Origin of the sequence: Clostridium gelidum (assembly GCF_019977655.1) — a bacterium.
Taxonomy (GTDB): domain Bacteria; phylum Bacillota; class Clostridia; order Clostridiales; family Clostridiaceae; genus Clostridium; species Clostridium gelidum.
The window spans coordinates 12,501-70,171 of record NZ_AP024849.1 but is presented as its reverse complement, the minus strand read 5'-3'; the positions used below and the strand labels follow the sequence as shown (position 1 = coordinate 70,171).

Here is a 57,671-nt window from a genome sequence, read left to right as displayed (position 1 = left end):
AATAAAGATGTAATTTTATTTGCTCTTTTAAACATAATTTTTTTCATTCCTCCTAAAATTTTATAATTAATTATTAATCTCAAATTTACATGTAATTATTTTACATATTATACCATTTTCTTTCTATATTGTACCACTTATAGAAATGTTTTTAAACCCAACATTAATAAAATTAATGCTCAATTGATTCTTTTAATTTATCATATTAATCTTATTTATTCAGATATATTGTGAAAAACAGATAAATTTATGAAAATTTTTTAATAAATTATTGATACATATTCTACTGAGAATCCATAAACCTTCTAATCCTTTATGGCGTGTTTTACAAGATATTTACTACAAAATATAAGTATTGTGATATACTTATATTAATTAAAAAGTAGTTTTATTTTATAAAACTACTGGATAGGGGAGATAATATAATATGTTTCAAGCTTATGAAATAATGTTTGCTATAGGCGCTATTGGTATAATAATTTCATGTATTTTTCTACTAATAGCAGTAATAAAAAGTGCTAGAAAACTAAAAATAATATCAATTATATCAACAGCCATTTTTGTTATTATTTTTTCTATGGGGATATCTTTGGGATATTACTATTATGAGAATTCAAAGGATGTTATGAGCAAGGATAATGATAATCAATTAGAACCAAAAATAATAAGTGGACCTAGTGAAGATCCAATTGTTATAACAGAAAAAACTTTTTTTGATGATAACAATTATTATTATAGTGAATTTCAAATTAAGAATAATACAAATATTGAAATATCAAAAATTTCATTTCATATATTATTTACAGATAAATACATACAGCCAGGTAGTGTTTATGATCAGCATATATTCCTTCTTGATTCAGTAATTCCTCCAAATAAAACTGTTACAAAAGATTGTATTTGGAAAAAGAATTATATTAAACAAGAATTATTAAATAGCAATGCAAAATTAACTGAAATACAAAATATAGTTTGTTATGTAAATGTTAATAATGAACAAAAACGGCTGGAACTTAGTGACTTGAAATAAATAATAAATAAAAATAATTAAAAGAGGCTGTCGCAAAAGCAGCCTTTAATTATTCAACCGTGAATTAAGATGTAATTACTTCATAAATTCTTCAATCTCACTAATTTCTTTAATCATATTCTTTGTTAGAACTATGCAGCCATCTTTAGTAACTAAAACATCATCTTCAATTCTTATTCCAATGCTTTCTTCACTTATATATATTCCAGGCTCTACTGTAAATACCATTCCTTCTTTAAATTCAAATTCTCTTCCTTGCATTCCTAAATCATGCGTATCTAATCCTAAACTATGTCCTATACTGTGCCAATAGTATTTACTAACTTCTTCCTTTTCTTTTATAATACCTAATTTAATACATTCTTCAGCTATTAAATCTCTAGACCATGTATTAAGTTCCTTACAATCAACTCCTGGTTTTATTTTTTTAATAACCGCTTTATTTACTCTAAGAACTGCTTCATAAACTTCTTTTTGTCTATGTGTAAACTTACCATTAACAGGAAATACCCTTGTTATATCTGCATTATATAAGTTCCATTGGGCTCCTAAATCAAAAAGAATTAAGTCTCCATCTTTTAATTCACTATTATTTTCTACATAATGAAGTATAGTTGCATTCTTACCTGCCGCTGCTATTGTTGCAAAAGCGAAGTCCTTAACTCCTTTAATCTTACATTCAAAATCAAAATATGCTTCAAGTTCATATTCCTTCATTCCAACTTTTGCATTATTCATTAAAGATTTTACTCCATCAATTGTTATTTCTATAGCTTTTTGCATTTCTACTATTTCTTGTTCAGATTTAACCATTCTAAGTGGCGCAATCTTACTTGAAAGATTCTTAATTATAACTTGTGGATATTTATTTTTAATTTCATTTGCAAAAGTATTAGCTATAGAATCTGCTTCATCAATAGCTTCTCTATTTAAATCTAAATATAAATTTATTTCTTCTGAGCCATTAATCAATTTATTTATATAAAAATTGAAATCCTTCATGTATACTACATCTTCAATTCCAGATATCTCTTTTCCTTCACTGTCTCTTAAAGTCTTTCCATTCCACATTTCCTTATCTAAATCGAAATCCTTTAAAAATAACTTTTCATGTGCAATATCTTTAAATTTTGATAATACTACTATATGTTCTTCTTCTTGAACCCCTGTTAAATAATAAAAATTTCTATTTGGAGTAAATTGATATAGTTCATCCCCTGTTTTCTTACATGGCTTCCCTGCAAATAATATTACTATTGAATTGTCTTCTATTACATCCATAAATCTACTTCTATTTTTTATATACTCATCATTATTCATAACTCCAACCTCTTTCTTCCTACAATGTTTTCTTTAAATATAATACTCCAAAAATCTATACTAATAAAGGTACTTAATCATATAAGACAAATTCATACACTAAAGATACTCTTATACTTCGTCTTTTAATGTGCCTTAAATAAGAAAAATATTTACCATCAAAATAGCCATAATTATTGCTGTCATATCTGCAAAAATAGCTGCCCATAAAGTATGTCTTATTTTTTTGACCTTTATTGCACCAAAATAAACTGTGATTGTATAAAATATAGTTTCTGTACTTCCCATTACAACAGATGCTATAAGGCCAGTTCTAGTATCTGGTCCAAAACTTTTTATTATATCTGTAAACATTCCTATTGCTCCACTTCCTGATAAAGGCTTTATGATTAATAATGGTATAAGATCCTTAGGCAATCCTATAAAATTTCCAAGTGGTGCTATGAAATTATTTAGTAAATTCATTAAATTTGCTTCTTTGAATATTTGCACTGCAATTATCATAGCTAAAAGATACGGAAATATTCTCAAAGTTACTTTTAATCCCTCTTTAGCACCTTCTATAAACCATTCATACACTTTTCTTCCTTTAAACATGCCATAAGTTATAATAAGTAAAAATATTATTGGTATTATGCTCTTACTTAAATAATTTAACATAGTAATATTATTCCCCCTGTAAAGTTAAGTATTAAATGATGCTGTTCCAAAAATAGTTGTGTCAATGTTATTATTCTAACTCTAAAAATATCTTTGCAATATTTTACAACATATTACTCCAACTACTGCTGCTGCAGCTGTAGATATTAATGTTGGCAATATTATTATTCCTGGATTTGCTGAATTGCAAGCAGCTCTTATAGAAATTATTGTAGATGGCACTAATTGAATGCATGTTGCATTTAAAACCAAAAAGAGTGCCATATCATTAGATGCCGTTTCTGAATCCTTATTAAGCCTATCCATCTCTTCCATAGCTTTAATGCCAAAAGGTGTTGCTGCATTGGATAAGCCCATCATATTAGCAGTAAGATTCATAACTATAGCACCTAAAGCTTTTTCATCTTTAGCCGCCTCTTTAAATATACGCTTAAGGATAGGCTTTAATAATTTAGATATTTTTTCTGTAAGTCCACTATTTTCTGCTACCTTCATAACCCCACACCAAAAACACATTATCCCTGTAAGTTCAATTGCAAAAGTAACAGTATTACCACAAGAGTTAATTATTGCTTTAGAGATAGCGTCCCCATTTCCACTTAATAATCCAACTAAAATCCCACAAAATATTAAAAAAAACCAAATATAATTTATCATATTCTCCCCCATAGTATAATTGTTCTTTACATTTATATTCCTTGCACTTATTTTTTAGTAGTGATAGGATATAATTGCTAATCATAATTAAATTTTAAAAGGAGAACTTTTTATGGACGATTTAAATTTAAAAATAGCTCAACAAGATGTAGAAGAAGCTTTAAAAGCTGTGGAAGATATGGAGCGATTCATCAATGATAATGAACCTTCAAGAGAACAGTTAAAAGAAAAGTTTATCTGCTTATCTAGTAGAGTTCAAAATTTAGAAAATATTTTAAAAAGCGAAGGAATTATTTAAGCTACATAAACCATAAAAGAGCACAGTAAATGCAAATCACATTTACTGTGCTCTTTATATTAAGGAAACCCGACTCGCATTCGCTCGCTGGGTAAGCGATTCACACCAAATCATAGATTTGGGTTCTCTGCTTAAATTGTACTTTCTCTTTCAATCAATTGATGTTCTAAAACATAATGTGGTTCTTCTAATTCCTTTTTATTTAAAAGTTTAATAAGCATTCTCATAGCAACTGAACCCATGTCATAAGTTGGTTGAGATACTGTTGTAATCTTAGGATAGAATATTGATGCTGCAAAATTATCATTAAATCCTATAACGCTTACATCTTCTGGGATTTTAAGTCCATTGTCTCTTAAAGCATTTATCGCTCCCATTGCAATATCATCAGATGCGCATACAACGCCCTTAAATTTTTTATTTTGTTTTATGAATTTTTGTACGCCTTCGTATCCACTCTTTACTTTTATTGAGTCAAAATATACTAATTCGGTATCTATTGGAATTCCTGCTTCTCTCATAGCATTTTCATATCCAACATATCTGTCTCCCCAAGCATTCTTGTTATCTTTTTCAGTTCCTATAAATGCAATTTCTTTTATTCCCTTTTCTATTAATAATTTTGTACTGTCGTAACAAGCTTTAACATTATCAATAGTTACACTTGGTAGTAATCCGTCTTTATCTTTTGTTTCAACTAATATAGTTTTTAAATTTAATTCATTGATTAGTTCTAAAATCTCTTGATTTAGAGAACTACTCATGTAAATTACACCATCAACCATTTTTTCACTAAGTACTCTTAAATATTCTTTTTCCTTCTCTATATCAAGGTCTGAATTACACAATATTATATTGTAATCGTATATATTCGAAACATCTTCAGCACCTCTCACAATTTCTGGATAAAATTGATTTGATATATCTGGAAGTAAAATTCCTATTGTCTTTGTTCTTTGAGTTTTTAAACTTCTTGCCACTATGTTTGGTCTGTACGAAAGTTTCTTTATTGCTTCTAAAACTTTTTTCTTAGTATCTTCATTTACTACATCGATATCATTTAAAACTCTAGAAACAGTTGCAATTGATACTCCAGCTTCTTTTGCAACATCCTTAATAGAAGTAGCCATTATTATTCCTCCTTTGAATTATTCTAGATAATTTCATTATACTAATATATTACATTATAAATCAACAATACTGTAAATAATTTATTATTTTATTATCAGTTTTGTCAAAACTCATAGTTTTTACACTTTAATTTATACTTTTATTCAATTATATAAAATATTATCTATAAATATATAAGCTTTTAATTATTAACATAGCATTTAGTATATGAATTTGAATGACTAGGAATTTTAAGATAATCTTTTAATTCCTAGTCATTATTTATTTCTACTTTACATTGTGACCCTTGAGGTCATAACTTCAACAGTCATATTTAATGCTTCACTATTTATAACTATTTCTGTATAATCAGCTTCAGCCTTATAAATAACTTCACAAGTTAAAGTTTCTTTCTTAATTGTTTCTTCAAACTTCTTAATAACATCTAATAACATATCATTATTTGCTACATAAAGTTTTATCTTATCTGAAACTTCGAATCCTTTATCTTTTCTCATGTTTTGAATCTTTGAAATAATTTCTCTTACATGACCTTCTTCTTGAAGTTCTGGTGTTATTGTTGTATCTAAAACAACTCCAAGTTCTCCTTCACCTGCAAATGCATATCCTTCTAAGCCTTGCATTGTAACTAAAAGATTCTCGCCATTAAGAACTATCTCTGTTCCATTAGCATCAATAGTTTCACTTCCACCATTTTTGATCTTTTGAGCCAATTCCATTTGATCTTTTTCAGAAATTGCTTTCTTTATTTGTGGAATTAACTTACCATATAGCTTTCCTATAACAGGTAAATTAGGTTTTATTTCAAAGTTCACATGTTTTGAAAGGTCAGCTCCAAGTTCAACCTTCTTAATATTTAACTCTTCTTTTAAGATATCTCCATAATATTCTGGAAGAGATTTTGTTGAAATAAGTATTTCTGAAAGTGGTTGCCTATTCTTAATATTAGCAGCATTTCTAGCACTTCTACCAAGCTTAACAAGTGTATAAGCTAAATCCATTTCCTTCTCTAAGTCTTTATTTATAGCTTCCTTCTTAACTTCTGGCCAAGCACATAAATGAATACTTTCTTCTGCATTTTTATCAAGATTTACAACTAAATTTTGATAAATTTCTTCTGTCATAAATGGTACAAATGGTGATGCAACCTTCACTAAATTTGTTAATACATTGTATAAAGTTACATAAGCACCTATTTTATCATCACTTAATTCTTGTGACCAATATCTTGATCTATTTCTTCTTACATACCAATTTGATAATTCATCTGTAAAATCTTCAATAGCTAACGCTGCTTGAGTGATTTTATAAGTATTTAAATTATCATCAACAGTTTCAATTAATGTATTTAACTTAGATATAATCCATTTATCCATTATATTATCTGAAACAAAATCTCCATATTTTGTTGGATCAAAATTATCTATTTCAGCATATAAAACATAGAATGAATATACATTCCATAATGTTCCTAAGAACTTTCTTTGAGCTTCTCCAACATCATCAACCGAGAATCTTGTTGGAAGCCATGGTGCACTTGCAGTGTAGAAATGCCATCTTGTAGCATCTGCTCCTTGACTATTTAATACTTCAAATGGATCTACAACATTTCCTTTATGCTTAGACATCTTAATTCCTTTTTTATCTAAAACGTGACCTAATACAATACAGTTTTCAAATGAATTTGTATCAAATATACATGTTGAAATAGCAAGTAATGTATAGAACCATCCTCTTGTTTGGTCAACAGCTTCTGATATAAATTGGGCTGGGAAATTTGCTTCAAAAGTTTCTTTATTCTCAAATGGATAATGCCATTGTGCAAAAGGCATTGACCCTGAATCAAACCAACAGTCAATAACTTCATGAGTTCTAGTCATTTCTTTTCCACAGTGTGGACATGTTAATTTAATTGCATCTACATAAGGTTTGTGCAATTCTATTCCCTTACATTCTGTAGTTGCTTTTGCTTCTAATTCTTCTCTACTACCTATACATTCTCTATGACCACATTCACATTCCCATATTGGAAGTGGTGTTCCCCAGTATCTATCTCTTGAAATACACCAATCAATTACATTTTCAATGAACTTACCAAATCTTCCTGTTCTAGTATTATCAGGATACCAATTTATTTTATTATTATTTTCAATTAATTTATCTCTCATTTGTGTCATTGCAACAAACCAACTATCTTTGGGATAGTATAAAAGTGGTGTATCACATCTCCAACAATGTGGGTATGAGTGCGTATGTTTGTGTGCACTAAATAATTGATTATTGTCTTCTAAATATTTAACAATACTTTCATCACATTTTTTAACAAACTTTCCTGCCCATGGTGTAACTTCTTCTACAAAGTTACCATTTGTATCTACTAAGTTTACAAATGCAATTCCATTTTTCTTAGCAACAACGCTATCATCTTCACCATAAGCTGGTGCAATATGTACTATACCAGTACCATCTGAAAGTGTTACATAATCTCCATGAATTACTACAAATGCTTTACCTTCAACTTTAGCAAAAGGCATTAATTGTTCGTATTCCATACCCAATAAGTCTTCACCTTTAAATTCTTTAACTATTTCATGTTCTCTTTCGCCTAAAACTTTTTCTACTAAATCCTTAGCTAAGATATAAATTTCACCTTCTACTTTTACTTCACAGTATGTATATGATTTATTAATACACAATGCTAAGTTAGATGGTAAAGTCCAAGGAGTTGTTGTCCAAGCTAATATGTACTTGTTTTCTTCTCCCTTAACCTTAAATTTAGCTGTAGCAGTTAAATCTTTAACATCCTTATATCCTTGAGCTACTTCGTGAGATGAAAGGGCAGTTCCACACCTTGGGCAATAAGGCATTACTTTATGACCCTTATATAATAATTTCTTATCCCACATTTGTTTTAAAGCCCACCATTCAGACTCAATATAATTATCATGGTAAGTTACATATGGATCATCCATATCAACCCAATAACCTATTTGCTCAGACATTTTTTTCCATAAGCTTACATATGAAAACACACTATCTTTGCATTCCTTAACAAATTTCTCTATACCAAGCTCTTCAATTTGCTCTTTTCCTGATATTCCAAGCTTCTTTTCTATTTCTAATTCTACTGGAAGTCCATGTGTATCCCATCCAGCTTTTCTTATAACCTTATATCCCTTCATAACTTTATATCTTGGGATTATATCTTTCATAACTCTTGTTAATATGTGTCCAACATGAGGCTTTCCATTTGCTGTTGGAGGACCATCATAGAAAGTAAAATACTCTCCGTCTTGATTTGAATCAAAACTCTTCTTTATAATATCTTTTTCTGTCCAAAGTTTTGCAATGTCTTGTTCCATATTTACAGTGCCTTTTGACGAATCTACTTTATTGTACATTAAATTTTTCCCCTTTCATGCTGAGTAAACTATATATTTTTTTCTTTAAAATTGTTTTCTTTATTATATCCTTTTATGAACGTAAAAAAACTTCATCCTACAGGACGAAGTTAAACTCGCAAACCACCTATGGTTAAACATTTAAATTAAAAATCAAATGCTCTATTTCAAGTACATGCATACTCTACCCTTTAACGCAGGCTGTTACGTGATAACTTATTTAGCAAATTATTGCTTTTCAGTCCCCAACTCCTAGGTGATTTTCTCTAAGACTTAATATAGCTTTTCACCAAACAGCTACTCTCTAAAAATAACATCTAAGATACTTTTCCTAATCATAGTCTTTCATTCTAAATAATTATATATTAATGATTTTTAAATGTCAATTAATAGTGAACTATTGATGGGATATTGTTTCCTATTTTAACTTAGTATAAGCTACAATTTAATATAATTCAACTAGGCTCTGTATACTTATGCTTCAGTGATCTGTTTTAGAATTATTATTGTAAATATGTATTTATATTTTTTACTTTAAACCCATATTTTTCACATTTGAACATAACATGTATTAATGTTATAATTTTATTCTTAATTTAATTATTAACATAAAATAAAAAATAGGGGGAATATTTTAATGGAAACTTCAAATTATCCAGAAAATAACTATTCAAATGGAGTTATCCCTAATGAAATTAAAAAATGGAATTGGGGAGCATTCATGTATAACATCATATGGGGAATAGGAAATAAAAGTTATCTTCCTTTACTATGTCTTGTTCCAATACTTAATATTGTTTGGATATTTGTCTGTGGTGTCAAGGGAAATGAGTGGGCTTGGCAAAATGGAAATTATTCTAATCCAAGAGAATTTTTCTTAGTTCAAGATACTTGGAATAGAGCAGGATTTGTTGCATTTATAATCACACTTATATTTATTGTTATTTATGTTCTCTTTTTTGCTGTAATAATCTCAGCTATAGTAGGTGGCCATAAATATAGATATTAAGAAATCACTATTCATTAACATCTGATATTCTTAATTAGGACTATTTAAAAATAAACTTAATAACAAGCCAAGGAAAATACTTCTTATTTGTTCTTAGGTTTATTACTGTTTTTATTTTATTATTTTAGGAATCATTAATATAAATTCAGAACCAGTTCCATATTCTGAATTTACTTTTAGTTTAATCCTAAAATTCTTTGACATGGATTTTAATAAGCTAAGACCAATCCCAGTTCCACTAATATTTTGTCCTCTTACTGCGTCACTTCTATAAAATCTATCAAATATACGCTTTTGTTCCTCTTCTTTAATTCCTATTCCATTATCTTTGACTGTTATTTTAATATGTTTATTCATATCTTCAATAATTAAATCTACTTCTCCATTTTCATTAGTATATTTAAATGCATTTTCAATTAATATTACAATTGCCCTTTTTATCTTGTCATAATCCCATTGGACAAATATTTCTTCCTTTGGTTTTACAACATTAAAATTCCGTTCTTTAATTTCTGCTAAATCTGTATAAAATTCACCTATATCATTAATAAAATCATCTAACTTGAAGTTTGTTATATTAACGGCTAAATCTAAATCTTCTTTAGACAATAACAATAAATTACTAGTTAACCTTTCCAATCCCCTTACTTCACTCATCATTTTTGAAATATGTTCAAAATGATCATCTATGGTATCACCCCATGAATGAGCTAATAATTCTAACTTTCCTTTTATTACAGCTAATGGAGTTCTCATTTCATGAGATGCATCTTGAACAAAGTAAATTTGTTTTTCATAAGCTTCTCTAATTGGTTTTATTACTCTAGATGCAAGATACGTAGAAAGAATTATAGCAACTATAATCAATATAACTAAGCTCTTTATAATTGAAGCTCTTAATCTATTTAGTGAACTTACTTCAGAATCAATATTGGCAATGACTTGTATTTTGTAATCTCCATTATTAATTATAGTCTCTCTAAAGCTATATCCATTACTTGTTAATGTAACTATCTCACCTTCTGCACTTGTTGGAAGTACCGGCAAGTCATCTTCACTAAAATAATAATTTTTACTCATAACTTCAAATTTATTATTGTTATATATAATAACAATTAAGTTCGGTGGAATACGCTTAGTCTTTCCATTTTGTTTACCTCCAAAATTTTCATGTCGAGTTTCTTTTTGATTTTCGATTTTATTTTGTGACTGAATTTTTGATTCACCTTCTGGTTTATTTTCATGTGGAATAAAGTTAGCTTCATCAAAACTTAATTCAGAATTAAGAGTAAAAGGTTGTTCAATTAAAATCTTTTGTTGTTCTAAAAGCTGACGATCTACATTATCTAATACCTTAGAAGAGTATAGTGCATTCGTTATTATTGCAAATACAATGAGACATACAAATACTACACTCGTACTTATGGCTATGATATTCTTCTTTGTAGCCATAAATATATCTTTCTTCATATCCTAATCCTCTATACTTTCATCTAATAAATATCCCATTCCTCGCTTAGTTATAAGATATTTACCATATCCAAATGCACCTAGCTGCTTCCTTAATCTACTTATATACACTTCAATTATTTCAGTTGCCGCATCACTATTATATCCACATATATTATCAAATATCTGTTCTTTAAATAACAATACACCTTTATTTATAATCATGTATTCAAGAAGTTTATATAATTTCTCGTTTAATTCTAACTCATTCTCATTTATGTAAACGCGTCTTGTTTTCATGTCAATTTGCATACTTTTAAATTCAAGAATATTAGGCTTCTTAACTTTCCCCATACTTTTTAAAATAGAATTAATACGAGCCTTTAATTCTTCCATGAAAAATGGTTTAGTTAAGTAATCATTGGCACCCAAATTGAAAGCTTTAAGCTTATCTCCAAGTTCTTCTTTTGCTGTTAATATAATTACACCTGTATTTAAACAATTTTTAGACATATGCTTCAAAACATCCATTCCACTTACTTCTGGCAACATAAGATCTAATATTGCAACATCATAAGTATAAACATCTAAATATTGAATAGCATCTCCTCCATTATAAACTGCCTCAATTTCTACTTCACCTTTAAAATATTCAACTATATTTTGACTTATCTCGATATTATCTTCAACAAGTAACACTTTTATCATTATTTCCACTCCCAATGTAATAATTATAAAATCCTTAGTAAATTCCCATAAGCACTTTTATAATTATTGCTTAAATTTATTCTAATTATATAATAGTTTTCTTAATGATTGCTTAATTTTACTTATATTTCTTACTATACTGAAATCACTTTTAAATCAACTATTTTTGAATCAGTAGCTTAATGATAATTTTCTATAAAATAACAAAGTTACTTATTATAATATGCTTTTTAATTTAAACTATAAAATGTATAATTTAAGGTGAAGGGTTCATTCTTTCAAATTTGAAAATATATTTTAGGAGAATTGATATGGATAATAATTTAAATGAAGCTATTTTAGATAAATTAACAAAAACATGTACTTGTAAACTAATTACTAGAGCTAAAATTAAAGAAGCTATTAAAAATGGTGCCTCTACTATAGAAGAAGTTCAAAAGGCCACTGGTGCTGGTAGTGGTCCTTGCAAAGGGAAAAATTGTTCTCCACGGATAAACGATTTATTAAGGCAATCTCAAGAATAACTTTATTAGTCTAAAATCTAAAGATATTGTGCTATTAAAAGTTCTTGATTGTTCTTCGCACTTTGTTTATATGTGTAAAAGTTCTTAATTGTGCTATCGCACTTTTTTTATCTGTGCATATTCTTCACCATATATATGGTGAAGAATAAATATGGTGCACCATATTTATGGTGTACCATATTAGAATATATCCCTTTTAATTTATATATCTTCTTATCTTGTTATCTTCTTATCTTTATATTCTGGCACTATATCTGTAATGCTCTTTTTTATGCAATATTCAATATCCTCATCTAATTCTAGAGATTTCATAACTGAATAATGTGTAGCTTCTTTTACGTAGCTTATGATATCGGTATTTCCTTCATATATAATATTCGCTGTCTTTGCTATATCTGTAAGTTCTAAATCTTTATCAGCCTTCAACATTTCATTAATTATATATCCACTACAAATATAATCATCCATGGAAAAATTACCATTTGTTCCTGCATTAATAATAACTACATCTTCATTAATATTAATTAATTCTTTAGCTACTGCTTTTGCATTTATCATAGCTGCTATTAATACTCTTTTAGCAGAAGTTGATTTTGTAAGAGTTCTGGTCCCATTTGTAGTCGTCATTAATACCGTCTTATTTTTTATTACCGATTCTGTATACTCTAATGGTGAATTAGATAAATCAAAGCCGTCTATCTTAACAGCTCTTCTTTCTCCACCTAGTATGTAATCTTCTCTATTAAGTTCCTTAGCATGTTCTAATGTTTCTTCAATTGTTAAATAAGGAATAACTTCTTTGCACCCATTACTTAGTGCTGTGACTATTACAGAAGTTGCTCTAAACATATCAATTACAACTGCTATCTTATTTTCAATTTTACTTTCAGTTATATCATCAGCTGATATTATAATATCTACTTTCATTTCCACTCTCCCCTTCTATCTTCACTTAAAGTTTTTTCCCTGCCACAAATCATTGTCTTCTAACGCTTTATCTATGGAATTTAAGACTTCCCATTTTTTCAAACTCCACATAGGTCCAATTAAAAGTTCTCTTGGTGCATCTCCTGTTAATCTATGTACTACCATTTCCTTAGGAATCATTGCTATGCCTTTTGTTATTAACTCTATGTAATCTTCCTGTGATAAGAATTCAAGTTCACCTTTTTCATATACTTTTACCATTGGCGTTTGCTTCATTAAATGCAATAAATGAAACTTAATTCCTTTAGCACCGGATTGAGCAATATACTCTATGGTTTTTAGCATATCCTCCTTGGTTTCACCTGGTAATCCCAGAATATCATGTACTACTACGTCAATATTTCTTTCTTTCAATTTTTTCATCGCATCTTCGAAAACTTCTAATTTATATCCTCTATTTATTCTCTTAGCAGTTTCATCATTTGAAGTTTGAAGCCCAAGTTCTATCCAAAGATATACTTTATTATTTATCTCTTCTAGTAAATCCAATACCTCATCCCCTAAGCAATCTGGTCTTGTTGCTATTGCAATTGCTACAACATCCTCTTGGTTTAAAGCATCTTCATACTTTCTCCTTAATTCTTCAACTGGTGCATATGTATTAGTATAAGCTTGAAAATAGGCAATATACTTTCCGCTTTTCCACTTATGTGCCATCATTTCTTTTATATGATTAAATTGCTTTGTAATAGACAATTCTCTATCTCCAGCATAATCTCCTGAACCGCTTTCACTACAGAAAAGACAACCTCCACTACTTATTTTCCCATCCCTATTAGGACATGAAAATCCTCCATCTAAAGATATTTTAAATACCTTTTCTCCAAATTTATCTCTTAAAAAATAGTTTAAACTATGATATCTCTTTCCATTCCAAAAATTATTCATACTTCCTCCTGATTTTCACATGATCACTAAATTCAAAATTCTCTATAAAATTTATTAACAAATTTTAAAAATCCCAAATTAATTTTTCTTTCTTCATTGTACATTTAAAATTATTAAATGTACATTAATCGTATTAAAGAAATTTATATATCAAATAAACTAGCATAATCACTTATTGTTTTTTTAATGTGTTTTAGATTACTTATTTAAATATTGTAAATTTAAAGAATAAATCAAAGGTAAACCTTATATATTAATACAAGGAACATTCTTCGAGGAGGATAAATATTGAAAAAAGAATTACTCAAGGTATTTCAAGTTGCCACAGTGTTTATTGGTACAATTGTTGGTGCTGGACTTGCCTCAGGAAAAGAAATTACAGAATTTTTCACCATGTATGGATCAAGTAGTTTTTTAGGTATTATAGCTTGTGGTATTTTCTATATTGTAATGGGCTCTATAATCTCAAATATCAGTATTTATTATAATCTAAGTTCATATAGTGATGTTATAAATATAATAAGTCCTAACATACTCGGAAAATTTACTGGTTTTATAACTACCTTTTTTCTTATTTCCAGTGCTTCTATAATACTTGCTGGAAGTGGAGCCTTAATTCATCAATTTTTTGGGATACCCAAAATACTTGGCTCATTAATAATGATTTCAATTGCAGTCTTTTTTCTACTTCGTGATACTGAAGGTTTGATTGAAGTTAATTCTTTTATTGTTCCAGGATTGATTGTAACCCTTACATTAATTACAGCTTTATACTTTTCATTTTGCAAAGATACAATTTCACTTAGCAATATATCTAGTTTTCCACCTCAAAAATCAGGACTTGCTATTTCAACAATATTATATGCAGGATATAACACCCTTTCAGCCTCCGGAGTTTTGGTTCCACTTAGTACTCAAATGAAAAAAACTAAAACCATGATTATTGGAGTAATAACAGGTGCAATTGGACTCACTATACTTTGCTTAATGATAAATTTATTATTAACCGTTAATCAACCTTATATATATAACTATGAAATTCCACTGCTTTTTGTAGCAAATAGGTTTGGTAATATTATTCAAGCTTTGTTACTTGTAATTATCTGGTTAGAAATGTTTTCTACTGAGGTTTCAGATATATATTCAATAAGTAAAACCTTAGAACAATCCTTTAATATTAAATTTAAAAAAGCTATATTCGTAGTTTTAGGTATCGCTCTTTTAATTTCTCAATTTGGATTTGGAAATCTCATAACTAAGCTATACCCTATGTTTGGATTATTAAGTTTAATTTTCATATCTCAATGTATAATATTTTTCTTTAAACATAAAAAAGATTTTTCTAAAACATCTGAAAAGTAAATATGGTATACTTTTTGTAAAAATGTTTTAATAATTATCGTAAGGATTGATATATATGAATTATTTAGATATGTTAGATGAATGTACTCTTTGTCATAGAAATTGCAAAGTTAACAGAAATGATAATCAAATTGGATTTTGTAAAGCTTCAAATAAAGTCAAAATTGCTAGAGCTGCATTACATTTTGGCGAAGAACCTCCTATTTCTCAAAGTAATGGATCTGGTACTGTATTTTTTTCTCATTGTAATTTCAAATGTGTATTTTGTCAAAATCATGATATAAGCCAAGGAATTGAAAAAAATATTTCTTCTGCTCCGAGCAATATAAATATTCAGATTTCAACAACTGAAACATCTATTTCTGGGATGGAAGTATCTATTGAAAGACTTTCTGAAATATTTCTGGAGCTTCAAGAAAAAGGAGCTAATAATATTAATTTAGTTACTCCAACCCATTATGTTCCTCAAATAATAGAAGCACTAAAAATTGCAAAGAAAAATAAATTAACAATACCTATTCTTTATAACACAAATAGCTATGATTCTATTGAAACGATAAAATCACTAAATGGATATATTGATGTTTACTTGCCAGATTTTAAATACTTTAATGATAAATATGCAATTAAATACTCTAGTGCAAATGATTATGCTTCTAATACCATAAAAGTAATTGATGAGATGATAAGTCAAGTTGGAGAACCAAAATTTGATTCAAAAGGTAATATTCTTAAAGGTGTTATTGTAAGGCACTTAATGCTTCCAGGGCTTCTTTTCGATTCAAAAAAAGTAATTGACCTTATTTACAATAGGTATGGTGATAAAATTTATATAAGTTTAATGAATCAATATGTACCTATGTTTAAGGCTTGCGATTACCCTGAAATAAATAAACCCCTTAATCCAAAACACTATGATAGCTTAATTAATTATGCAGTAGAACTTGGAGTTACAAATGGATTTATTCAAGATGAGGGTACTAATAATTCTGATTTTATTCCTTCCTTTAATTTAGAAGGTGTAAGCAAATAAACTATGATTCTATGCTTGTACTTCTTAGATTAGAAATAAGAATCATTTATTTAATCACGAATGTTTGATTTCAAATTATTTATTTTCCGATTATTATAAATTTCAACTAATTATATTTCAATATTTTTGTGACTTTTTTAATTTCCTCATTTAACATTTAAGTGATTATACACAAAATAAAACCAGGGCTTATTCTTAAACCCTGGATTCATTTTGAAATAAGTGTACCTATGGGGATTTAAAAGTTATTTTTGGAGTAATCTCCAATAATCATCTTTAAAATCATTTCCCATTACAATCACCTCTTTCAAGTATTATTATGTGCAGTATTAAATTAAATATACCAGTTTCATTTGTGTATTTTAATAGTAAAATTTAGGAATTTCTCTTTTATTATCTAAACTTGATAGAACTGGTGGAATAAATTCATTTCCCCTCCAAAGTCTACTTGATTCAGTAGTGGTAAGCTCTCCTATTTTAGTTACCCCAACGTAAACATCTGATATTTTATACCATGTTGCATAATCAACTATGCCAGTCTGTGGCAATGTAAATATTCCTTGGAATACTTTTACTGCCTCTGCAGTCTTCGGTGTAAATTGTCCGTCTTCAGCAACTTTAGGAATTAAAGGATAATTTCTAGCTATTCTATTAAGTTGATTTTGAATTGTTTTTACAGACTCACCAGATGATCCAATAGTTAACTCATTCCCTGGATAAGACTGAGGACTTCCAGCAACCTTTTCAGCTGTAACTAATTCAATATCATTTCCATAATAATATTTCAATATCTCATATGGAACCTTACCTTGTGTACTCAAATATTGACTACCCCACTGACTTAACCATTGTGGACATGTAACGCTCTTTCCATCACAATATTGTGAGAAAAGTGGTTGTTTCTTTCCAATTCTCCTTATATAAGTAGAAAAAATCTCATCTACAATTACACTTATGCTATCATAAATATTTCTTCCATAATTAAATGCTTGATCATAAGCTGTTGAATTTGTAAGATCAAAATTTTTACCTTTACCTCTATACCACTCAGTATAAATTCTATTTAACGTAAAAGATACCATACAAAAAATATTTGCTCTTATAGCTGATTCAGTCCAAGTTGAATATATTTCACATGAAGCGACGTTTTTGATGTAATCTTTAAATGGTACTTTATAATTTGGTGCTGCTGGATCATTTGGACTTCCTTGATGAACAATAATGTATTCCGGAACTATAGGTTGTGGTAATACAACCCCTGAGGTTGGTGGTGGCAATGGTTTATCAACCTCTTCTGGTATCTTTGGTGGAAAATTCCCATTTAAAGTATTAGGCTGTATATCTATTACTTCCTGTCTCATATGTCCTCGTCCTAAATTGCTTTCTAAATTACATATTTGAAAAGCAACTTGTGTAGAGAATACTTGACACCCCTTTATTATTATTGGATTAAATCCGCTTCTCTCTACAGTTATATCATATAAGCTATAAGGGAGCTTAGTATTATTTTCATTTAAGGAATATTCTACTGGAGGAGCTTGTAATTCTATTTCTTGTGTTAATCCAACATTATTTGTAACTAAATCAATAGTTTTTAAGTTTTCAGTTCCTGTTGATCCTTTTACAGTTATCTTAGCATTATCAATTGGAATATAATCATTACCTCTAAAGCATTGAACTTTCAATCTACCTATATCAGACCCATTACTCATATTATCCATAATCTTCCCTTTGATATTTTTCCTCAAAATATTATATTTATAAAATGCTTTATTTGTTACTGATGTATCTTTCGAATTTATATTTTTTCTAGTTAAAATAGCACTTAAATCGTCTTTGATTAGATTCAAACTATCCAGAGCACAAACTTCTCCATATCCCCATAATGGATTTGGATATATTACATCTATACGCCTTCTTTTTGCCCCCCTTATTAAGTAGTATTTTAATCTTTGTCCAAACAAATATGGATCATTTCCTTTAACTATTCCCCATTGCATGATTAGCGCACATATTCCAGATACTTGAGGTGTAGCCATAGATGTTCCGGTCTTACTATCATAACTTCCATTTGGAACTGGACCCATTATATTTTCTCCTGGTGCCACTAAATCAGGTCTTACTAAACTTCCTTGATTTTGTGCACCTCTTCCACTAAATGATGAAAGATTATTAGTTCTATAGTTATAGCTTCCCACTGCAATTATATTATCTACTGTTGCAGGAATTCCTAAAGTATTAAATTGAATTGGCTCTAAAAATTTGGTTTTAGGATTAAGACCTTCTAATACCGGAAGCCATATAGAGTATTCTCCCAAGTACTCGTTTGATACATTTATCTCTAAAGTCCATACGCCCTCAAGAAGATACTCGGATCTAGCAGATAAAATTATTTTAATTTCACTATTTAATTCAAATGGCTTAGGTCCTGCTGCATATATATCATATCTATCACTACCTATAGCACCTTGAAGATATCCTTGTTGTATAGTAATATCTCCACTGCTTCGTCCTGTTGGGTTTATTATATTAATTGATATATTAGGTAAAATTGATTTATATAAATTCATGACAACTGATTTTTCATCACTTGCTATGTTAAAAATTTGTCTTTGTGTTTTATTTAATTGCCCTCCAACATGATGTCCCGCATCTCCCTCATTCCCGGCAGCAATAACAATAACTACTCTCTCTAAATTAGCTATTGTTCTAATATATTGTTCCAATAGGCTACTTCCATTATGTGCTCCATCATTTGTACTTAAGCTAATACTAATAACTAAAGGCATATTGAGTTCTTTGCTCTTATCTATTAAGAATTTAATTCCTTGCATTATTTGAGAGCTTAAAATTGCTACACCTCTTGCTGCTTTTACCATTGCTATAGAAGCATTTGGTGCAGCCCCTTTATACATTTGATTTATATTTCCTCCAGCACATGCAATTCCTGCAACATGAGTCCCATGCCCTGTATTATCAATGGATGGGACTATTGAAAATGAATTAGTAGACTTTATTGCTTCATTTATCATTTGTTTATTATAAATATCTCCCCCAGTACTTAAATCATAAATATATTCTATCCTTGTGCTTCCATCCGTATTCATAAATGCTGGGTGTGTATAATCTATTCCTGAATCTACAAATCCAATTAGCACACCTTCACCTGAAACATCAAAATTAGGAGTTAATTCAAGTATACAAGATACTCTGTTACTTTCTTGATCTTGCTCATATAAGTTTTTAGGCAGTTCTATATATTGAATTGTGTTACTTACTGACAGTTCTTCTAGTTTATTTATAGGTATTTCAACAATTCCAAAGTTAAATCCTAAGTCTTGAAACTTTCCGCCTAAACTTTCAACAAATGTCTTTGTTTGCTCTGGACTATCCCTATATAAAATAACAAGTTCTATATTATTACTTTGATTTTCTAAATTAAATTTATAACCTAATTTATCTAATAATGCTGCTGGTACATTAGTTAATAACCCTATTGATGCATCCACTTTTGATGATACTTGTCGTTCTAAACTTCTAATAATAACCACGCCCCAAATAAGTATATAGATATCCTATGCAACTAAGTATTTATATGTAACAAAAATAGAGATTAATTGGAATCCAATCAACCTCTATTTCTTTATTTATAACTCTATTTAATCTATTAAATCAACTTCTTATAGTTCTTTATCTGATGTCTAGCCGCTGTAACACTCCCACTTCTATAAGTGGGAGATAACAGCGGCACGACCCTAGAGATAAGTTCAACTAAGATTCAGATGGGGATCAACCCCCACCTGAATCAAGTTTCACTTGATACTATAGTGTAATTTCAATTCTTTCTAATTTCGCAATTACATCTATTTCTTTTAATTCCATAGTTTCAGTAATTAGATTTCCTTCATTACCAACTAAAAGTATTTTTGAATTTCCCAAAACTTTTATTTGTCTTATCTTTCTATTTCCTTTATAGTCAATTAGGAAAAATCCATTATTACTCACTTCTTTTATACTATGTGCAAAAGCGATATCACCTTTTAACATTCTGAAACCAGTCATTTCATTATCTTCTATTTCTAAATAAAATACCTTATCTTGTGGATAATTTTCTATTTTATTTGAATGAATCGGCATCTCTTTAGATCCCTTTTTATCAGATAACGAATAATTATATATTGGAACACTTCTGAGTACTGATGAGAACGCATCTGTCCAAACTTCTGAACTCTCCACATTTCTCTTTGGAAGTTCTTTTAAAGTCTTCCTTTCTTCCATTAGTGCCTCATCTGTAACAACCATACTTATATCATTCAAATCAGACTTCAGAACTTTAGATGCGTTATCTATGAAGGATTCAGGAGCAACTTTTCTTCCCATTTCAACTTCATTTAAGTATTTATCTGCTACACCTAACTTCTTAGCTAATGCTTTAACTGTCATGCCACTCTTTTCTCTAGCTTGTTTTATATTCTCTCCTACACGACTCACTTTACTTTCTCCCCTTTTGTTATGCTCAGTTATTTTTTTTCTGTGTCTCGAACCATTCTCTTTCTTCAACTAAATGTTCTAATAAGTATTTAAAGGTCCATTTATAATTTTGAGTTGTAGATACAGCCAATACTCCACCTTGAATAAAACCTCTAATATATCTAATAGTAACTTTTAATTGTTGTTCTTTAAATCCATTAAAAATAAGTGCCTTTTCATTTAATGGCAACTCATCATAAGAATTTTCATTGGTCTTTTCACATATTATATCTTCCAACTTCATTAATGCCGTATCATTATTTATTTCTATTACCTTAATGTTTTGGCTTTCAATTTTCTTAATTTCTTCTTGTTTTAATCCATATGCTAATATACACCTATCACTTATAGCCATTTGTGACACCTCTTTTCTCTTTACTTTATGTATAAATCTATAATTTAAATATACTTTTTGAAATGATTTTTAAGAAAACTATCTATCATAATTATATTTTTTAACTAAAATTTTATTCTTCAATTATTTCTGGCGCTTTAATTTCTTCACCTTGCATATCTACTGTAACACTCTTAATAACTTGATCTTCATAAGGTCTATCTGATCTATCAGTCTTTTGAGCAACAATTTTATCTGCTACTTCAATTCCTTCAATAACTTTACCAAATGATGCATATTGTCCATCTAAGTGTGGAGCATCTGCTACCATAAGAAAAAATTGACTTCCTGCTGAGTCTGGGTGCATAGATCTAGCCATTGATAATATTCCCTTTGAATGTTTTAATGTATTTTCAAATCCATTGTTTGTAAATTCTCCCTTTATGCCATATCCTGGACCACCCATACCATTACCATCCGGGCATCCCCCTTGAATCATAAATCCTGGAATAACTCTATGGAATATTAATCCATCATAAAAACCTCTATTAATTAAATCTACGAAATTACTCACTGTATTTGGTGCTATTTCAGGATATAATTCTGCCTTAATAACCCCACCATTTTCCATAGTCATTGTAATAATTGGATTCTTCATTTTTAAATTTCTCCTCTCGATATCAATCTTAAATAATATTATTATCTAAAATATAAATTTAAATTCATGCCTCATATAGATTTCTTCTAAGCTGTGAATTATATTTATATTTTTATATTAATTAGATTATAACAGAAATCTATAATTTTATTATCATTTATAGAATTATAAATTGTTATTTTCCCTTTTTCTTTTGAATCATTTAACAAGTCTTTTTCGATTAACTTTCTTTTCAATTCATGAGAGGTACCAAGCCCGCCATCAATAAGTGGTATGTCCTCTCCAATAACATTAGATAAAGCTTCCTTTATAAATGGATAATGTGTGCAACCCAAAACAATTGCTGCTATATTAGCATTTAGGTAAGGCTTGAACTTTTGCCTTAAATAATTTTCTAATTTTTCTCCATTTAATATGCCTTCTTCTATAAATTCTACAAGGCCTGCACAAGGTAATGATACTATACTTGATTCATTTTTATACTTATCCATTAGAAGCTTAAACTTTTTCTCTTTTAATGTCATAGGCGTTGCCATTATTATTATATTACCTTTTCTCTTTAACTTAACTGCTGGTTTTAAAGCGGGTTCTATACCGATTATAACAGTATTCTTATACTTATCTCTAATATCTTCAATTGCAGCACTAGTTGCTGTGTTGCAAGCTACTACAACTGCTTTAACATTCTTATTCAATAAGAAATCTACTGCATTCAAAGTAAGATTTTTAACATTATCTAGCTCCTTAGTTCCATAAGGAGCATTTTTTGAATCTCCAAAATATATAAAATTTTCATTTGGCATGATAGAAATAGCTTCTTTCATTACACTTAAGCCACCTACCCCTGAATCAAAAAATCCAATAGGACTATTTTTAATATTCAAAGTGTCTCACTCCATCTTTTTCTAAAATTAGGTATATGAAATAAAAAAAGTCATTCTAAATATACCTTATCTAATAAATATTTTATTACTTTATTTACAATAAATCTATATAGAAATTATTTTTAACTATACTATTAACATAAATTTTCGGTATAACTAATAATATACTACTTTATATACAATTTCTGTTAGTCATATCACATAAAATAGACTAAAATAGTTACTTATTATTTTTTTAAATATATTGATAGTATTAACTACTTATAAATGATAATTATACTAGTAAGAGTCTTTTTACAAAAATTAAAGATGCTTTCAATAATGAAGATTATGCTGATGCATCAAGACTATATCTTGAACTTGAAGATAAGATGATCCAACTTAGAACTTTATATTCCGTTTATAAAATGAACCTTTTAGATATTTAATATTATTATAAAAAATAGAGTATCTCAAGATAAACATTATTTTGAGATACTTTATTGCATATTATTTACTTTTAATGCTATTATCTTCACGTTTTTTATTATTATAGTATAATTTTACATATTAGTTATGATATAATTATTATTATTGTTTGAGGAGGTATATAATTATGAGATTAGTTCCTATTGAGTGTATTAGAGAAAATTCATTATTAGGTAAAAATATATATACTTCTGATGGACGATGCTTGCTTAGATCTGGCGTTGTTTTAACAGAGGCTATATTAGAAAAAATCAAGGATTTCAAAATATTTTCTCTTTATATAATTGATGAATATAGTTCTTATGAAATTGAAGATATTATAAAACCAGAATTAAGGCAAAAATCTATATCTATTATTAAAGAAACCTTTTGTGATATACAACGTATAGCCACTGTTCATAACTTCGAAAACCGTAGTATAAAGGATTATACAAAAAGAGAAAAAAGATACTTTAAGTCAATTAATAAAATAGCTGAAGAATTATTAGAAAATGTTTTATCCAATAAACATGTATTGTTGTCTTTAGTTGATATAAAAAGTATGGATACTTATACTTATTCTCATAGTGTGAATGTTGCTGTAATATCCATTGTACTTGGTATTAGTTTAAAACTTTCTAAGAGAAACTTATTTTATCTTTGTATTGGTGCACTAATCCACGATGTAGGAAAATCATTTATTCCAAATGAAATTCTTCAAAAACCCGACAGTTTAACTCAAGAAGAATTTGAAATAATTAAAGAACATCCCGTACATGGATATAAATTTTTAGGGGAGTTTTTAACTTTAAGTTCTCAAATTAAAGTAATTGTTCTACAACATCATGAGAGATTTGATGGATTAGGTTATCCTAATGGAATTTCAGGCAAACAAATTAGCTATCTAGCTCGGATTGTAAGTATAGCTGATGTTTATGATGCCCTTACTTCTGATCGCCCCTATAAAAGAGCTATGTGCCCCAATGATGTATTAGAATATTTAATGTCTAATGTTGGCACGCAATTTGATTATGATATTGTTAATGTATTTTGCAAGGTTGTTATTCCATTTCCCCAAGGAACACTTGTAAGTCTTAGCAATGGTGATGTTTGTGTAGTTGAACAAACACTTCCAAACTTCCCATTAAGGCCTATTGTAAAAATAGTTAAAAGTGAGCGTTTAAATGACATTGGCTCTAAAGTTAATTTAATAGATACTCTTTCAGTTGTAATTTCTAAAATACAATATGAAATATAAAATAAGTTACTAAATCTTGTTAGTGGCTTATTTTTTTGATATATGTATTGCAATGATCAATTCTTAATTAACTATGATAGTTTCAAAAAATTTATTTATGAATTGTAGATTATAAATTTTAATATGTATTTTTTAATTTATTACTTCTTTTTTATGTATAAATGGATTAAGATTTGCAAGTTCTTCTGCTTCTTCAAAACTTCTAGCTCTAAATACTAACGTCCAACCATTTTTATCATATTTCCCTGCACACATTATGTATTTTTCTTGTTTATCAATATATTTTTCCTGCCTATCTATTATCAAACTTCTAATATTATCAACATTCTTGCAGTTTAATTTTACATAAAAATTTCCTATTTCCTTCATATTACACATCTCCCTACCAAACGTATGTTCATTAATTACATTATACAGAACACATGTTTGCATGTCAACTAATATTAATTTACTCACTGCTAGTTTATATAAAATCAATTTATATGCATAAGGCAAATGGACTTTTTATTTATTTGATTGTGCCTAACCTTATATAAATACAAGGCTACTAAAAAATCTAGTAATTTTTCAGTAGCCTCGCAATCTCTATTCTATTTTGCTTTTATTAACTTTATAATGTTTTATTCTGCTGCCATATCAAATACTTCTAAATCCTTATTTTCATCAAGCTTTGCAAGTTCTACATCCGCAATCGCTCTTAATGTATCTAATGCAGTAATTACACCTACATTTCTCTCAACTGCAGCTCTTCTTATTAAGAATCCATCTCTCTTTGAATCATTTCCCTTAGTTGGGGTATTTATAACTAAATCTACTTCTCTATTTTTAACTATATCCAATATGTTTGGTTCTTCTTCATCAATTTTTCTAATTTCTTCTACTTCTATACCAGCATTTCTTAACAATTCAGCAGTTCCTGTAGTCGCTATAAACTTATATCCAACTGCTGCAAGATCTTTTGCTATAGGTAAGAATTCTTCCTTATCATGCTTGTTTATTGTTGCTAGTATCTTCCCTTTTTCTTTTGATGGATACATATTAGCTCCAACAAATCCCTTATAAAGAGCTTCTTTTAAGTTTCTTCCTATACCTAAAACTTCTCCTGTCGATCTCATTTCAGGTCCTAAGCATACTTCAACATTAGGCAATTTTTGAGTTGAAAATACTGGAACTTTAACTGAAACTAATTTAGGTTCTTTATATACATCTATTCCATATCCCAAGTCTTTTATTTTGGCTCCAAGCATTACTTGTGTAGCTAAATCTACTATTGGTACTCCACTTACCTTACTTATATAAGGTACTGTTCTTGATGCTCTTGGATTAACTTCAATTACATATAATTCTCCTTCGAATTCTATGAATTGAATATTTATCATTCCAGTGATTCCAATTGCTAAAGCTAACTTCTTAGTATAATCTAATACGTATGCTTTTATCTTGTCAGATAAATTTTGACTTGGATACATAGTAACACTATCTCCTGAATGAACTCCAGCTCTTTCTAAGTGTTCCATGATTCCTGGGATTAATACATTTTCCCCATCTGATATTGCATCAACTTCTATTTCTCTACCCATTAAGTATTTATCTATAAGAATTGGATTTTTACTATCTTTAGCAAATGCATTTTCAAGGTAGAATGTTAATTCTTCATCATCATGGGTTATTTCCATTCCTTGGCCACCAATTACGTATGAAGGTCTAACAAGCACTGGGAATTTTAATTTTTTAGCTTCTTCTAATCCATCTTTTAATGTCCATACGCCTTTACCCTTTGGTCTTGATATTCCTAATCTTTCTAATAATGCATCAAACTTTTCTCTATCTTCAGCCAAATCTATTTGATCTGCTGTAGTTCCAAGAGTTACAATATTTTTTTCTTTCAAGAAATTTGCAAGTTTAATAGCTGTTTGACCACCAAATTGAAGTATTACACCATCTGGGTTCTCCTTTTCAATTATATTAAACACATCTTCTTCAGTTAATGGTTCAAAGTATAATTTATCTGATACGTCAAAATCGGTACTTACTGTTTCTGGATTATTATTAACTATTATAGTTTCAATTCCAAGTTTCTTTAATGCTTTTACACAATGTACTGAAGCATAATCAAACTCAATTCCTTGACCTATTCTTATTGGACCAGAACCTATAACTATAACTTTCTTATTATTTGATACTTCAACTTCATCATATTGCTCATAAGTTGAGTAATAATAAGGTGATAATGCTTCAAATTCACCTCCACATGTATCAACCATTTTATATGAAGGTTTTATATTCCATATGTCCCTTAATCTATAGATATCATCAGGGGTAACCTTTAGCATATCTGCAATAGCTTTATCTGAAAATCCTTTTTTCTTTAAATTATGCAACCATTCTTTATCTAGATCTTCAATCTTACTAAGTTTTAATCTTTGTTCTTCTTCAACTATCCATTTGATCTTTTCTAAGAAGAACATATCAATTCCTGTAATCTTGTTTATTCTATCTATCATATAGTCTCTTCTTATCATTTCAGATAGTGCGAATATTCTTTCATCATCTGGTTTCATTACTATCTCTTTTAACTCTGAAATGCTATGTTCTTTAAATTTCTTATGATCTAAAGAATACTTTCCTATTTCTAAACTTCTAATACCTTTTAAAAATGCTTGCTCAAAGTTAGCTCCAATAGCCATAACTTCTCCAGTAGCCATCATCTTTGTTCCTAATTGTCTATCAGCGCCAAAGAATTTATCAAAAGGCCATTTTGGTATCTTGACAACAACATAATCAAGTGTTGGTTCAAAACATGCATAAGTCTTTTGAGTTACAGCATTTTTTATTTCATCTAATCCATATCCAAGAGCAATCTTTGCAGCAAGTTTGGCAATAGGATATCCTGTTGCTTTTGATGCTAAAGCTGAGCTTCTTGAAACTCTAGGATTGATTTCTATAACTGCATATTCAAAGCTAGTTGGATTTAATGAGAATTGTACATTACATCCACCTTCAATTCGAACTGCATTTATTATATTAATTGATGCTGTTCTTAGCATTTGATATTCTTTATCTGAAAGAGTTTGTGATGGCGCAACAACTATACTATCACCAGTATGTATACCAACTGGATCTATATTTTCCATGTTACATACAGTAATACAGTTTCCATAAGAATCTCTCATTACTTCGTATTCTACTTCTTTCCAACCTTTAACACTCTTTTCAAGTAAAACTTGACCTATTGTACTTAATTGAAGTCCTAATTTTAATATAGTTTCAAGTTCTTCCTTATTATCAGCAATACCACCACCAGATCCACCCAATGTATATGCTGGTCTGACTATAACTGGATATCCAATTTTATCTGCGAAATTCATACCTGTTTCTAAATCATTTACTATTTCACTTTTTATAACTGGTTCTCCAATTTTATTCATCATATTTCTAAATAGTTCTCTATCTTCACCATCTTTAATAGATGCAATAGATGTTCCAATTACTTTTACATTATACTTTTCTAAAATACCAGAGTCATTTAATTCTACAGCAAGGTTAAGCCCTGTTTGACCACCCATTCCTGCAAGTAAGCTATCTGGTCTTTCTTTAGCAATAACTTTTTCAACAAATTCTAATGTTAATGGTTCTATATAAACCTTATTTGCAACGTCTTTATCTGTCATAATAGTTGCAGGATTTGAATTTACAAGAACAACTTCTATACCTTCTGATTTTAATGCTTCACAAGCTTGAGTTCCTGAATAATCGAACTCTGCTGCTTGACCTATAACTATGGGACCTGATCCTATAACTAAAACTTTTTTTATATCTTTATTTAATGGCATTTCATTTACCCCTCCTATAGTGCATATTCTAAAAATTTATCAAATATGTATTCGCTGTCCTTTGGACCTGCTGATGCTTCTGGATGGAATTGAACTGAATATATTGGTAAAGTCTTATGCTTCATTCCTTCTACTGTTCCATCATTTATATTTACATGGGTAACTTCCATATCATCCGGTAACTTTTCTACTACATAACCATGATTTTGAGAAGTTATATGAACAATATTAGCTTCTAAATCTTTAACAGGATGATTACATCCTCTATGTCCAAACTTTAACTTAGAAGTTTTTCCTCCTAAAGCTAATCCTAATAATTGATGTCCTAAACAAATACCTGTTATTGGTTTAATGCCAACTAATTTCTTTATATTCTCTATAGCAAAATCTAAGTCTTCTGGATCTCCAGGTCCATTAGATAAGAATACTAAATCTGGATTTACACTTAAAACTTCTTCTGCTGTAGCTGTAGCTGGGAATACAGTTAATTTGCAATTTCTCTTCTTAAAGTTCCTTATGATATTATTCTTTATACCAAAATCCATTATTGCTATATGTTTACCTGTTCCTTCAATTATATAAGACTCCTTTGTAGTAACAGTCTTTACAGCTTCCTTTGTTGAAAATCCTGCAACTTTTTCTTTAACATATTTATCATCAACATCTTCTAATGTAATTATGCCTCTCATTGTACCGCTGTTTCTTAAAACTTTAGTTAATGCTCTTGTATCTATTCCTTCTAAACCAATAACTTTTCCTTGCTTTAAGAAATCTTCAAGTTCTAATTCACATCTAAAATTGCTTGGTAAATTACATTTTTCTCTTACAATAAAACCTCTTACCTTAATTGAGTCAGATTCCATATCTTCAAGATTAATTCCATAGTTACCTATTAAAGGATAAGTCATAGTTACTATTTGTCCGTAATAAGATGGGTCAGTAAGCACCTCTTGATAACCTGTCATACCAGTTGTAAATACTACTTCTCCAACGCTTTCTTTTAGGTATCCAAAAGCTTTACCTTCAAAAACCATACCATTTTCTAATATAAGCTTTGCCTTCATGCTCAAGCCTCCTACAAATATATTTTTGCTAAAACTACACCTTATGAATCTTTTTTATATAAAACAAAAGGATAACAAAGAGACTACAGTAAAACTGTTCTCTTCACTATCCTGTGATATACCCTACAAATATTGAATTCAAAAGATAAGCTATGAAATTCTTCATTATGCTTCCAAATATCATAGTTATGCTCCCTTTTTGGCCTCACAGGACCAAGTTAAAGTGTACCTTAACTTTTTAAATTTTCTCTTTTCAACTATTCTAGTTGATAGATGATATTATGTCAAGATAATTTAGGGATAGTTCTATATTTAATACAATGTTTTTATTTTAATCATATTCCATTAATTTTATTCTAAACATTCAGAATAAATATTCATTTTATATATCAATATTATCACATAACTATAATTATATAAAGTATAAAAATACATTTATTTTGAATTTTTATTCATATATTATACTTTATGACTAACTATTGTTCTTTAATATTATTTTTCTGCTTAATACTCTTGGTATTAATTTATTTCCTAAAATTAATAATTTATTTTTATAACCTGGAATAATTATTGTCTTTCCTTTTATAAACCCCAAATAAGCTTCTTTTGCAACTCTATTGGCATCCATCAAATATTTTTTTGCTTTTTCTGATTTCTTTATTCCAGCGCTTTCTTGAAATGATGTTTTGACCGGTCCTGGGCAAAGACAACTTACTCTTATTCCTAAACTTTTCACTTCATCATGAATTGCTTCTGTTAATGACAAAACATATGCTTTACTAGAATAATACATAGACATCTTAGGTCCAGAAGTAAAAGCTGCTGTAGATGCTACATTTAAAATTCCACCATTTCCTCTTTTAATCATGCCTTTTAAAAAATACTTTGTAAGAGTAGTTAATGCAATAATATTTATATTTATTAGTTTCGCCTCAAAGCCCTCTTCTGATTCAGCAAAGAATCCAAAGCTTCCAATACCCGCATTATTTATTAAATTATCCACAATAATTTTTTTTTCTTCCACAACATTTATTATTTTTTCACAGAATTTATCCACACATAAGTCAGTTGGTATTATTTCCACGGTTATTTTATATTCTTTTTCAAATTCAACTTTAATATCTTCTAGCTTATCTTCATTTCTAGCTACAATAATTAAATTATGTTTGTCCGCCGCAAAAAGTTTTGCGAGTTCTAGTCCAATTCCTTCTGTGCCACCAGTTATTAATGTATATCTATTTAAAATATTCATTTTTATCTTTCCTTCTCATATTGTTTTACATAATTATAACAAAAAAATCTTATCCATAGTACATCTTTAAGTCGTAATAAAAACCTACTACTATCTATTTAATTAATTTCTGCTACTAATAGAAACTTATGAAGTTTTTTCGAAATTAGGTTATGCTTTTTCACTGTCTAATTAAAAGAAAATATGATAAAATATTTAATAATAAACATGTTATTTAATTTTAAAAATAGCTTTATAACAATTTTTTTAATGTTTTTCATGACAAATATCAGTAATTTAATCTTTAAGGTTCTTTTTAACAAAATAAAAATAATATTTTTTTCAAATAGACTCTAATCAATTTAGTAATTAATTTAAGAGGTGAAAAATGAATAATATAGATAAACTTTCAATAAAATTAGATAAACAGGATAACTTAGATATTGATAGTCTAGTAATTGGAGAAAAATTTTATTTTATTAAGCAACAGAAGTTTTCTTCAGAAGGTCAAATTGTTAATAAGTATGAAAATTGTTTTGCAGTCAGCATATTTTGTAGTCAATCTAATTACAATCCAGTTGTTGTTAATGAACAAGTTCACTTTATAATTGCAACAAAAAGTCAAGCTTTTAATTGCTCATCTCGTGTTCTTGGCTGTAAGATAGAAGATGGCTTTCAGCTAGCAGTATTAACTATGCCTGAAATTACAACTAAAATTGAAAGAAGAAAAGATCCAAGAATTCCACTTGTTATGTCAGTTGATTATTATCACTTGCCAGCACCTGCTAATTATACTTATATTAAGCAAGTTCCATCACTATACTTCAAGAAAATGAAGAAGACCTTTACTATAGATATAAGTAACAGTGGTATAAAAATGATAACATATGCAGAAAAAAATCCTTCTAATGATGCTATAATTTCACTAGCTATAGGTGAGAAAATAGATATATTAGCATCTATGATAAGATCTGATTTTGATGAAATAAGTGCTAATTATAAAACAGCCTTTGAATTTAAATATATAGAGAAAGATAAATTGGCATTATTAAATAAATTTCTTGATGAAAAATTAAAGAGTATTTAACAAATTAACTCTAATTTAAACTAGAGTTAATTTGTAATTTAGTTTAATTTGTGGTATAATTAAATCAACTAAATATTCAGAATATTTAGGCAGTTACAGTTCATTCTGAGCTGACCTCAATGATCTGAACCTCTTTCAACACTACTTTTTCTTAAAAGGCGCTTATCATAACTTAGATAAGCGCCTTTTATTTTTATTATATTTTCTATTAGAGCATGTCCATTAATTAAAATTTGTCTATTATAAGCTCCGCTGTTTTTATATTAGTAACAACTGCTACATTATGTACATTGCACACTCTAAGTAATGCTGATACATCTGGTTCATGAGGTTGTGAAGTTAATGGATCTGTTAAAAAAACTACTAAATCAATCTGACCTTCAGCAATACGTCCACCTAATTGTTGATCTCCTCCATATGGTCCAGATAAATATCTCTTAACATCAAGCCCAGTTGCTTCTGATATCATCTTTCCGGTTGTTCCAGTAGCAACCAAATCATACTTAGCTAATATTTCTTTATACTTTTTTGCAAACTCAATTATTTCTTGTTTCTTTTTATCATGAGCTATTAATGCAATTTTCATAACTTCCATCCCCTTATCAACATTTTTTGTAATACATTTTCACACTGAAATTATACTATAACTTTATATAATTAAAAAGATTATTTGAACTTAATTATATATTTTTGTACATTTTCACATGAGGTATCCCAGCTTCATCATAAATATCTGATTCTACAATAAATCCTACACTTTCATATAGTTTCTTTGCATATAATTGTGAAGATAATATAATCCTATTATCGTGAAAATTTGCTTTAATATATTCAACAGTTTCATTTAGCATTTCCTGGGCAATACCTTTCCGCCTAAATTCCTTTAAAACTAATACCCTTCCAATTGATATACTTTCATAATTTATGCCTTTAGGGACTATACGGCAATAAGCTACGACTCTTTCCTCGTCCTGTAAAAATACATGTATGCATTTATCATCTAATCCATCGAGTTCTTCTTCACATATAATTTTTTGTTCTTCAATAAATACCTTATATCTGCTTCTAGCTATTTCATATAATTGGTTTAATGACAATTCATTAAACTTTTTTATTTCCCATTTATTCATTATGCTATTCCTCCCATCATGGCATTTTATCTTTAGTAACTCATCCCTAAATTAGTTGTTTAAGAATGAGTAGTTCTTAATACATTACTCCTAATTTAAATTTCTATCTTATTTGTCCATTTCCATAAATAATATATTTTATTGTTGTTAATTCTTTAAGTCCCATTGGTCCTCTAGCATGTAACTTTTGAGTACTTATTCCTATTTCAGCTCCAAACCCAAATTCAGACCCATCAGTAAATCTTGTTGATGCATTAACATAGACAGCAGCAGCATCTACTCTTTGCAAGAACTTTTGAGAATTTTTATAACTTTCTGTAATAATAGCTTCTGAATGTCCTGTCCCGTATTTATTTATATGAGCAATTGCTTCATCTACATCTTTAACTATTTTTACAGCCATAATATAATCTAAGTATTCTTTTCCCCAATCCTCTTCATTAGCTTTTTCAATATCATTTATTATAGCTTGTGAGGCCTCATCACCTTTAACTGCAACTCCATTTTCTCTTAAAGCCCTAATAGCTATTGGTAAAAAATCCTTAGCTATTTTTTCATTTACTAGCAACTTTTCAGCTGAATTGCAAACAGATGGTCTTGATACTTTTGCATTAACAGCAATATTTTTTGCCATTTCAAAATCACAGCTTTCATCTACATATATATGGCAATTACCCGTACCTGTTTCTATAACTGGAATAGTAGCATTTTTAAGAACTGCTTGAATTAAACCCGCTCCTCCTCTTGGAATAAGAACATCTATAAATTCATTTAATCTCATCATCTCAGTTGCAACATCTCTACTTGTATCTTCTACAAGTTGAACTGAAGCTTTAGGTAATCCAGCTCGTTCAATTCCGCTATTTAAAGCCTTAATTATAGCTTTATTAGAATTAATAGCTTCACTACCACCTCTTAATATAGTGGCATTTCCTGCCTTTAAACAAAGTCCAGCAGCATCACAAGTTACATTAGGTCTAGCTTCATAAATTATCCCTATAACCCCTAGTGGAACTCTTTTTTGACCAATTTGTAATCCATTTGGTCTTTGCCACATTGAAATTACTTCTCCAATTGGGTCTTGAAGTTTAACCAAATCTTTGAGTCCATCAGCTATTCCTTCAATTCTCTCATGACTTAGTTCCAATCTATCTAACATAACCTTGGATGTACCCTTTGACTTAGCAACCTCTAAATCTATTTTATTAGCTTTAATTATTTCTTCCTTTAAATTAATCAGCTCTTCAGCCATGAAAACTAATGCATCATCTTTTTCCTTCGTTGATGCAACACCTAATTCATAAGATGCCTCTTTTGCTTTTTGGCCCATATCTACTAAATAATCTTTTCTTAATAATTCACTCATTTTTTAGCCCCCCATTTCTATTTTTTTATTGACGATACAAATAAAGTTCCTATTTCTTCACCTGATAAAATATTTAATAATATACTTGGTTCACTTCCATTAGCTAAAACCATATCTACTCCTGCCTCTATTGCTGTTTTAGCTGCTGCTAATTTTGTAATCATTCCACCTGTTCCTAAACTTGAACCTGCTCCTCCAGCACACTCTTCTAGCTCTGGAGTGATATCTTTAATTTCATTTAATAATTTTGCACAAGTATTACTCCTTGGATCACAATCATAAAATCCATCAATATCAGATAATATTATTAGTAAATCCGCATTAATTAATGATGCTACTATTGCTGATAAATTATCGTTATCTCCAAATTTAACTATATTTTCAATTTCATCTATTGAAACTGTATCATTTTCATTTACTATTGGAATTATTTTCTTCTCTAATAAAGTCTCAAATGTATTACATACATTTTCTCTAATATGATCATCTTCTATTACATCTCTTGTAAGCAGAACTTGACCTACTATATGACTATATTCTCCAAAAAATTTACTATATATATGCATTAATTCACATTGCCCAACTGATGCTACTGCTTGCTTTTCTCTTATACTTTCGGGCTTTTCTTTTAACTTCAATTTATTAACACCAACACCTATTGCACCTGATGTTACAAGTGTAATTTGCTTACCTGAATTAACTATATCAGATAAAACTCTTGTTAATTTTTCAATTCTACTTAAATTAATATTTCCATTATCATAAGTTAATGTTGATGTCCCTACTTTTACAACTATTCTATTTGCATCTTTTAACCTTTGACGAAAGCCCATTTTTACATCCCCTTAAAAGTCATTTTATTTCTTATATTTTATCTTACTATACCTAATTTATCTTATCAAGCAGAAAATACCCCACCTAAATTTTCCCTATCCTTTAGTGGATATTTATAGTACACTTATTACTAATAAATGTATTTCTAAAGAAGGAGATTTACTAAAATGGAGATTTAATATTCTACACTAATAATGAATTGGATTAACTTTTTTATCATTTTAATTATATTATCATTTTTTATATTTATAATTGTTAAAATAATAAATAGCTTACGTCATTCTAAAAATACTAATAACTTAATTTTAAAAGAACTTAAAGATATTTCTTCTAAACTAGATAAAAAGGACTAAAGGATACAAATCGAATCCTTTAGCCCTATATTTATTTAATAATAAAAAACAACAAAATATAAAATTTTTATATTCATTTTTTTAGTTTCATATTATCTCTTACTTAAATTATATATACAAATATACAAATAAAATGGCAAAGTGTACCTAACATAATAAATACATGAAATATCTCATGTCTTCCAAATAGCCATATCCTTTTCTCCGTTTTCAATGCATATATGACTCCACCTATTGTATACATTAAACCGCCTAAAATCAACCATACTAATCCAGCTACTGCTAAAACTTGTGACATTGGATATATTGCAACTATTGCAAGCCAACCAATTCCTATATACATTGTGCTGCTTAACCATCTAGGACAAGTTACCCAACATAATTTAAATCCTATTCCTACAACTGCACAGATTGTAACAGCTAAAAATAAGTTCATTCCTATTTTCCCATTTAATGCTACCAAACAGAATGGAGCATATGATCCTGCAATTAAAATAAATATCATTGAATGATCTAATCTTTTTAGACCTTTTATTACTTTATCACTAGCCTTTACCCAATGATATGTTGTCGATGCACTGTATAATAAAATCATACTTACACCAAAAAATAGTACTGATCCAAATGTTACTGCAGAACTTCCTGTTACATATGCCTTAACTAACATAGCAATCAAAGCAAATAATGATAATACTGCAGCAATACAATGAGTTAATCCATTAATAGGTTCTCTTAAATATTTCTCCATTCTTATAACCTCCCATTTAATTCCACATAGTTTTAATAACTACATGCTGATATATTAGTAATTATTTCATATATTCATTTTTATTGCAAAATCTATTTTTGTTTATTTTCTATTATTAATTAGTATTTTACCCACAAATGCTTGAATTATCTCCCTCTTTCCATTAATATTGAAATTATAATAAAAAACATAGTTTTTATTACTATGTTGAGGAGTGAAATTTTATGACTGAATTTAATATTGATAATTATATAAATTCACAAAAATCATCTAACAATATTAATTTAAATGATTTTCCCGAAATTGATTTGTACATGGATCAAGTAATGCAGCTATTTGAAAGTAAATTAAGTTACACTAAAAGAAATGATGATGATAAAGTTCTTACTAAAACTATGATTAATAATTATGCAAAAGGTAATCTCTTGATGAAAATTAAAAATAAAAAGTATACTAAAAATCATCTTATTTTAATGGGTTTAATTTATAATTTAAAAGGGGCTTTATCTTTAACTGATATTAAAACAATTTTAACTCCTATAGTTGATTCATTTGAAAAAGAACAAGAATATCACTTAAATGATGTATATCAATCTTTTCTTGATATATATGATTTAAATTTAGAAGACCTTAAAAATTCTTCTGGTAAAATATATAAAAATATAAAACAACTGGTAAATAATAAAGATAATCTCTTAGGGGATTATGAAGAAAAAATTCTACTAATATGTGCATACACTAGCATGAGTAATCTCTATAGACGTATGAGTGAACAATTAATAGATGAATGTTTTGACACTCCTAAAAATCACAAATAGTTAGTTCTTTATTTAAACTATAATATATAATAGATATAAAAAATTTCTGTCATCTATAATTAAATAAAATAACCTACATGAAAATAACAATTAGTGGCATACTTTGAATAAAAAATTTATATTTGGACATAAATATCCTACTTAAGTGTATAAATTTCATATTTAACAATTTTTAAAATTTAAAATGTATTAATTGTATGATATAATAATCAACATGAAAAGAAACTACTTATAATGTACATTGTGCATTGTATAATAATTATAATACTAAGAAATGAGGTAGAAATAGATTGATAAACGTATCAAATGTTAGTCTTAGATTTGGTGGACGTAAACTTTTTGAAGATGTCAACCTTAAATTCACTCCTGGTAATTGCTATGGAGTTATTGGTGCCAATGGTGCTGGAAAGAGTACATTCCTTAAAATACTGTCTGGAGAAATAGAACCTAATACTGGTGAAGTTTCAATTGCTGCTAATTTAAGAATGTCAGTATTAAAACAAGAACATAATAAATATGATGGTTTTCAAGTTTTAGAAACTGTAATAATGGGTAACGAAAGACTATATGAAATCATGAAAGAAAAAGACGAAATATATGCAAAACCTAATTTTTCTGATGCTGATGGAATTAAAGCTTCTGAATTAGAAGGTGAATTTGCTGAACTTAATGGTTGGGAAGCAGAATCTGAAGCTTCTTCTGTTCTACAAGGATTAGGAATAGGAACAGATCTTCATTTAAAAAATGTATCAGAATTAACTGGTGGAGAAAAAGTTAAAGTTCTTTTAGCTCAAGCTCTATTCGGAAATCCTGGAATCTTAATTCTAGATGAACCTACTAACGGCTTAGATTTAAAAGCTGTAAACTGGTTAGAAGACTTCTTGGGTAATTTTGATGGAACTGTTATAGTTGTATCCCATGATAGACATTTCTTAAATTCAGTTTGTACTCAAATGGCTGATGTTGATTTTGCAAAGATTAAGATTTATGTTGGTAACTATGATTTCTGGTATGAATCAAGTCAATTAGCTTTTCAATTATCAAAAGATCAAAACAAGAAAAAGGAAGAAAAAATTAAAGATTTGCAAGACTTCATTGCAAGATTTAGTGCTAATGCTTCTAAATCTAAACAAGCAACATCTCGTAAAAAATTATTAGATAAAATTACTTTAGATGATATACAACCATCAAGCAGAAAATATCCTTTTGTAGGATTTAAACCTGAAAGAGAAGTTGGTAATGATATTTTATCAGTTACTGATTTATCTAAAACTATTGATGGCGTTAAAATATTAGACAATATAAATTTCATGGTTAATAAAGAAGATAAGATTGCTCTCATTGGTAATGAAATAGCTGTATCCACATTATTTAAAATATTAGCTGGGGAAATGGATCCAGATAGTGGCGAATTCAAATGGGGAATAACTATTACTAATTCTTACTTCCCAAATGATAATTCAAAATTCTTTGATGATTGTAACCTTTCTTTAGTAGATTGGCTTAGACAATATTCAGAAGAAAAATCTGAAAGCTATATTAGAGGTTTCTTAGGCAGAATGTTATTCTCTGGAGAAGAAGCACTAAAAGAAGCTAATGTATTATCAGGAGGAGAAAAGGTTAGATGTATGTTATCTAGAATGATGCTTTCTAATGCTAATGTATTAATGTTAGATCAACCGACTAACCATCTTGACCTTGAATCAATAACAGCTGTAAATAATGGTTTAAAAGATTATAGTAGTAACCTACTATTTGCTTCTCATGACCACCAATTCATCCAAACTATAGCAACTAGAGTTATAGATATTAAAGATGATGGTTCTATAGTTGATAAAACTATGTCATTTGATGAATACTTAGAGTTTTCTAATTCTAATAAATAGACTTTTTTGAAAAACGCCCTTTCAAAATGATTATTAAAATCTTTTGAAAGGGCGTTTTTTTATAATTGCTAATTAGCTACTTCAATATGTATTCCTAATCCCTTTAGTGTAAATCTTATTGTACTATCTATAATATTTTCTAAACTTATTTCTTCAATATGAATTGATTCATATATTGCAGATGAACATAGTGATCCAAAAAATTGAAATGCTATAAGTTCCGTATCACCCTTTTCAATTTGACCATTTTCCATTGCAGCTTTTATATTAATTTCAATTTCATTTATATATTTTCTTATTTTTTCACGTAATTCAGTTTGTCTATTTTCAGTTCCCCATAGTTGACTCATTACTACCTTGAAAAAATTTGTATATCCATAAAGGAAAGTTAATTGTATTCTGCATATTTTTATCAATTTTTGAATTGGTTCCATATCCATATATTGAACCTCAATAACTTGATTTTGTAATATTTGAAGTCCTTCTTCAACGATAAAATTAAATATTTCTTCTTTACTTGCAAAATTATAATACAATGTTCCCTTTGCAAGACCTGCATTTGAAGCTATATCATCCATTGTAGCTCCTCTATATCCAGATTCAGAAAATGTTTTTATCGCAGATTCAAATATTAAGCTCTTTGTTTTATTCATAATACGTCTCCTCGTTTCCCCATCATAATCTTAGCATTACTATATTGATAATATTATATCATTTAGATCATTATTAAACCATAATTCTACAGTTTAATGCTTTTTATTATTTAGCAATATATTTATTAAATTTAACATACTTTTCAATTTGGTATTATGTGTGATAAAATTAATATTAAAGTGTAAAAATAATAAAGCTAAATTGTGTCTGTTACACATAATTTATATAAGCATATTCAAAATAAGGAATGGAGGTTATTGTCATAATGTAACATTATAAAACTTGGTAGAATTTCTATCTATATGTTTTATAAGGTTTTGACAATTATATTTATGATTCAAATATATAATAGAACTACTAAAACTTATGAAGAAGAACTTATTGCTGGGAAAAAGTACATTGAATGGACATATGAATCTCCACTTGGAAAAAATATTACTGAACTTTTTGCTAAAAAGAAACTATTTTCTAAGATATATGGAATGTATTGCGATACAAAATTAAGTTCAAATAAAATCTCATCATTTATAGAAAGTTTTAATGTTGATATGACTATGGCAAAGAAAAAAGCCCATGAATTTAATTCTTTTAATGATTTTTTTATAAGAGAATTAACCCCTGAAGCCAGACCACTAAATAAAGATGAAAATATTTTAATTTCTCCTGGTGATGGAAGAATTACTACTTATGAAAATATTGATTTAGATAACATAGTTCAAATTAAAGGCTTAACTTATAGTTTAAGGGAATTAATAAATGATAATACAGTTGCTGATAAATATAAGAATGGAGTATGTCTTATATTAAGACTATGCCCTACTGACTACCATAGATTTCACTTTGTGGATTCAGGAACCCCTTGTAAAAATCACTTTATTAAAGGCTATTACTATTCTGTAAACCCAATAGCACTAAAGAGTATTCCTAAACTTTTTTGTGAAAATAAAAGAGAATGGTCATTATTTAAATCAGATAACTTTAAAGATGTGTTGCATATAGAAGTTGGCGCTACTTGTGTTGGTTCAATCCTTCAAAGTTATTCACCTAATACTCGTGTAAATAAAGGTGATGAAAAAGGTTATTTTAAATTTGGAGGATCAACCACAATATTATTTTTTGAAAAAGATTGTGTGAAAATAGATACCGATATTCTAGAACAATCTAATTTAGGCTTTGAATGTAAAGTTCAACTTGGTGAAAGTATTGGTACTAAAATTATATAATAAAAAGAATGGTTTAACCATAAGGGTTAAGCCATTCTTTTTATTGATTTGGTAGAGCGTGAAGGAATCGAACCATCAATTTACCGTCCGTAGCGGTAGGTTATATCCGTTTAACTAACGCTCCATACTAATTTCAAACAACAAAATTATATTATCACAAGCTATGATAATAATCAAGTTTATAATAACTTATAATTCTAATTTTATGAAATTTAATTCTACTATTTATTTGAATATTGTTTGTATATTGAACTGGTTATCTAAAAATAAAATTTATTTGCTTATTCTTAGATAACCTATTTTATAATATATCTCTTCGTTCATTAAAGATAAATATCTGAAAACTCTAATTCAAGTACTTCTACTTTACTTTGAGCATTTAAGCATTTATTTTCAGATGTTTCATTATATTTTAATATTTCTATTGGTAGTTTAATTATAAACTCTGAACCAATATTTTCTTCACTTTTAAGCTCTATACTTCCATTATGAGCTTTGGTTAAGTACTTAACTAAATCTAACCCTATACCGCTTCCAGAATTCTCATGTCTTTTATTTTTTGATGATTGAATGAATCTATTAAAAATAGTATTTTGTTCATCTTCAGGTATTCCTATTCCCTCATCTCTTACTGAAATAATTATTTGATTAATGCTCTTCCAAGTATTTATATATATGCTACTTCCAGGCTTAGAAAACTTTATAGCATTAGAAATTAAATTCATAATTATTCTATCTATTGCCTCAGCATCTATCGCCATAGTACACTCCTCAACATTTGTATCAAAAACTAATGCTATGTTTTTCTGTTTGGCATATTTATCTATAGATGATATATTCCATTCTATCAAATTAATTATATCCAAATTCTCTCTTTTAATATTATAATGTTTTTTTTCTAATTTTGTAGTATCTATGAGATTATTTATAAGTTTCAATATCTTATACCCATTTCTTTTTATACTCTCCATATGTTCTAGACATTGATTCCCCTTATTCATGTCTTTATATTCATTCTTATAACATTGTAAAATACTTAAAATTATATTTAGCGGTGATCTTAAGTCATGAGAAATGTTTAAAATAAAATCCTCTTGAGTTTTTTTAGCTTCTGATAAATTAATAAATTTATTGATTAATTCTTCTTTTGATAGTTTATCAAGTTCCCTTCTGATTAACATCTCTTCTTTATCTGCTTCATCGTCTTTCAAAGCATCAACCTCAACCATTTTCAAATCCCCTTTTTATTGTTGTTTTTACTTTTTTTACCATATGCTCTCATTATATAATATCACATTTTTTCCCAATTAACAACTCCGCCTTAATTAATATTTTATATAATTTATAATAAATTTTTTAACTATTTATTATAAAATAGAGAAATAAAATATTAATAGAAATTATTATACTTTTCTTAGTTACTATTCTTTATTATTTCGTCTTTTATATACTTTAATATTAATATAACATAAGTCAATGTTCCTATTATAAACATAACATCAAAACTTATATTACGATTAACTGATTCTAATATAGTTTGAATTATTAATGGCAATGTAGCTGCATATAACGTTAATGAATATAATGCAGTATATTTAACTACCATCCTCATGAATATTGTAGAAATTAATGCAATCATAACTACTATTGCACAATTGAACAATAAATTTAAAAATTCTAGTCCAAAATCCCTACTTATTATATATACAAAACTTATAATATCAATATTCTCAGTTTTATATCCAATAGAGATATCTTTTACTCCAACTAAAATTAAAGTAAGTAACATTGCATATGAAATTGATCTAAATACTCCTTCTTTTGCATATTTAGAAAATATTTTTATGTCGTATATAGACGTCATAACCTTTTTAAAAAAATTAGTTTTATATTCCATTTTCTCCTCCAGATTACTATTCTTTATCTTTATAGCATCATTTAAGATGTTAATGTTTATTATTTGTTTTTATTGTCAATATTATAGATAAAATAAGAAATACTGATATTTAATTATATTTGATAATATAAGATAAATATATTTACAGTTTATTCGAGTACACTTTAATTTATTAGTTACTTGACTGGGAGGCATTTTTTTGAACATAAACAAAATTCATCATAATAAAATAAAAAATAAGAAGATATTTAATAAAATTGTATTTTTATTAATATTATCTATCATTATATGCTTAAGTAGTATTTATGAGGGTTATAGATATAATAAATTCATTGATGATTTTAAAACAAATTTTAATAACTATAAATTCTCAGAAGCAAATAATTTATTATTAACTAAACAAAATTTTAATCCATTTAAGTTATTTATCATGAATAATGATATTTCTCAATATTTTAATACTAAAATTAAAACTTTGTCAGAAGATATTAACTCTAAAAACATATCTAATGAAGATGCATTAATACAGCTCAAAGAAATACAACGTTATAATATTATATCATATGTTGAATTACAGGATATTTCTGCTTCAATAGATTCAATTGCAGATTCTACTAAAAATTATAATACTGGTATAGATTATTTTAACAACGGAAAATATCTAGAAGCAATATCTTCCTTGAAAAAAGTTTCTACTTTAGACTTAAATTACGTTGATTCATTAATGTACTTAAATAACTCAAAGAATAGATTTAAAAAAGACTTATTAGATTATTGTGATAATTTAGTTAGCAATGATTATTATAATGAAGCACTTTCTAAAATTTCAAACAATAACGATATTTTAGGAGATGATAATAATGTAAAAGAAAAAATAGTAGAAATTAAAACAAAACAACAAGAATACTTAGATAAGAATTCTGCAATTGTTGAAGCTTCATCACGTGCATTAACAACTACTATATCACCAAATAACATCAATACATTAAATATAGAAAGTACTACATCTTATTTTATTAATGTAAATCTAAAGAATCAAAAAACCTATATATATAAGGGTAAACCAGATAAATGGCAATTAGTTAGAACATGTCCATGTTCTACTGGAATAATTGGTGAAGATACCCCTTCTGGATCTTTCTCTACTAAAGAAAAAGGTGATTGGTTTTTTTCAGATAAATATGAACAAGGTGGTAAGTATTGGACTCAAATTACTGGTGATATTTTATTTCACTCAGTTCCATTTGATAAAGATAAGACTACTGTTTTAGATTATACAATGAATAAGAGATCTTCCCATGGCTGTATTAGGCTTTCTATTGATGATGCTAAATGGATTTATACTAATATTCCTAAAGAAAGTAAAGTAATCATAAAATAAGTACTACAAGCTAATATACTCTTATAAAATATTTTTAAAACAATATCATTATAAAAAAAAGAAATAAATCAATATCTTAATTTATAAAATATTATTAGATTTATTTCTTTTTTATTGAAATACTTTTTGAGTATTTTGTACTTCTATATTACTTAATTTAGTTCTTATATCTTTTTTAATTTAATCAACTTTTATTTCTTTCTCCAAAGAAAATGAATATAAATACTTATATTTAACCTTTTTACCTGTCATCTTAAATATTGCATCACTATAATAATCTAATTGTTTCTTATATTTTTCTTTAAGAGTATCTTCATCTCCATCTTTCACATAATCAGTTTTATAATCTAAAAGTATTAAATCCTCATTATATTCAAAGAAACAGTCAATTATACCTTGCAATCTGACCTTTTCATCCTTATATTTATCATCTAATGTATTGTCTATCTCTAAGCTGCTTATTTCAGTATAAAATGGCACTTCTATATATATTTTTTTACCACTCTCATTTAATTCAAGCATCTTTGTACCTAAATTAGATTTGAAGAAATTTAATATTTTATATGGATTAATAGCTTTTAATTCTTCTTTAAGTAAGAATTCCCCATCAAATAACTCCTGTAACTGTTCTTCAATTTCTTTTACAGATGAAACTCTACTTAAATCTATCTTTTTCATTACAAAGTGGACTGCCGTACCTCTTTCAGCTGGAGTTAAACCCTTTCTTTCTTGAATAAATTTAGGGGTAATTATTACTTTTTCTTTATAAATTTCTTCAACCTCATAATCTTCTTCAATATTTTTTCTCTTTAAATCAGAAACTGAAATATTACTTTTAAGAATAGTTGATGCTTTTAATGGATATCTATATGATAATCTTCTATTTACCTCTTCCATAGTAGTTTTGTCCATTGAATCAACATAAGTAATTTTCGATTCATGTTTCTCATCAGTGTTTATATCCTCTAAATCCACTGTATTAATTAAATCAATTTTATTCCATAAGTTTATTTCCCATTTAGAATCATCATCCCTTGATATTTCATTTGAAACACCAATAGACTCTCTAAGTTTAATTCCATCATTATGTTGGCATAGTGCCATACCGAGCCAATCTAAATATGACCTTCCTTTTAAAACTTCTGAAGGTAAAATAATATTGTGATCTAATGATGCTGAACTCATCCATTTTTCTATAGATCTTTGAATATTATTAATTGCACCTGTTATAATTAATTTTTCCTTTGCTCTTGTACATGCAACATAAAGTATTCTCATCTCTTCTGATAATGTTTCAAACTTCATTTTCTTTTTTATTGCTTCCTTAGCTAAAGTTCCAATACTAAACCTTTTTTCTAAGTCTACAAAATCAGGTCCAAGTCCTAGCTCATCATGATATAACATATTTTTATTTAAATCCATCAAATTAAAGTTCTTTCCGGTTCCACATAAGAATACTACTGGAAACTCCAGTCCTTTACTTTTATGAATACTCATAATTCTAACTACATCTTCATTTTCTCCGAGTATTTTAGCACTTCCCATATCTCCAGAAGATTTTGTAAGCTTATTTATAAAGTTTATAAAATTAAATAAACCTTTAAAACTCGTTTTCTCAAACTGTTTTGCCCTTTGAAAAAGTATCTTTAAATTAGCTTGCCTAAGTACACCATTTGGCATAGCTCCAACATATCCATAGTAAGCTGTATCCATGTATAAGTACCATATAAATTCATCAATTGCCATATAAATTGATTTATTTCTCCACTTATCAATGCAATCAACTAAAGACTTACATTTATCTATTAATTCTTTTGAATATAGTGTTTCTTGATCTTCATAAACTTCTTCACTTATACATTTTACATTTTCATAAAAATAATTTTCTTTATTTACAAGTCTAACATCACTCAATTCATCTGCTGAAAAATTCATAATTGAAGATCTTAATACTGCTATCATGGGAACATCTTGCATTGGATTATCAATAACTTTTAAAAGAGATATTATAGTTCTAATTTCAATTGATTCAAAATATCCTGATCCTGTATCTGCATATACCGGAATTCCTTCTGCCCCTAATTCATCTAATAAGCTTTCAGACCAGTTTTTTGTTGCTCTTAAGAGAATTACTATGTCCTTATACCTTAGTGGTCTGTATTCTCCCGTTTCCTTATCTATAACATTAAATACCTTATCTCCATTTGGTGACATTAATTCTTTAATTCTCTTTGCAACAATTCTACCTTCTAAATTTACATTCTCAATTTCTTCTTGTTCTTCAAAGGATTCTCCTGAACTCTCTTGAATTGCTACTTCATAATTCTTATCTACTATATTAAGCTCTATTGCACCACCAATAGTTACATTGTCATCATTACACTCTTTATAGCTTGCACCTAAATTTAATGCTTCATCATCTGTATATTCTAATTCCCCAACGATATTAGACATTAATTCTTTAAATATATAATTTACTCCATCAATAACTTCTTTTCTACTTCTGAAATTCTTATATAATTGAATTTTTCTGTTATTTCCTTGATTTAATTGATAAATGTTATATTTATCAATAAATAGTTCAGGTTTTGCTTGTCTAAATCTATATATACTTTGCTTAACATCTCCAACCATAAACACATTAGGATTATCACTTTCTTTTCTAGATACTAAACTTATTATAGTTTCTTGTACATTATTAGAATCTTGATACTCATCTACAAGTACTTCATCAAAGTATTCTTTAAAGTTCCCAGCAACCTTAGATGGGATTATATTTTTATCTTCATCATAATCAATTAATATTTGCAAACAAAAATGCTCCAAATCATTAAAATCTAATATATTCTTTTCCTTTTTTCTTTTATTAAATCTAATGCTAAATTCTAAAACAATTTCTGTTAATTTTTTTATATAGGTATATGCACCTTGAATATTAACTAACATTTGCTGTGGTGTTACTGAAAATGTGCTATTTATTAGTTCAGATATTTTCTTTTTAATATCATCTCTAATTTTCTTCACAGTATTTTGAGCATCTTCATCTGAAACTTTATCTTTTTTTATAGATTTTAGTCTACTAAACACAACGGATGATAATACTTTATACATTTCTTCTAATCCATTATTACTAGATTCATAGACACTTCTTAACTCACTTAACTCACTTATAAAATTATCTAAATAAGGTTCTAATCCATCAGTTTGATTAACTATCTCAATGGCTTTTTCCATCATCCTTATATATCCCTCAACCTCAATTTTGATACTTTTAACTAAAATCTTAGCCCACTTAGTTTCATTTAACTCTTCTAATGTATTAATCTTAAACGCCTCAGCACTATCATTAAGCCATTTTTCAGGCCATGGACCTGACATAGTAAAATTATATAAATCTAGCACTAAATCTTTCAAATTATCATCATTCTTGTAACTACTAAAGGCTTCAACTAAATTAGTAAATTCTATCTCTTCCTCATCATATTTATCTTCAAAAAGTTCCTCTATTACCTCTTCTTTAATTAATATACCTTCAGTTTGGTCTCCAATTCTAAAAGATGGATCTAAATCAATCTTATGAAAGTTATTCTTAATTACATCTAAACAAAATGAATGCATTGTAGTAATATTAGCTCTATTTAACAATGTTAGTTGCTTTTGAAGATTTTTAGAATTTGGATTTATTTCTAATTCTTTTGATATTGCATTAGCTATTCTCTCTCTCATTTCAGATGCTGCTGCATTAGTAAATGTTACAACCAATAATTTATCTATATCAACGGGATTTTCTTCATTTGTAATTATCCTTATAATTCTTTCTACTAAAACTGCAGTCTTGCCAGAACCCGCAGCTGCTGCAACTAATAAATTACAATTTCTTGTTTCAATTGCACTTAATTGTTCATCAGTCCATTTAGTCTCACCCATGTATTAATTCCTCCTAAGAATCACTTGCTTCATTAGAATTACTTATTTCTTTTTCTATGTTATTCCAAATATCATTTTGAGGTTTCTTCATTATAATTTTATATTTATTATCTTTTATACTTGAATCAAATTGACATATTGCTGAAAAATCACAATACTCACAATGAGTTCTATTTGAATGTTTAGTAGGTTCTATCTTAATATCTCCACTCAACATATCCTCACACAATTCAATCATCTTTTTATTAACATATTTTCTAAGTAACGTAAACTCATCTTCTGTTACTACATCACTATTAGCCTTAAAATCACCATCTGTTTTAAATGCAGCTGGTATAACCAATGAATATCCTTCAATATCCTTATCCATAGCACGAGCTACTCTAGCATCCTTTAAAATTAATCCTTTCATCTTTAAAGCATCTAAAACTTCTTGTTGTACCTCTTCTGTAGTCATTTCTTTCTTGCCTTTGATTATAGGATCATCTATTTTAAAATATAATACTGCTCCAGGTCTTACTTGCTTATCTAATATATATTTAGAATTTTTAATAAGTGCATCTAAATATACTAATAATTGCATTTGCAATCCATAATAAAGTTCATTTAAATCAAACTTCTTAGCACCTGTTTTATAATCTATAATTCTAATATAGGTTTCACCATCTAAATCTAATGTATCTATTCTATCAATTCTACCTTGAAGATATATTTTTTCTTTAGATTCTAAATCTAGAGTTATAGCTTCCCCCGAACTAAAGCTTCCAAAATTAAATTCAGTCTTGAATACTTCAAATTCACCTTTTCCTATTTGATTTGCAATAACTGAAACAGATTTAGAAATTACTCTTTTAAAACGTTGTGCTAAATATTTAAACTTCTTTGTACTATTTAATATATAATTACTTTCTCCATTTAATTTTTTATCAATTATATTAGATACAATAGCGTTACATTTTTCATTGTCTAATTCAGACCATAAAATCCCTTCATCTTTAATCTTATTTGTAAATGAATCTAACATCTCATGTACAAATGAACCTAAATCAGGTGGCGTAAATTCATATACTTTTCTATTTTTAGCCTTAAGGCCATATTGAACAAAATAAGAAAATGGACATTCGGCATATTTTTCTAATCTTGAAACACTAAACACCAATTTTCCCATCTCATTTTGATAAAGTTTTCTAAGCTTTTTCTTAGCAACTTTATCTCCTACATTAGAATATGTAAGACCTTTAAATATATTTTTAACCTTATCCTTAAAATCCTCATTTTCCTTAAACCAGTTGTAAACCTCTGGCCAGTAAGCTTCTATATCTTCTTTGTCAAAATCTCTTCTTACAGCAACTATAAGTTCATTAAAGGTAGGAATTGGTGCAATAACTTTACTTATTTTGTCCTTTCGGCTTTTTAAATCATAGATTGCACTTTCCTCAACTAATTTGGGGAATATTTTCTTAATCCTAGGTATAACTATAGATGGTCTTAATGACTTGCCTTCAAAATCTGCCATAGGATATGATAACATTAAATATTCACTACTTATTGATAATGCTGTATATAATAAAAACTGTTCCTCAAAAACCTTGTTTCTAGTAGTTGATGCTAACTTTACTCCTATTTCATTTAATATTCCCCTATCTTTATCAGATAATATTCCCTCATCCTTTTTAGAAGATGGTAATACACCGTCATTAATTCCCACTATATAAAGAACCTTAACATCTCTACCTTTAATCCTTGCTATGTCACCAATATTAACTTGATCTAAAGCTACAGGTATAACACCTATTGTTTCATTTGTAAAACCAGAATTTAATATCTTGAAAAATTCAAATGATTCTAGTATTTCTTCACCAATTACATCTACTGCTTGATCTAAAATATCTACAACTATACTTTGAACTTGACTATATTCCTTAACCTTATCTTCTAATCCAATTTTCTCAAAATTTTCAATCCAATTATTTATTCTTTCAAAAGCTTTTACATCTATTATAAACTCATAAATAGCTGCGCATATATCTCTAACTTTATATTTTCCATTTATTTTATTATGAAAAGTCATAAGAGGCTTTCTTATCTCATCCATAATTTCAGATATTAATATTTTTTCTTTTGTTAATTCTTCATTATTATTAAACCACTTTTCGCTAATTATTTCCTCTACTGTCCATTTATAGCTCTTTATTCCGTGTTCTAATATAAAATTCTCTAAAATATCTATATATGAATTCTCTATTCCAACTAATCCACTTTTTAAATACTTAAACATACTCTCATAAGACCAATTTTTAAATAATATTTCAAAAGCAGAACTTATAAGTATAATTAATGGATTGCTCAATAATTGAGTTTTTTTATCCAAGAAATATGGAATATCATAATCCTTAAATATTACTGATGTTACTTTTTCATAATCATCTATATTTCTGCAAACTACAGATATATCTTTATATCTATATCCCTTTTCTCTTACAAGCTCTACAATGCTTTTAGCAACTCTATCTACTTCATCATAAATGTTATTTGCTTTATAAAGTACTACACTATTACAGCTTTTATCATATTCATTAAATGGATAAGTAAAAAAGTACCTTTCTATATGCTTAAGTTCTAAGTTATCCTTAAATCTATATGGTATATTATTATTTAAATCAATAGGTTCATCATAAGCTACATTATTTTCTTTCATTATTTTTAATATATTATTTTCTGTATTGTTTATAGTATTAAATACATCCGTTATGTCTTCACCCTCTAATGATTTACATTCCATACAAAGGGTTATATTAACTCTCTTACACCTCTTTGCTAATAGTCTTACAATCTCCAATTGTTGAGGGGTAAAACTAGTGAATTCATCTATCCAGACTTCAGCACCTGTATATATATCATTTTCTAATAATTTCTTGCTTAATAATGTTAATTCATCATCTCCATCAATATAACTTTCATGCATCTTTGAATTAAATGCTTCATAAATTATTGTTAATTCATTAAGCTTTTGTATCAATTCAATATCATCTACTTTTTCATCTATTTTTCTCAAGGTCTCTATATCAACATTGTATTTTTTAAATTCACTTATTATTTCAGATATAATTTCATTAAATCCTTGCTCCCTAGATATTTTTTTAAAATAATCTAAAGAATCCATATTTTCATTTAGTACCCTATGAATTAGCATGTTTCTTCCAGACTCTTTTATTATATCTTTAACACGTCCACCACATTCTTCAGAAACTTCATGTGCCATTTTCTTAAAACTTAATACTTCTGTTCTCAGAAGAGCACGCTCTCCAATGAACTTTAAAACCTTGTTTTCAGTATTAAATGTATATTGTTCTGGAACTAATAAAATTAATTTATTATCAGTCTCTTCAACTATATTATTTTTTATTTGATCAATACAAAACTTACTTTTTCCTACTCCTGCTCTTCCGTAAATAAATCTTATACTCATATGTATTTTCACCTCTCCTCTTAAATATCAATGAATTATTCTCTAAGTATACCCATAATTAAAGTATCTACATATTCTCCTTCTATATAAACCTTATTTTTTCTGATACCTTCTTCTATAAAACCACACTTTTTGTAACAATTTATAGCTCTTAAGTTACATTTGATAACCTCTAATTCTACCCTTATAGCATTAAGTTCTTCAAATAAATACTTTAATAGGGTTTCTATAGAGTCTTGACCATACTTCTTTCCCCAATACTTACTACCAATAGTTATTCCAATGGAATATATCCTATTACAATAATTACTCTCCTTATATGTTATAAACCCAACTAAAACATTTTTTTCGTTAATTATACTTAATGCTTTCCTTAAATTTGTTCCTTGATTATTATTTTGTATATCGTTAGGTATTGTATTATATTTACTAACCTTTTCTTCATTACATAGTTTGTACAATATTTTAATATCTTTTTTTTCTAATAGCCTTAAATATATATTATGTCCTTTAAGCATAACCCACCTTCTATAGCTAATTAATTTATCTACTTTATAATTATACCTCTAATTATAATATTTTAAATTTAGAATTTATATTCATGCAATAAAAAAATATATTTTATAACTTATATATTTACTATTTCGGAAAACTATCTTCAAATTTATATTATTATCAACTTTTAAAATTTGAATGACCTTTATAACAAATAGTATTCTAAATACAACAAAAAAACATCTAACAAAATTGTTAGATGTTTCTGGCGGAGAATCAGGGGTTCGAACCCTGGCGCCAGTTACCCGACCTACACCCTTAGCAAGGGCGCCTCTTGAGCCACTTGAGTAATTCTCCATGTGACCTATATATTTTAATTTTAAAATAATATGGCGGAAAGATAGGGATTCGAACCCTAGGTACGCTCACACGCACGCCGGTTTTCAAGACCGGTGCCTTAAACCAACTCGACCATCTTTCCTTAACTCACAAAAATTATTATACCAATCAAGAGTGGAACTGTCAACATTTTTATTATAATAAATTCAATTTTTTCTGATTGATTTGTGATAATTCTAATTTTTTATTATCATAATAATCTTAAAATTTATTTAAGCATCTCTAATTATATATCTAGTGGTAAAATTACAATTAGACTTTTTAGACCTATAAAAAAGATTATCAATTCAGCATGTTAGTATGTTTCATATATATTATTTATTTATATATGAAAAAAACATCTAACTATATCGTTAGATGTTCTTGGCGGAGAATCAGGGGTTCGAACCCTGGCGCCAGTTACCCGACCTACACCCTTAGCAAGGGCGCCTCTTGAGCCACTTGAGTAATTCTCCGTGTGACCTATATATCTGTTTTTAGGTAAAAAAAAAGTGGCGGAAAGATAGGGATTCGAACCCTAGGTACGCTCACACGCACGCCGGTTTTCAAGACCGGTGCCTTAAACCAACTCGACCATCTTTCCACGTCTTACGACAAGTATGATTATAACAATTAATAATAACCATGTCAATATTTTTTTCAGAAATTTATTTATATATTTTTTACAAATAATCTACACCTAAATAAGTGACCTTATTTGTAATATTAATGTATCCTTTTAGTACATATTATATCTATACCAGTATTCATTATATTCTTACAAATGATATCTCCAATATCAATAGGTGTACTTACATAAATTCTACTAAGAACTTTTGAAAATTCTCTCCATAAACATTTTTCTATAGGTTTATTACTTTTTACTGAGATAACTTTATAATTGGGATCACTTTTTAATCTAACTAAACTTGTAAAAATATCTTTATTAGTCATTTTTATTTCCTCCTAATTATATTTCATTGAATTCTTTAATTCTTCCTACCAAAACTTTAGAATGCATAGAGTCATCTACTACATTTAAAACACTTTTATTCATTTCTCTAGCTAAAATTTTTATAATTTTCATATTACAGTCTGATCCATTACAGCTTCCAAGACCGATTCCTGTACGTCTCTTTACTGCTTTTACAGTTCTTGCACCTAATGGCCTTCTTATAGAATCAACTATCTCACCTTCTGAAATACAATTACAACTACAAATAATGTTTCCATACCTTTCGTCTAAAGCAATTATTTTATTTTTTTGATCTTTAGACATATTTCTAAATATATATACTTCTCTTTTTCTATCAACATAGTCTCTTTTCTTAGTTATATTCATATTTACTTTAATTTTTTCCTCAATATCTAAAGCAATAGCCGGTGCAATTGTTATTTTTGCATAATGATTTCCTACAACTTTTATATATCCATCAATAATATTGCTATCATCTATGAACATACTTTCTTCACTATATGTTTCTGTAAATATATTAGTTATTGATTCCTTCTTTATTCCAGTTAAAATACTTTGCGATAATTTTAATTCTTCTTCTAAACTTAAATAATTATTACTTTTAATTCCTATTAAACTTCCTTTTGATAATGTAGATATATTAATTATTGACGTATCATCATCAATATCATTAATAACAACACCGTTTATATTATTCTTTAATTTTCCATTAAATAATATATATTTTATTTTTTTACTATTTATCTCATTATAAGTTTTGCTTTGCTTATCAATAGAAATTTCATTTGAAATTGTATTAATTACAAATTTGCATGTAAATTTATTTTTATTTGTAGTCACCTTAAATCCCTTAGAAATGTTTTTAATATCTATAACTTCTTCTTCTAATCTAAAATTAACACCATTATCTGCTGCTACTTCTGCATAAGAAACAGCTAAATTATAAGGCGCAATTAATGCAATATTTTTAGAATACAAAGCTTTATTTATATTTGTCCCTAAATTAGGCTCTATATTATAAATTTGATTGCCTTCTATTATATTTACGCCTTCGATAGACCGCTCCATAGCATTTTTATACATTATATCAAATACATCATATCTAGTTTCATTTGATGAAATTCTTAATGCACCAACTTTATTATATTTAATATTAAATTTTTTGCAATGTTTTTCAATTAAACTCGTTCCCCTATTCTCTAATTTAGCCATAATGTCATCATAAGACTCAGAACCATCATAAATAACCGCTGTATTGGAACAAGAGAGATCATTCGCTACATCATAATCCTTTTCAATTAAAGCTATGTTTATATTATATTTAGAAAGCTCATATGCCACTGCACAGCCAATTATTCCTCCACCTAAAATTAATACATCATAATCCATCATTAATCCTCCAAATCTGAAACTATAAAATTATTTTTTTTTAATTCTGATATAATTAAATTAATATCATCGTCACTTTCCGCTGATATAGTATGTAAATGAACTCCATTTGTTAATACAGATAATAACCTGGCCTTTTGCTCTTGATATTTTTGAACAAATTTATTTAATTCATTATAATTTTTTATCATAAGCATTGCTGCTATTTCTCCATATAACGGATGCTCTACTATTACATCTTCAATTGTTCCACCATATTTAATTACTATACTCATTTCGGTAAACATTTCTTCTTCATTATGTGTTACTGCAATAATTGCTTTAACTTTATTTTCTTTTTTGTTAATTATATATCCATCTGGAGTTGCTATTATATTTTCTCCCTTAGCTCTAAGAATTGCTATATCTTTTACTATTACCTGTCTAGTTACTAAATATTTGCTTGCTATTACACTCCCTTTTATTGGTTCATTACTTACTAATAGTAATTTAATTATACTTTCTCTTCTATCAACAGAATTCATACTATCCTCCTATTACTAATTATAATTATCATATATTATTAATACTTATAAATTGTATTTTATCCTTATCATTATTCTGTTTCAAATAATTTATTATATCTAAATTCAATTATTTAATAGCATCTAATAATTATACTCCGATTTAATGAGTATAATTATAGCTACCACATATTATTATACTTTAAAAAATTACCAAAAGTAATGCTATTTATAGTAACTATAATTTTTTCTTAATATATTTAACTTGAAATATTCTTATAATATAATTTTCATCCGTACCTTTTATTCTTAAATTATTTAAATAAAATAATTAAATAACAAAAAAACTATGAATTATAATTCATAGTTTCTTCTAATGGTGGAGATTAAGGGAGTTGAACCCTTGACCCCCTGCGTGCAAGGCAGGTGCTCTCCCAACTGAGCTAAACCCCCATGGTGGACCTTCAGGGACTCGAACCCTAGACCTACCGGTTATGAGCCGGTTGCTCTAACCAACTGAGCTAAAGATCCCTTTTAATTTACCTCGCAACGTCCTACTCTGCCACACAGTCACCCGTGCAGTACCATCGGCGCTATAGACCTTAACTGTCCTGTTCGGAATGGGAAGGAGTGTTACCTCTATGCCATCGTCACGAGATTGTTACAAGCAATATTATACTTATAAAAATATAATATGTCAAGCATTTTGAAAGAATTGTTCTTTCAAAATTGCATATAGAATTAATGTATATTTTACAACTTGATTAAATAATTGGTCAAGCCCTCGACCTATTAGTATCAGTCAGCTAAATATGTTACCATACTTACACCTCTGACCTATCAACCTTGTAGTCTTCAAGGGGTCTTACTAGCTTACGCTATGGGAAATCTCATCTTGAGGTTGGCTTCACACTTAGATGCTTTCAGCGTTTATCCATTCCCGACTTAGCTACCCAGCTATGCTTCTGGCGAAACAACTGGTACACCATAGGTCAGTCCATCCCGGTCCTCTCGTACTAAGGACAGCTCCTCTCAAATTTCCTACGCCCGCGACGGATAGGGACCGAACTGTCTCACGACGTTCTGAACCCAGCTCGCGTGCCGCTTTAATGGGCGAACAGCCCAACCCTTGGGACCTACTTCAGCCCCAGGATGCGACGAGCCGACATCGAGGTGCCAAACCTCCCCGTCGATGTGAACTCTTGGGGGAGATCAGCCTGTTATCCCCGAGGTAGCTTTTATCCGTTGAGCGATGGCCCTCCCACGAGGTACCACCGGATCACTAAGCCCGACTTTCGTCCCTGCTCGACTTGTAGGTCTCGCAGTCAGGCTCCCTTATGCCTTTGCACTCTACGAACGATTTCCGACCGTTCTGAGGGAACCTTTGGGCGCCTCCGTTACATTTTAGGAGGCGACCGCCCCAGTCAAACTGCCCACCTAACAATGTCCTGTCACCAGTTTCATGGCATCCAGTTAGAACTTCAATACTATCAGGGTGGTATCCCAACAACGACTCCACCAAAGCTAACGCTCTGATTTCCCAGTCTCCCACCTATCCTGTACAGACAATACCGAAATTCAATGCTAAGCTACAGTAAAGCTCTACGGGGTCTTTCCGTCCAATCGCGGGTAGCGAGCATCTTCACTCGCACTACAACTTCGCCGGATTTGCAGTTGAGACAGTGCACAAGTCATTACGCCATTCGTGCGGGTCAGAACTTACCTGACAAGGAATTTCGCTACCTTAGGACCGTTATAGTTACGGCCGCCGTTTACTGGGGCTTAAGTTCACACCTTCGCACTTACGTGCTAAGCATTCCCCTTAACCTTCCAGCACCGGGCAGGCGTCAGCCCCTATACATCAGCTTACGCTTTAGCAGAGACCTGTGTTTTTGTTAAACAGTTGCTTGTGCCTATTCTCTGCGGCCTGATTTCTCAGGCACCCCTTCTCCCGAAGTTACGGGGTCAATTTGCCTAGTTCCTTAACTGCAATTCTTCCGTCGGCCTTAGGATTCTCTCCTCATCTACCTGTGTCGGTTTGCGGTACGGGCACTACTTCTCTTTCTAGATGCTTTTCTTGGAAGCATGGAATCAGATACTTCGGTTCCGTAGAACCTTCCCCATCACGCCTCAGAATTGTTGGAACGGATTTGCCAATCCCAACTCCCTAAACGCTTAGACTAGCATCCAATAGCTAGCACATCCTATCCTTCTCCGTCACACCATCGATAATAACGATAATAGTGGTATTGGAATATCAACCAATTGTCCATCGACTACGCCTTTCGGCCTCGCCTTAGGTCCCGACTAACCCTGAGAAGACAAACTTTACTCAGGAAACCTTAGATATTCGGCCTGTAAGATTCTCACTTACATCTCGCTACTAATGCCAACATTCTCACTCGTAATCAGTCCACCGCTCCTTACGGTACGACTTCAGCCCGATTACGACGCTCCTCTA

The 57,671-nt window shown here is 28.6% G+C and carries 45 protein-coding genes, 7 tRNA genes, 2 rRNA genes and 1 other annotated feature (2 of these 55 cut by a window edge); of the genes, 12 read left to right on the top strand and 42 right to left on the bottom strand.

Features of this window, described 5'->3' with window-relative positions:
* A protein-coding gene (locus tag psyc5s11_RS28000) for a hypothetical protein (RefSeq protein ID WP_311196397.1) crosses the window boundary here: on the bottom strand, window positions 1-35 show its beginning. It extends 358 nt beyond the left edge of the window; only the first 35 of its 393 coding nucleotides appear in the window; it begins with the start codon at window positions 33-35; its stop codon lies beyond the left edge, outside the window.
* A 392-nt stretch (window positions 36-427) separates the two neighbouring features.
* Between psyc5s11_RS28000 and psyc5s11_RS00305 the strand changes: the two genes are divergently transcribed.
* Entirely contained in the window at window positions 428-1,030 is a 603-nt protein-coding gene (locus psyc5s11_RS00305; protein WP_224035704.1) for a hypothetical protein, read from the top strand.
* Window positions 1,031-1,105: 75 nt separating this feature from the next.
* On the opposite strand, the gene psyc5s11_RS00300 is transcribed toward psyc5s11_RS00305, so the two are convergent.
* The 3 genes from psyc5s11_RS00300 to psyc5s11_RS00290 all read right to left on the bottom strand — a co-directional run bounded on the left by psyc5s11_RS00300 (window position 1,106) and on the right by psyc5s11_RS00290 (window position 3,667).
* Window positions 1,106-2,350, bottom strand: coding sequence for an aminopeptidase P family protein (locus psyc5s11_RS00300; RefSeq protein ID WP_224035703.1), 1,245 nt, complete (start codon window positions 2,348-2,350; stop codon window positions 1,106-1,108).
* A gap of 135 nt (window positions 2,351-2,485) precedes the next feature.
* Entirely contained in the window at window positions 2,486-3,010 is a 525-nt protein-coding gene (locus psyc5s11_RS00295) for a spore maturation protein (protein ID WP_224035702.1), read from the bottom strand.
* Between the two features lie 81 nt (window positions 3,011-3,091).
* Complete coding sequence (locus psyc5s11_RS00290; protein WP_224035701.1) at window positions 3,092-3,667, bottom strand: nucleoside recognition domain-containing protein; 576 nt, start codon at window positions 3,665-3,667, stop codon at window positions 3,092-3,094.
* Window positions 3,668-3,779: 112 nt separating this feature from the next.
* On the opposite strand from psyc5s11_RS00290, the gene psyc5s11_RS00285 reads away from it, so the two are divergent.
* Complete coding sequence (locus psyc5s11_RS00285; protein ID WP_224035700.1) at window positions 3,780-3,965, top strand: hypothetical protein; 186 nt, start codon at window positions 3,780-3,782, stop codon at window positions 3,963-3,965.
* 131 nt (window positions 3,966-4,096) lie between these two features.
* Here psyc5s11_RS00285 and psyc5s11_RS00280 read toward each other — a convergent pair whose 3' ends face one another.
* Both psyc5s11_RS00280 and ileS read right to left on the bottom strand, forming a co-directional pair.
* Window positions 4,097-5,095, bottom strand: coding sequence for a LacI family DNA-binding transcriptional regulator (locus psyc5s11_RS00280; RefSeq protein WP_224035699.1), 999 nt, complete (start codon window positions 5,093-5,095; stop codon window positions 4,097-4,099).
* 273 nt (window positions 5,096-5,368) lie between these two features.
* On the bottom strand, window positions 5,369-8,497 hold the full coding sequence (gene ileS / locus psyc5s11_RS00275; protein ID WP_224035698.1) for an isoleucine--tRNA ligase: 3,129 nt from the start codon (window positions 8,495-8,497) through the stop codon (window positions 5,369-5,371).
* A gap of 97 nt (window positions 8,498-8,594) precedes the next feature.
* Window positions 8,595-8,845: a binding site (T-box leader), on the bottom strand.
* Between the two features lie 289 nt (window positions 8,846-9,134).
* Between ileS and psyc5s11_RS00270 the strand changes: the two genes are divergently transcribed.
* On the top strand, window positions 9,135-9,506 hold the full coding sequence (locus psyc5s11_RS00270) for a ribonuclease G (RefSeq protein WP_224035697.1): 372 nt from the start codon (window positions 9,135-9,137) through the stop codon (window positions 9,504-9,506).
* A gap of 111 nt (window positions 9,507-9,617) precedes the next feature.
* Here psyc5s11_RS00270 and psyc5s11_RS00265 read toward each other — a convergent pair whose 3' ends face one another.
* Window positions 9,618-10,976 (bottom strand): sensor histidine kinase, encoded by a 1,359-nt coding sequence (locus psyc5s11_RS00265; RefSeq protein WP_224035696.1) that lies wholly within the window; start codon window positions 10,974-10,976, stop codon window positions 9,618-9,620.
* Window positions 10,977-10,979: 3 nt separating this feature from the next.
* Entirely contained in the window at window positions 10,980-11,663 is a 684-nt protein-coding gene (locus tag psyc5s11_RS00260) for a response regulator transcription factor (RefSeq protein ID WP_224035695.1), read from the bottom strand.
* A 311-nt stretch (window positions 11,664-11,974) separates the two neighbouring features.
* Between psyc5s11_RS00260 and psyc5s11_RS00255 the strand changes: the two genes are divergently transcribed.
* Entirely contained in the window at window positions 11,975-12,187 is a 213-nt protein-coding gene (locus psyc5s11_RS00255; protein ID WP_224035694.1) for a (2Fe-2S)-binding protein, read from the top strand.
* Between the two features lie 213 nt (window positions 12,188-12,400).
* Here the strand turns inward: psyc5s11_RS00255 and psyc5s11_RS00250 are convergent, their stop codons facing one another.
* Together psyc5s11_RS00250 and psyc5s11_RS00245 are read right to left on the bottom strand one after the other, a co-directional pair.
* Complete coding sequence (locus tag psyc5s11_RS00250; protein WP_224035693.1) at window positions 12,401-13,114, bottom strand: 2-phosphosulfolactate phosphatase family protein; 714 nt, start codon at window positions 13,112-13,114, stop codon at window positions 12,401-12,403.
* A gap of 21 nt (window positions 13,115-13,135) precedes the next feature.
* Entirely contained in the window at window positions 13,136-14,062 is a 927-nt protein-coding gene (locus psyc5s11_RS00245; protein ID WP_224035692.1) for a TIGR01212 family radical SAM protein, read from the bottom strand.
* Window positions 14,063-14,350: 288 nt separating this feature from the next.
* On the opposite strand from psyc5s11_RS00245, the gene psyc5s11_RS00240 reads away from it, so the two are divergent.
* Window positions 14,351-15,424 carry a YkvI family membrane protein gene (locus psyc5s11_RS00240; RefSeq protein ID WP_224035691.1) on the top strand — a complete coding sequence of 358 codons (1,074 nt, stop codon included), beginning with the start codon at window positions 14,351-14,353 and terminating at the stop codon, window positions 15,422-15,424.
* Between the two features lie 55 nt (window positions 15,425-15,479).
* Window positions 15,480-16,457 carry a radical SAM protein gene (locus psyc5s11_RS00235; protein ID WP_224035690.1) on the top strand — a complete coding sequence of 326 codons (978 nt, stop codon included), beginning with the start codon at window positions 15,480-15,482 and terminating at the stop codon, window positions 16,455-16,457.
* A gap of 362 nt (window positions 16,458-16,819) precedes the next feature.
* Here psyc5s11_RS00235 and psyc5s11_RS00230 read toward each other — a convergent pair whose 3' ends face one another.
* From psyc5s11_RS00230 to murI, 5 genes are all read right to left on the bottom strand, one after another.
* On the bottom strand, window positions 16,820-19,999 hold the full coding sequence (locus tag psyc5s11_RS00230; protein ID WP_224038103.1) for a S8 family serine peptidase: 3,180 nt from the start codon (window positions 19,997-19,999) through the stop codon (window positions 16,820-16,822).
* A 280-nt stretch (window positions 20,000-20,279) separates the two neighbouring features.
* Entirely contained in the window at window positions 20,280-20,948 is a 669-nt protein-coding gene (locus psyc5s11_RS00225; RefSeq protein ID WP_224035689.1) for a helix-turn-helix domain-containing protein, read from the bottom strand.
* A gap of 25 nt (window positions 20,949-20,973) precedes the next feature.
* A complete protein-coding gene (locus tag psyc5s11_RS00220) occupies window positions 20,974-21,342 on the bottom strand; it encodes a DUF3783 domain-containing protein (protein ID WP_224035688.1) in 369 nt (122 codons plus the stop codon).
* A 112-nt stretch (window positions 21,343-21,454) separates the two neighbouring features.
* Window positions 21,455-21,979: a peptidylprolyl isomerase gene (locus psyc5s11_RS00215; protein WP_224035687.1), complete on the bottom strand. Its 525-nt coding sequence runs from the start codon at window positions 21,977-21,979 to the stop codon at window positions 21,455-21,457.
* Window positions 21,980-22,083: 104 nt separating this feature from the next.
* On the bottom strand, window positions 22,084-22,863 hold the full coding sequence (gene murI / locus psyc5s11_RS00210) for a glutamate racemase (protein ID WP_224035686.1): 780 nt from the start codon (window positions 22,861-22,863) through the stop codon (window positions 22,084-22,086).
* Between the two features lie 595 nt (window positions 22,864-23,458).
* Between murI and psyc5s11_RS00205 the strand changes: the two genes are divergently transcribed.
* Window positions 23,459-24,568: an HD-GYP domain-containing protein gene (locus tag psyc5s11_RS00205; RefSeq protein ID WP_224035685.1), complete on the top strand. Its 1,110-nt coding sequence runs from the start codon at window positions 23,459-23,461 to the stop codon at window positions 24,566-24,568.
* Between the two features lie 132 nt (window positions 24,569-24,700).
* Here psyc5s11_RS00205 and psyc5s11_RS00200 read toward each other — a convergent pair whose 3' ends face one another.
* The 4 genes from psyc5s11_RS00200 to psyc5s11_RS00185 form a co-directional block, all read right to left on the bottom strand.
* Complete coding sequence (locus psyc5s11_RS00200; RefSeq protein ID WP_224035684.1) at window positions 24,701-24,937, bottom strand: hypothetical protein; 237 nt, start codon at window positions 24,935-24,937, stop codon at window positions 24,701-24,703.
* A gap of 251 nt (window positions 24,938-25,188) precedes the next feature.
* Window positions 25,189-28,401 carry a carbamoyl-phosphate synthase large subunit gene (gene carB / locus psyc5s11_RS00195; protein ID WP_224035683.1) on the bottom strand — a complete coding sequence of 1,071 codons (3,213 nt, stop codon included), beginning with the start codon at window positions 28,399-28,401 and terminating at the stop codon, window positions 25,189-25,191.
* A gap of 14 nt (window positions 28,402-28,415) precedes the next feature.
* Window positions 28,416-29,465: a glutamine-hydrolyzing carbamoyl-phosphate synthase small subunit gene (gene carA / locus psyc5s11_RS00190; RefSeq protein ID WP_224035682.1), complete on the bottom strand. Its 1,050-nt coding sequence runs from the start codon at window positions 29,463-29,465 to the stop codon at window positions 28,416-28,418.
* 472 nt (window positions 29,466-29,937) lie between these two features.
* Window positions 29,938-30,717: an SDR family NAD(P)-dependent oxidoreductase gene (locus psyc5s11_RS00185; protein WP_224035681.1), complete on the bottom strand. Its 780-nt coding sequence runs from the start codon at window positions 30,715-30,717 to the stop codon at window positions 29,938-29,940.
* Window positions 30,718-31,084: 367 nt separating this feature from the next.
* Here psyc5s11_RS00185 and psyc5s11_RS00180 point away from each other — a divergent pair, with 367 nt between their 5' ends.
* On the top strand, window positions 31,085-31,783 hold the full coding sequence (locus tag psyc5s11_RS00180; protein ID WP_224035680.1) for a PilZ domain-containing protein: 699 nt from the start codon (window positions 31,085-31,087) through the stop codon (window positions 31,781-31,783).
* 226 nt (window positions 31,784-32,009) lie between these two features.
* Here psyc5s11_RS00180 and mgsA read toward each other — a convergent pair whose 3' ends face one another.
* The 5 genes from mgsA to trhA all read right to left on the bottom strand — a co-directional run bounded on the left by mgsA (window position 32,010) and on the right by trhA (window position 36,214).
* The gene (gene mgsA, locus psyc5s11_RS00175) at window positions 32,010-32,369 is read right to left on the bottom strand and encodes a methylglyoxal synthase (protein ID WP_224035679.1); all 360 of its coding nucleotides are present in this window, start codon (window positions 32,367-32,369) and stop codon (window positions 32,010-32,012) included.
* A gap of 94 nt (window positions 32,370-32,463) precedes the next feature.
* Entirely contained in the window at window positions 32,464-32,913 is a 450-nt protein-coding gene (locus psyc5s11_RS00170; RefSeq protein WP_224035678.1) for a GNAT family N-acetyltransferase, read from the bottom strand.
* Between the two features lie 103 nt (window positions 32,914-33,016).
* Entirely contained in the window at window positions 33,017-34,279 is a 1,263-nt protein-coding gene (locus psyc5s11_RS00165; protein WP_224035677.1) for a glutamate-5-semialdehyde dehydrogenase, read from the bottom strand.
* 17 nt (window positions 34,280-34,296) lie between these two features.
* The gene (proB, locus tag psyc5s11_RS00160; protein ID WP_224035676.1) at window positions 34,297-35,112 is read right to left on the bottom strand and encodes a glutamate 5-kinase; all 816 of its coding nucleotides are present in this window, start codon (window positions 35,110-35,112) and stop codon (window positions 34,297-34,299) included.
* Between the two features lie 457 nt (window positions 35,113-35,569).
* Complete coding sequence (gene trhA / locus psyc5s11_RS00155; RefSeq protein ID WP_224035675.1) at window positions 35,570-36,214, bottom strand: PAQR family membrane homeostasis protein TrhA; 645 nt, start codon at window positions 36,212-36,214, stop codon at window positions 35,570-35,572.
* Between the two features lie 224 nt (window positions 36,215-36,438).
* On the opposite strand from trhA, the gene psyc5s11_RS00150 reads away from it, so the two are divergent.
* Entirely contained in the window at window positions 36,439-37,032 is a 594-nt protein-coding gene (locus psyc5s11_RS00150) for a DUF1836 domain-containing protein (RefSeq protein ID WP_224035674.1), read from the top strand.
* 290 nt (window positions 37,033-37,322) lie between these two features.
* Window positions 37,323-38,918 (top strand): ABC-F family ATP-binding cassette domain-containing protein, encoded by a 1,596-nt coding sequence (locus psyc5s11_RS00145; RefSeq protein WP_224035673.1) that lies wholly within the window; start codon window positions 37,323-37,325, stop codon window positions 38,916-38,918.
* Between the two features lie 68 nt (window positions 38,919-38,986).
* Here psyc5s11_RS00145 and psyc5s11_RS00140 read toward each other — a convergent pair whose 3' ends face one another.
* The gene (locus psyc5s11_RS00140; protein WP_224035672.1) at window positions 38,987-39,571 is read right to left on the bottom strand and encodes a TetR/AcrR family transcriptional regulator; all 585 of its coding nucleotides are present in this window, start codon (window positions 39,569-39,571) and stop codon (window positions 38,987-38,989) included.
* 333 nt (window positions 39,572-39,904) lie between these two features.
* On the opposite strand from psyc5s11_RS00140, the gene psyc5s11_RS00135 reads away from it, so the two are divergent.
* Window positions 39,905-40,795 carry a phosphatidylserine decarboxylase gene (locus psyc5s11_RS00135; RefSeq protein ID WP_224035671.1) on the top strand — a complete coding sequence of 297 codons (891 nt, stop codon included), beginning with the start codon at window positions 39,905-39,907 and terminating at the stop codon, window positions 40,793-40,795.
* 49 nt (window positions 40,796-40,844) lie between these two features.
* Here the strand turns inward: psyc5s11_RS00135 and psyc5s11_RS00130 are convergent.
* The 3 genes from psyc5s11_RS00130 to psyc5s11_RS00120 all read right to left on the bottom strand — a co-directional run bounded on the left by psyc5s11_RS00130 (window position 40,845) and on the right by psyc5s11_RS00120 (window position 42,692).
* A tRNA-Arg gene (locus tag psyc5s11_RS00130) sits at window positions 40,845-40,919 on the bottom strand.
* A 199-nt stretch (window positions 40,920-41,118) separates the two neighbouring features.
* Entirely contained in the window at window positions 41,119-42,024 is a 906-nt protein-coding gene (locus psyc5s11_RS00125) for a sensor histidine kinase (protein ID WP_224035670.1), read from the bottom strand.
* A gap of 185 nt (window positions 42,025-42,209) precedes the next feature.
* Entirely contained in the window at window positions 42,210-42,692 is a 483-nt protein-coding gene (locus psyc5s11_RS00120) for a DUF1189 family protein (RefSeq protein WP_224035669.1), read from the bottom strand.
* A 199-nt stretch (window positions 42,693-42,891) separates the two neighbouring features.
* Here psyc5s11_RS00120 and psyc5s11_RS00115 point away from each other — a divergent pair, with 199 nt between their 5' ends.
* Window positions 42,892-44,073 carry a L,D-transpeptidase gene (locus psyc5s11_RS00115; protein ID WP_224035668.1) on the top strand — a complete coding sequence of 394 codons (1,182 nt, stop codon included), beginning with the start codon at window positions 42,892-42,894 and terminating at the stop codon, window positions 44,071-44,073.
* Between the two features lie 180 nt (window positions 44,074-44,253).
* Here the strand turns inward: psyc5s11_RS00115 and addA are convergent, their stop codons facing one another.
* From addA to psyc5s11_RS00045, 14 genes are all read right to left on the bottom strand, one after another.
* Window positions 44,254-48,000 (bottom strand): helicase-exonuclease AddAB subunit AddA, encoded by a 3,747-nt coding sequence (addA, locus tag psyc5s11_RS00110; RefSeq protein WP_224035667.1) that lies wholly within the window; start codon window positions 47,998-48,000, stop codon window positions 44,254-44,256.
* A gap of 13 nt (window positions 48,001-48,013) precedes the next feature.
* Window positions 48,014-51,469, bottom strand: coding sequence for a helicase-exonuclease AddAB subunit AddB (gene addB / locus psyc5s11_RS00105; RefSeq protein ID WP_224035666.1), 3,456 nt, complete (start codon window positions 51,467-51,469; stop codon window positions 48,014-48,016).
* A gap of 35 nt (window positions 51,470-51,504) precedes the next feature.
* Window positions 51,505-51,987 (bottom strand): GNAT family N-acetyltransferase, encoded by a 483-nt coding sequence (locus psyc5s11_RS00100; protein WP_224035665.1) that lies wholly within the window; start codon window positions 51,985-51,987, stop codon window positions 51,505-51,507.
* Window positions 51,988-52,230: 243 nt separating this feature from the next.
* Window positions 52,231-52,321 (bottom strand) — tRNA-Ser (locus psyc5s11_RS00095).
* 33 nt (window positions 52,322-52,354) lie between these two features.
* Window positions 52,355-52,445, bottom strand: a tRNA-Ser gene (locus tag psyc5s11_RS00090).
* Between the two features lie 282 nt (window positions 52,446-52,727).
* A tRNA-Ser gene (locus psyc5s11_RS00085) sits at window positions 52,728-52,818 on the bottom strand.
* Between the two features lie 37 nt (window positions 52,819-52,855).
* Window positions 52,856-52,946: transfer RNA gene (locus psyc5s11_RS00080), tRNA-Ser, on the bottom strand.
* 122 nt (window positions 52,947-53,068) lie between these two features.
* Entirely contained in the window at window positions 53,069-53,296 is a 228-nt protein-coding gene (locus psyc5s11_RS00075; protein WP_224035664.1) for a DUF1667 domain-containing protein, read from the bottom strand.
* 16 nt (window positions 53,297-53,312) lie between these two features.
* A complete protein-coding gene (locus psyc5s11_RS00070) occupies window positions 53,313-54,707 on the bottom strand; it encodes an NAD(P)/FAD-dependent oxidoreductase (RefSeq protein ID WP_224035663.1) in 1,395 nt (464 codons plus the stop codon).
* A 2-nt stretch (window positions 54,708-54,709) separates the two neighbouring features.
* Window positions 54,710-55,231 (bottom strand): transcription repressor NadR, encoded by a 522-nt coding sequence (locus psyc5s11_RS00065; protein WP_224035662.1) that lies wholly within the window; start codon window positions 55,229-55,231, stop codon window positions 54,710-54,712.
* Window positions 55,232-55,587: 356 nt separating this feature from the next.
* A tRNA-Ala gene (locus psyc5s11_RS00060) sits at window positions 55,588-55,663 on the bottom strand.
* A 1-nt stretch (window position 55,664) separates the two neighbouring features.
* Window positions 55,665-55,741: transfer RNA gene (locus psyc5s11_RS00055), tRNA-Ile, on the bottom strand.
* Between the two features lie 10 nt (window positions 55,742-55,751).
* Window positions 55,752-55,868 (bottom strand): 5S ribosomal RNA (gene rrf / locus psyc5s11_RS00050).
* Between the two features lie 114 nt (window positions 55,869-55,982).
* Window positions 55,983-57,671 (bottom strand): 23S ribosomal RNA (locus tag psyc5s11_RS00045); it runs 1,223 nt beyond the window's last position.

Coding starts and splice junctions, on each gene's coding strand:
- psyc5s11_RS00285 (WP_224035700.1), top strand. CDS start 3,780: ATGGACGATTTAAATTTAAAAATAGCTCAACAAGATGTAGAAGAAGCT.
- psyc5s11_RS00300 (WP_224035703.1), bottom strand. CDS start 2,350: ATGAATAATGATGAGTATATAAAAAATAGAAGTAGATTTATGGATGTA.
- psyc5s11_RS00075 (WP_224035664.1), bottom strand. CDS start 53,296: ATGACTAATAAAGATATTTTTACAAGTTTAGTTAGATTAAAAAGTGAT.
- mgsA (WP_224035679.1), bottom strand. CDS start 32,369: ATGAAAATTGCATTAATAGCTCATGATAAAAAGAAACAAGAAATAATT.
- psyc5s11_RS00165 (WP_224035677.1), bottom strand. CDS start 34,279: ATGAGTGAATTATTAAGAAAAGATTATTTAGTAGATATGGGCCAAAAA.
- psyc5s11_RS00150 (WP_224035674.1), top strand. CDS start 36,439: ATGACTGAATTTAATATTGATAATTATATAAATTCACAAAAATCATCT.
- psyc5s11_RS00305 (WP_224035704.1), top strand. CDS start 428: ATGTTTCAAGCTTATGAAATAATGTTTGCTATAGGCGCTATTGGTATA.
- psyc5s11_RS00100 (WP_224035665.1), bottom strand. CDS start 51,987: ATGCTTAAAGGACATAATATATATTTAAGGCTATTAGAAAAAAAAGAT.
- carB (WP_224035683.1), bottom strand. CDS start 28,401: ATGCCATTAAATAAAGATATAAAAAAAGTTTTAGTTATAGGATCAGGT.
- psyc5s11_RS00250 (WP_224035693.1), bottom strand. CDS start 13,114: ATGAAAGTAGATATTATAATATCAGCTGATGATATAACTGAAAGTAAA.
- psyc5s11_RS00200 (WP_224035684.1), bottom strand. CDS start 24,937: ATGAAGGAAATAGGAAATTTTTATGTAAAATTAAACTGCAAGAATGTT.
- psyc5s11_RS00065 (WP_224035662.1), bottom strand. CDS start 55,231: ATGAATTCTGTTGATAGAAGAGAAAGTATAATTAAATTACTATTAGTA.
- psyc5s11_RS00170 (WP_224035678.1), bottom strand. CDS start 32,913: ATGAATAAATGGGAAATAAAAAAGTTTAATGAATTGTCATTAAACCAA.
- psyc5s11_RS00295 (WP_224035702.1), bottom strand. CDS start 3,010: ATGTTAAATTATTTAAGTAAGAGCATAATACCAATAATATTTTTACTT.
- addB (WP_224035666.1), bottom strand. CDS start 51,469: ATGAGTATAAGATTTATTTACGGAAGAGCAGGAGTAGGAAAAAGTAAG.
- psyc5s11_RS00280 (WP_224035699.1), bottom strand. CDS start 5,095: ATGGCTACTTCTATTAAGGATGTTGCAAAAGAAGCTGGAGTATCAATT.
- psyc5s11_RS00120 (WP_224035669.1), bottom strand. CDS start 42,692: ATGGAATATAAAACTAATTTTTTTAAAAAGGTTATGACGTCTATATAC.
- psyc5s11_RS00125 (WP_224035670.1), bottom strand. CDS start 42,024: ATGGTTGAGGTTGATGCTTTGAAAGACGATGAAGCAGATAAAGAAGAG.
- psyc5s11_RS00265 (WP_224035696.1), bottom strand. CDS start 10,976: ATGAAGAAAGATATATTTATGGCTACAAAGAAGAATATCATAGCCATA.
- carA (WP_224035682.1), bottom strand. CDS start 29,465: ATGAAGGCAAAGCTTATATTAGAAAATGGTATGGTTTTTGAAGGTAAA.
- psyc5s11_RS00140 (WP_224035672.1), bottom strand. CDS start 39,571: ATGAATAAAACAAAGAGCTTAATATTTGAATCTGCGATAAAAACATTT.
- psyc5s11_RS00070 (WP_224035663.1), bottom strand. CDS start 54,707: ATGGATTATGATGTATTAATTTTAGGTGGAGGAATAATTGGCTGTGCA.
- psyc5s11_RS00215 (WP_224035687.1), bottom strand. CDS start 21,979: ATGAAGAATCCAATTATTACAATGACTATGGAAAATGGTGGGGTTATT.
- addA (WP_224035667.1), bottom strand. CDS start 48,000: ATGGGTGAGACTAAATGGACTGATGAACAATTAAGTGCAATTGAAACA.
- psyc5s11_RS00185 (WP_224035681.1), bottom strand. CDS start 30,717: ATGAATATTTTAAATAGATATACATTAATAACTGGTGGCACAGAAGGA.
- psyc5s11_RS00270 (WP_224035697.1), top strand. CDS start 9,135: ATGGAAACTTCAAATTATCCAGAAAATAACTATTCAAATGGAGTTATC.
- psyc5s11_RS00135 (WP_224035671.1), top strand. CDS start 39,905: ATGATTCAAATATATAATAGAACTACTAAAACTTATGAAGAAGAACTT.
- psyc5s11_RS00245 (WP_224035692.1), bottom strand. CDS start 14,062: ATGAATAATTTTTGGAATGGAAAGAGATATCATAGTTTAAACTATTTT.
- trhA (WP_224035675.1), bottom strand. CDS start 36,214: ATGGAGAAATATTTAAGAGAACCTATTAATGGATTAACTCATTGTATT.
- psyc5s11_RS00220 (WP_224035688.1), bottom strand. CDS start 21,342: ATGGCTATAAGTGATAGGTGTATATTAGCATATGGATTAAAACAAGAA.
- psyc5s11_RS00235 (WP_224035690.1), top strand. CDS start 15,480: ATGAATTATTTAGATATGTTAGATGAATGTACTCTTTGTCATAGAAAT.
- proB (WP_224035676.1), bottom strand. CDS start 35,112: ATGGGCTTTCGTCAAAGGTTAAAAGATGCAAATAGAATAGTTGTAAAA.
- psyc5s11_RS00260 (WP_224035695.1), bottom strand. CDS start 11,663: ATGATAAAAGTGTTACTTGTTGAAGATAATATCGAGATAAGTCAAAAT.
- psyc5s11_RS00180 (WP_224035680.1), top strand. CDS start 31,085: ATGAATAATATAGATAAACTTTCAATAAAATTAGATAAACAGGATAAC.
- ileS (WP_224035698.1), bottom strand. CDS start 8,497: ATGTACAATAAAGTAGATTCGTCAAAAGGCACTGTAAATATGGAACAA.
- psyc5s11_RS00255 (WP_224035694.1), top strand. CDS start 11,975: ATGGATAATAATTTAAATGAAGCTATTTTAGATAAATTAACAAAAACA.
- psyc5s11_RS00205 (WP_224035685.1), top strand. CDS start 23,459: ATGAGATTAGTTCCTATTGAGTGTATTAGAGAAAATTCATTATTAGGT.
- psyc5s11_RS00290 (WP_224035701.1), bottom strand. CDS start 3,667: ATGATAAATTATATTTGGTTTTTTTTAATATTTTGTGGGATTTTAGTT.